At 34.5% G+C, this 57,420-nt stretch carries 63 protein-coding genes, 1 other RNA gene and 1 riboswitch (2 of these 65 cut by a window edge); of the genes, 35 read left to right on the top strand and 29 right to left on the bottom strand.

The window, feature by feature from the left end; all coding sequences use genetic code 11:
- On the bottom strand, positions 1-41 hold the start of the coding sequence (locus DFQ05_RS02395) for an ABC-F family ATP-binding cassette domain-containing protein (RefSeq protein WP_132703206.1). 1,585 nt of this gene lie to the left of the window's left edge; the window shows 41 of its 1,626 coding nt (coding positions 1-41); it begins with the start codon at positions 39-41; the stop codon falls past the left edge of the window.
- A 128-nt stretch (positions 42-169) separates the two neighbouring features.
- Here DFQ05_RS02395 and DFQ05_RS02390 point away from each other — a divergent pair, with 128 nt between their 5' ends.
- Entirely contained in the window at positions 170-1,642 is a 1,473-nt protein-coding gene (locus DFQ05_RS02390) for a TlpA family protein disulfide reductase (RefSeq protein WP_132703204.1), read from the top strand.
- A 33-nt stretch (positions 1,643-1,675) separates the two neighbouring features.
- Here DFQ05_RS02390 and fsa read toward each other — a convergent pair whose 3' ends face one another.
- The 4 genes from fsa to ffs all read right to left on the bottom strand — a co-directional run bounded on the left by fsa (position 1,676) and on the right by ffs (position 3,896).
- A complete protein-coding gene (gene fsa / locus DFQ05_RS02385) occupies positions 1,676-2,329 on the bottom strand; it encodes a fructose-6-phosphate aldolase (RefSeq protein ID WP_132703202.1) in 654 nt (217 codons plus the stop codon).
- A 128-nt stretch (positions 2,330-2,457) separates the two neighbouring features.
- Positions 2,458-2,865: a hypothetical protein gene (locus tag DFQ05_RS02380; RefSeq protein ID WP_132703200.1), complete on the bottom strand. Its 408-nt coding sequence runs from the start codon at positions 2,863-2,865 to the stop codon at positions 2,458-2,460.
- Between the two features lie 43 nt (positions 2,866-2,908).
- Positions 2,909-3,712 carry an SDR family oxidoreductase gene (locus DFQ05_RS02375; protein ID WP_132703198.1) on the bottom strand — a complete coding sequence of 268 codons (804 nt, stop codon included), beginning with the start codon at positions 3,710-3,712 and terminating at the stop codon, positions 2,909-2,911.
- An 85-nt stretch (positions 3,713-3,797) separates the two neighbouring features.
- Positions 3,798-3,896: signal recognition particle sRNA small type (gene ffs, locus DFQ05_RS02370), an RNA gene on the bottom strand.
- Positions 3,897-4,032: 136 nt separating this feature from the next.
- On the opposite strand from ffs, the gene DFQ05_RS02365 reads away from it, so the two are divergent.
- From DFQ05_RS02365 to DFQ05_RS02350, 4 genes are all read left to right on the top strand, one after another.
- Entirely contained in the window at positions 4,033-5,010 is a 978-nt protein-coding gene (locus DFQ05_RS02365) for a glutaminyl-peptide cyclotransferase (protein WP_338419694.1), read from the top strand.
- Between the two features lies 1 nt (position 5,011).
- The gene (locus DFQ05_RS02360; RefSeq protein WP_132703194.1) at positions 5,012-5,395 is read left to right on the top strand and encodes an acyl-CoA thioesterase; all 384 of its coding nucleotides are present in this window, start codon (positions 5,012-5,014) and stop codon (positions 5,393-5,395) included.
- 84 nt (positions 5,396-5,479) lie between these two features.
- A complete protein-coding gene (locus DFQ05_RS02355) occupies positions 5,480-6,229 on the top strand; it encodes a hypothetical protein (protein WP_132703192.1) in 750 nt (249 codons plus the stop codon).
- Between the two features lie 74 nt (positions 6,230-6,303).
- Positions 6,304-7,881: a hypothetical protein gene (locus tag DFQ05_RS02350; RefSeq protein WP_132703190.1), complete on the top strand. Its 1,578-nt coding sequence runs from the start codon at positions 6,304-6,306 to the stop codon at positions 7,879-7,881.
- Positions 7,882-7,999: 118 nt separating this feature from the next.
- On the opposite strand, the gene DFQ05_RS02345 is transcribed toward DFQ05_RS02350, so the two are convergent.
- Complete coding sequence (locus tag DFQ05_RS02345; RefSeq protein WP_132703188.1) at positions 8,000-9,274, bottom strand: serine hydroxymethyltransferase; 1,275 nt, start codon at positions 9,272-9,274, stop codon at positions 8,000-8,002.
- A gap of 113 nt (positions 9,275-9,387) precedes the next feature.
- On the opposite strand from DFQ05_RS02345, the gene fahA reads away from it, so the two are divergent.
- The 5 genes from fahA (at position 9,388) to DFQ05_RS02320 (ending at position 15,704) form a co-directional block, all read left to right on the top strand.
- Entirely contained in the window at positions 9,388-10,677 is a 1,290-nt protein-coding gene (fahA, locus tag DFQ05_RS02340) for a fumarylacetoacetase (protein WP_132703186.1), read from the top strand.
- Between the two features lie 104 nt (positions 10,678-10,781).
- Positions 10,782-11,957, top strand: coding sequence for a hypothetical protein (locus tag DFQ05_RS02335; RefSeq protein WP_241974193.1), 1,176 nt, complete (start codon positions 10,782-10,784; stop codon positions 11,955-11,957).
- A 79-nt stretch (positions 11,958-12,036) separates the two neighbouring features.
- Positions 12,037-12,621 (top strand): non-canonical purine NTP diphosphatase, encoded by a 585-nt coding sequence (locus DFQ05_RS02330; protein WP_132703184.1) that lies wholly within the window; start codon positions 12,037-12,039, stop codon positions 12,619-12,621.
- 334 nt (positions 12,622-12,955) lie between these two features.
- Positions 12,956-14,770 (top strand): DEAD/DEAH box helicase, encoded by a 1,815-nt coding sequence (locus DFQ05_RS02325; protein ID WP_132703182.1) that lies wholly within the window; start codon positions 12,956-12,958, stop codon positions 14,768-14,770.
- Between the two features lie 130 nt (positions 14,771-14,900).
- Positions 14,901-15,704: a carboxypeptidase-like regulatory domain-containing protein gene (locus DFQ05_RS02320; RefSeq protein WP_132703180.1), complete on the top strand. Its 804-nt coding sequence runs from the start codon at positions 14,901-14,903 to the stop codon at positions 15,702-15,704.
- A gap of 9 nt (positions 15,705-15,713) precedes the next feature.
- On the opposite strand, the gene DFQ05_RS02315 is transcribed toward DFQ05_RS02320, so the two are convergent.
- Entirely contained in the window at positions 15,714-16,376 is a 663-nt protein-coding gene (locus DFQ05_RS02315) for a TrmH family RNA methyltransferase (protein WP_132703178.1), read from the bottom strand.
- Positions 16,377-16,414: 38 nt separating this feature from the next.
- On the opposite strand from DFQ05_RS02315, the gene DFQ05_RS02310 reads away from it, so the two are divergent.
- A complete protein-coding gene (locus tag DFQ05_RS02310) occupies positions 16,415-17,629 on the top strand; it encodes a tetratricopeptide repeat protein (protein WP_132703176.1) in 1,215 nt (404 codons plus the stop codon).
- Positions 17,630-17,643: 14 nt separating this feature from the next.
- A complete protein-coding gene (locus DFQ05_RS02305; RefSeq protein ID WP_132703174.1) occupies positions 17,644-18,330 on the top strand; it encodes an SIR2 family NAD-dependent protein deacylase in 687 nt (228 codons plus the stop codon).
- Here the strand turns inward: DFQ05_RS02305 and DFQ05_RS02300 are convergent, their stop codons facing one another.
- From DFQ05_RS02300 to DFQ05_RS02280, 5 genes are all read right to left on the bottom strand, one after another.
- Complete coding sequence (locus DFQ05_RS02300) at positions 18,331-18,780, bottom strand: DUF2846 domain-containing protein (protein ID WP_132703172.1); 450 nt, start codon at positions 18,778-18,780, stop codon at positions 18,331-18,333.
- A 64-nt stretch (positions 18,781-18,844) separates the two neighbouring features.
- The gene (locus DFQ05_RS02295; protein WP_132703170.1) at positions 18,845-19,045 is read right to left on the bottom strand and encodes a helix-turn-helix transcriptional regulator; all 201 of its coding nucleotides are present in this window, start codon (positions 19,043-19,045) and stop codon (positions 18,845-18,847) included.
- Positions 19,045-19,491 (bottom strand): hypothetical protein, encoded by a 447-nt coding sequence (locus DFQ05_RS02290; protein ID WP_132703168.1) that lies wholly within the window; start codon positions 19,489-19,491, stop codon positions 19,045-19,047. Before DFQ05_RS02290 ends, DFQ05_RS02295 begins: the two co-directional genes overlap by 1 nt.
- 82 nt (positions 19,492-19,573) lie before the next feature.
- Positions 19,574-20,806, bottom strand: a complete 1,233-nt coding sequence (locus tag DFQ05_RS02285) for a glycosyltransferase (RefSeq protein ID WP_132703166.1) — start codon at positions 20,804-20,806, stop codon at positions 19,574-19,576.
- Between the two features lie 88 nt (positions 20,807-20,894).
- The gene (locus DFQ05_RS02280; RefSeq protein ID WP_132703164.1) at positions 20,895-21,377 is read right to left on the bottom strand and encodes a heme-binding domain-containing protein; all 483 of its coding nucleotides are present in this window, start codon (positions 21,375-21,377) and stop codon (positions 20,895-20,897) included.
- Positions 21,378-21,419: 42 nt separating this feature from the next.
- Between DFQ05_RS02280 and DFQ05_RS02275 the strand changes: the two genes are divergently transcribed.
- The 3 genes from DFQ05_RS02275 (at position 21,420) to DFQ05_RS02265 (ending at position 23,654) form a co-directional block, all read left to right on the top strand.
- Positions 21,420-21,992, top strand: coding sequence for an adenylosuccinate lyase (locus DFQ05_RS02275; protein WP_132703162.1), 573 nt, complete (start codon positions 21,420-21,422; stop codon positions 21,990-21,992).
- A gap of 85 nt (positions 21,993-22,077) precedes the next feature.
- A complete protein-coding gene (purB, locus tag DFQ05_RS02270; RefSeq protein WP_132703160.1) occupies positions 22,078-23,421 on the top strand; it encodes an adenylosuccinate lyase in 1,344 nt (447 codons plus the stop codon).
- The gene (locus tag DFQ05_RS02265; RefSeq protein ID WP_132703158.1) at positions 23,418-23,654 is read left to right on the top strand and encodes a hypothetical protein; all 237 of its coding nucleotides are present in this window, start codon (positions 23,418-23,420) and stop codon (positions 23,652-23,654) included. The genes purB and DFQ05_RS02265 overlap by 4 nt, the downstream gene beginning before the upstream one ends.
- 28 nt (positions 23,655-23,682) lie before the next feature.
- Here DFQ05_RS02265 and DFQ05_RS02260 read toward each other — a convergent pair whose 3' ends face one another.
- The 4 genes from DFQ05_RS02260 to DFQ05_RS02245 are packed head-to-tail and all read right to left on the bottom strand — an operon-like array spanning position 23,683 to position 25,836.
- Complete coding sequence (locus DFQ05_RS02260; RefSeq protein WP_132703156.1) at positions 23,683-24,231, bottom strand: DUF4252 domain-containing protein; 549 nt, start codon at positions 24,229-24,231, stop codon at positions 23,683-23,685.
- A gap of 11 nt (positions 24,232-24,242) precedes the next feature.
- The gene (locus tag DFQ05_RS02255) at positions 24,243-24,812 is read right to left on the bottom strand and encodes a DUF4252 domain-containing protein (protein ID WP_132703154.1); all 570 of its coding nucleotides are present in this window, start codon (positions 24,810-24,812) and stop codon (positions 24,243-24,245) included.
- A gap of 30 nt (positions 24,813-24,842) precedes the next feature.
- Positions 24,843-25,337 carry a hypothetical protein gene (locus tag DFQ05_RS02250; RefSeq protein WP_132703152.1) on the bottom strand — a complete coding sequence of 165 codons (495 nt, stop codon included), beginning with the start codon at positions 25,335-25,337 and terminating at the stop codon, positions 24,843-24,845.
- The gene (locus DFQ05_RS02245; protein WP_132703150.1) at positions 25,324-25,836 is read right to left on the bottom strand and encodes an RNA polymerase sigma factor; all 513 of its coding nucleotides are present in this window, start codon (positions 25,834-25,836) and stop codon (positions 25,324-25,326) included. The genes DFQ05_RS02250 and DFQ05_RS02245 overlap by 14 nt, the downstream gene beginning before the upstream one ends.
- A 252-nt stretch (positions 25,837-26,088) precedes the next feature.
- On the opposite strand from DFQ05_RS02245, the gene DFQ05_RS02240 reads away from it, so the two are divergent.
- On the top strand, positions 26,089-27,603 hold the full coding sequence (locus tag DFQ05_RS02240) for a S41 family peptidase (protein WP_132703148.1): 1,515 nt from the start codon (positions 26,089-26,091) through the stop codon (positions 27,601-27,603).
- A gap of 56 nt (positions 27,604-27,659) precedes the next feature.
- Here the strand turns inward: DFQ05_RS02240 and DFQ05_RS02235 are convergent, their stop codons facing one another.
- The gene (locus tag DFQ05_RS02235; protein ID WP_132703146.1) at positions 27,660-29,534 is read right to left on the bottom strand and encodes a TonB-dependent receptor plug domain-containing protein; all 1,875 of its coding nucleotides are present in this window, start codon (positions 29,532-29,534) and stop codon (positions 27,660-27,662) included.
- A 64-nt stretch (positions 29,535-29,598) separates the two neighbouring features.
- Positions 29,599-29,803, bottom strand: a riboswitch (cobalamin riboswitch).
- Between the two features lie 54 nt (positions 29,804-29,857).
- Between DFQ05_RS02235 and DFQ05_RS02230 the strand changes: the two genes are divergently transcribed.
- The 12 genes from DFQ05_RS02230 (at position 29,858) to DFQ05_RS02175 (ending at position 38,704) form a co-directional block, all read left to right on the top strand.
- A complete protein-coding gene (locus DFQ05_RS02230) occupies positions 29,858-31,024 on the top strand; it encodes an ABC transporter substrate-binding protein (RefSeq protein WP_132703144.1) in 1,167 nt (388 codons plus the stop codon).
- Entirely contained in the window at positions 31,014-32,042 is a 1,029-nt protein-coding gene (locus DFQ05_RS02225; RefSeq protein WP_132703142.1) for a FecCD family ABC transporter permease, read from the top strand. The genes DFQ05_RS02230 and DFQ05_RS02225 overlap by 11 nt, the downstream gene beginning before the upstream one ends.
- A 2-nt stretch (positions 32,043-32,044) precedes the next feature.
- Positions 32,045-32,839, top strand: a complete 795-nt coding sequence (locus tag DFQ05_RS02220) for an ABC transporter ATP-binding protein (RefSeq protein WP_132703140.1) — start codon at positions 32,045-32,047, stop codon at positions 32,837-32,839.
- Positions 32,840-32,896: 57 nt separating this feature from the next.
- Positions 32,897-34,219 carry a DNA recombination protein RmuC gene (locus DFQ05_RS02215; protein ID WP_132703138.1) on the top strand — a complete coding sequence of 441 codons (1,323 nt, stop codon included), beginning with the start codon at positions 32,897-32,899 and terminating at the stop codon, positions 34,217-34,219.
- Positions 34,212-34,478, top strand: a complete 267-nt coding sequence (locus DFQ05_RS02210; protein ID WP_132703136.1) for a hypothetical protein — start codon at positions 34,212-34,214, stop codon at positions 34,476-34,478. Before DFQ05_RS02215 ends, DFQ05_RS02210 begins: the two co-directional genes overlap by 8 nt.
- A 99-nt stretch (positions 34,479-34,577) precedes the next feature.
- Positions 34,578-35,192 (top strand): HMG-box domain-containing protein, encoded by a 615-nt coding sequence (locus tag DFQ05_RS02205; RefSeq protein WP_132703134.1) that lies wholly within the window; start codon positions 34,578-34,580, stop codon positions 35,190-35,192.
- Between the two features lie 6 nt (positions 35,193-35,198).
- Entirely contained in the window at positions 35,199-35,915 is a 717-nt protein-coding gene (locus DFQ05_RS02200) for a DUF3307 domain-containing protein (RefSeq protein WP_338419693.1), read from the top strand.
- Positions 35,908-36,444 carry an acyl-CoA thioesterase gene (locus tag DFQ05_RS02195; RefSeq protein ID WP_132703132.1) on the top strand — a complete coding sequence of 179 codons (537 nt, stop codon included), beginning with the start codon at positions 35,908-35,910 and terminating at the stop codon, positions 36,442-36,444. Before DFQ05_RS02200 ends, DFQ05_RS02195 begins: the two co-directional genes overlap by 8 nt.
- A gap of 53 nt (positions 36,445-36,497) precedes the next feature.
- On the top strand, positions 36,498-36,881 hold the full coding sequence (locus tag DFQ05_RS02190; protein ID WP_132703130.1) for an OB-fold protein: 384 nt from the start codon (positions 36,498-36,500) through the stop codon (positions 36,879-36,881).
- On the top strand, positions 36,881-37,732 hold the full coding sequence (locus DFQ05_RS02185; RefSeq protein ID WP_132703128.1) for a DUF5777 family beta-barrel protein: 852 nt from the start codon (positions 36,881-36,883) through the stop codon (positions 37,730-37,732). The genes DFQ05_RS02190 and DFQ05_RS02185 overlap by 1 nt, the downstream gene beginning before the upstream one ends.
- 12 nt (positions 37,733-37,744) lie before the next feature.
- Positions 37,745-38,116, top strand: coding sequence for a c-type cytochrome (locus DFQ05_RS02180; RefSeq protein WP_132703126.1), 372 nt, complete (start codon positions 37,745-37,747; stop codon positions 38,114-38,116).
- A gap of 39 nt (positions 38,117-38,155) precedes the next feature.
- Positions 38,156-38,704, top strand: a complete 549-nt coding sequence (locus DFQ05_RS02175; protein ID WP_132703124.1) for a YceI family protein — start codon at positions 38,156-38,158, stop codon at positions 38,702-38,704.
- Positions 38,705-38,777: 73 nt separating this feature from the next.
- Here the strand turns inward: DFQ05_RS02175 and DFQ05_RS02170 are convergent, their stop codons facing one another.
- The 4 genes from DFQ05_RS02170 to rpmH form a co-directional block, all read right to left on the bottom strand.
- Positions 38,778-39,566, bottom strand: a complete 789-nt coding sequence (locus tag DFQ05_RS02170; RefSeq protein WP_132703122.1) for a T9SS type A sorting domain-containing protein — start codon at positions 39,564-39,566, stop codon at positions 38,778-38,780.
- Between the two features lie 7 nt (positions 39,567-39,573).
- A complete protein-coding gene (locus tag DFQ05_RS02165) occupies positions 39,574-40,101 on the bottom strand; it encodes an ankyrin repeat domain-containing protein (RefSeq protein ID WP_132703120.1) in 528 nt (175 codons plus the stop codon).
- Between the two features lie 70 nt (positions 40,102-40,171).
- Entirely contained in the window at positions 40,172-43,027 is a 2,856-nt protein-coding gene (gene carB, locus DFQ05_RS02160; protein WP_132703118.1) for a carbamoyl-phosphate synthase large subunit, read from the bottom strand.
- Positions 43,028-43,128: 101 nt separating this feature from the next.
- Entirely contained in the window at positions 43,129-43,290 is a 162-nt protein-coding gene (rpmH, locus tag DFQ05_RS02155) for a 50S ribosomal protein L34 (protein ID WP_073086019.1), read from the bottom strand.
- Between the two features lie 158 nt (positions 43,291-43,448).
- On the opposite strand from rpmH, the gene DFQ05_RS02150 reads away from it, so the two are divergent.
- Complete coding sequence (locus DFQ05_RS02150) at positions 43,449-44,027, top strand: tetratricopeptide repeat protein (RefSeq protein ID WP_132703116.1); 579 nt, start codon at positions 43,449-43,451, stop codon at positions 44,025-44,027.
- 17 nt (positions 44,028-44,044) lie between these two features.
- On the opposite strand, the gene cls is transcribed toward DFQ05_RS02150, so the two are convergent.
- The 3 genes from cls to DFQ05_RS02135 are packed head-to-tail and all read right to left on the bottom strand — an operon-like array spanning position 44,045 to position 47,147.
- Positions 44,045-45,493 carry a cardiolipin synthase gene (gene cls, locus DFQ05_RS02145; RefSeq protein ID WP_132703114.1) on the bottom strand — a complete coding sequence of 483 codons (1,449 nt, stop codon included), beginning with the start codon at positions 45,491-45,493 and terminating at the stop codon, positions 44,045-44,047.
- A 9-nt stretch (positions 45,494-45,502) separates the two neighbouring features.
- Complete coding sequence (locus tag DFQ05_RS02140) at positions 45,503-46,435, bottom strand: lytic transglycosylase domain-containing protein (protein WP_132703112.1); 933 nt, start codon at positions 46,433-46,435, stop codon at positions 45,503-45,505.
- Between the two features lie 43 nt (positions 46,436-46,478).
- On the bottom strand, positions 46,479-47,147 hold the full coding sequence (locus DFQ05_RS02135) for an alpha/beta hydrolase family protein (RefSeq protein WP_132703110.1): 669 nt from the start codon (positions 47,145-47,147) through the stop codon (positions 46,479-46,481).
- A 173-nt stretch (positions 47,148-47,320) separates the two neighbouring features.
- Between DFQ05_RS02135 and DFQ05_RS02130 the strand changes: the two genes are divergently transcribed.
- The gene (locus tag DFQ05_RS02130; protein WP_132703108.1) at positions 47,321-47,617 is read left to right on the top strand and encodes an N-acetyltransferase; all 297 of its coding nucleotides are present in this window, start codon (positions 47,321-47,323) and stop codon (positions 47,615-47,617) included.
- A 66-nt stretch (positions 47,618-47,683) separates the two neighbouring features.
- Here DFQ05_RS02130 and DFQ05_RS02125 read toward each other — a convergent pair whose 3' ends face one another.
- Together DFQ05_RS02125 and mtaB are read right to left on the bottom strand one after the other, a co-directional pair.
- Entirely contained in the window at positions 47,684-48,166 is a 483-nt protein-coding gene (locus DFQ05_RS02125) for a hypothetical protein (RefSeq protein ID WP_132703106.1), read from the bottom strand.
- A gap of 35 nt (positions 48,167-48,201) precedes the next feature.
- On the bottom strand, positions 48,202-49,521 hold the full coding sequence (mtaB, locus tag DFQ05_RS02120; RefSeq protein ID WP_132703104.1) for a tRNA (N(6)-L-threonylcarbamoyladenosine(37)-C(2))-methylthiotransferase MtaB: 1,320 nt from the start codon (positions 49,519-49,521) through the stop codon (positions 48,202-48,204).
- Between the two features lie 110 nt (positions 49,522-49,631).
- On the opposite strand from mtaB, the gene DFQ05_RS02115 reads away from it, so the two are divergent.
- Positions 49,632-51,269 (top strand): ABC transporter substrate-binding protein, encoded by a 1,638-nt coding sequence (locus DFQ05_RS02115; RefSeq protein WP_132703102.1) that lies wholly within the window; start codon positions 49,632-49,634, stop codon positions 51,267-51,269.
- Here DFQ05_RS02115 and DFQ05_RS02110 read toward each other — a convergent pair.
- From DFQ05_RS02110 to DFQ05_RS02100, 3 genes are all read right to left on the bottom strand, one after another.
- Positions 51,223-52,185: a TolB family protein gene (locus DFQ05_RS02110; protein ID WP_132703100.1), complete on the bottom strand. Its 963-nt coding sequence runs from the start codon at positions 52,183-52,185 to the stop codon at positions 51,223-51,225. The two genes, DFQ05_RS02115 and DFQ05_RS02110, sit on opposite strands and share 47 nt — an antisense overlap.
- A 126-nt stretch (positions 52,186-52,311) precedes the next feature.
- Positions 52,312-53,487, bottom strand: a complete 1,176-nt coding sequence (locus tag DFQ05_RS02105; RefSeq protein ID WP_132703098.1) for a GlmU family protein — start codon at positions 53,485-53,487, stop codon at positions 52,312-52,314.
- A 77-nt stretch (positions 53,488-53,564) separates the two neighbouring features.
- Positions 53,565-53,816: a type B 50S ribosomal protein L31 gene (locus DFQ05_RS02100; RefSeq protein ID WP_132703096.1), complete on the bottom strand. Its 252-nt coding sequence runs from the start codon at positions 53,814-53,816 to the stop codon at positions 53,565-53,567.
- 160 nt (positions 53,817-53,976) lie between these two features.
- Here DFQ05_RS02100 and DFQ05_RS02095 point away from each other — a divergent pair, with 160 nt between their 5' ends.
- From DFQ05_RS02095 to DFQ05_RS02080, 4 genes are all read left to right on the top strand, one after another.
- Positions 53,977-54,510: a DUF4199 domain-containing protein gene (locus DFQ05_RS02095; RefSeq protein ID WP_132703094.1), complete on the top strand. Its 534-nt coding sequence runs from the start codon at positions 53,977-53,979 to the stop codon at positions 54,508-54,510.
- A gap of 45 nt (positions 54,511-54,555) precedes the next feature.
- The gene (locus DFQ05_RS02090) at positions 54,556-55,506 is read left to right on the top strand and encodes a glycosyltransferase family 2 protein (RefSeq protein ID WP_132703092.1); all 951 of its coding nucleotides are present in this window, start codon (positions 54,556-54,558) and stop codon (positions 55,504-55,506) included.
- Between the two features lie 64 nt (positions 55,507-55,570).
- The gene (locus DFQ05_RS02085) at positions 55,571-57,298 is read left to right on the top strand and encodes a phospho-sugar mutase (protein ID WP_132703090.1); all 1,728 of its coding nucleotides are present in this window, start codon (positions 55,571-55,573) and stop codon (positions 57,296-57,298) included.
- Positions 57,299-57,420, top strand: partial view of an ABC transporter ATP-binding protein gene (locus DFQ05_RS02080; protein WP_132703088.1) — the 5' portion only. The gene runs 1,702 nt beyond the window's last position; only the first 122 of its 1,824 coding nucleotides appear in the window; it begins with the start codon at positions 57,299-57,301; its stop codon lies beyond the right edge, outside the window.

The following is a 57,420-nucleotide window of genomic DNA, read 5'->3' as shown; positions in this document are numbered from 1 at the left end:
CGCTTTCCAAATTGTACAGAAAGGTTAGAAACTGATAACATATATAGGTGTTTTAATTGGCGGCAAAAGTAGAAAATTTAAGTGATTAGATGAAATATAAACCAATGATAGTAACATTTAACGCAGCATTAACAACGCAAAACCTTAGCAACACATATTTTTGTCTCTAATGATAACAGAAAAACTACATTTTAGATTTTTACGATTTGCCCTTCTATCTGTCACGCTATTTAGCATGGTAGGTTGCAGTGATGCGTCAAAAGCAAAGGGCAGCAGTACTTTTTTTGGTGGCGAAATCATTAATCCTAAAGGTGAAGATGTCATTCTTTATAACAGAAGAATTAAACTTAGTGATACGCTAAAACTAGATAGCAATAACCGTTTTAGTCACAAGATTGAAAATTTAGAGCCAGGTGTTTACACGTTTTGGCATGGTGGCGAAATACAATTTGTTATTCTTGAGCCTAATGATAGTGTTATGATTCGCTTAAACACTTATGAATTTGATAAATCTCTGGTATTTACAGGCAATGGCGCAAAAAAGAATAATTATTTAATTAAAACATTTTTGAATAACGAAGACAAGTCTAGAAATCTCGTTAAATATAGTCAGAACAAAGCACCTGAAGATTTTGAGACCTACATCGATGACCGACATGAAAAGGAACTAAATGAATTTGAAGCGTTTAAGGAAAAAAATTCAATATCTAATTTTGCTAGCTCTGTTATAAAAGCCAATATCGACTATCACAACTACGCGGACAAAGAAATTTATCCGTTTGCCTACTTTGGTGAAAATAAAATGGTGCATCTTAAAGATTTGCCAGAAGGATTCTACGACTTTCGAAAGAACATTGATTATAACGCGAGTCATTTAAGTGATATTTTTGCTTACAACCGTTATTTGTTTTTTCATTTTGATAATCTTGCTGTTACGGATTACTACCAAAACAACACATTTCATAGTAAGTTTAATAGACATCAGTTGTCTTATAACAAAACAAAACTAAACCTAGTAGATAGTTTGGTTACTGACGAAATCATTAAAAATAATCTCCTAAAGTACAAAACAAGAGAGTTTATTAATCATAGTAAAAACCAAGACGAGGTAAACGAAATAATGGCTTCTTATCTTGCTAAAACCACAAGTGAAGAGGACATAAAATACCTTAATGGGTTAATTGCTTCTCTTAACAATTTACAACCTGGTAAAGGGTTACCAGATTTGATAGTTATTGATGTCGAAGATAAGGAATACACAATAGCTGAGATTGTAGATAAACCTACGCTTATTTATTTCTGGTCTACAAATAAAAAAGAGCACTACAAAAATAGCCACTACCGTGTAAAAGAATTACAAACAGAATTTCCTAAAATGGGTTTTATGTCTATAAATATAAACGATAATCCAGACAAGTTTTGGAAAGAAACCATTAATAAGTACAATTTTAATTTAGGAAACGAGTATCGTTTTAAGAATCCAAAAGAAGCTTTAAAAACGCTGGCAGTAAACTACCTCTACAAGGTAATTATCGTCGATAATAAGGCTAATATTGTAAACCCTAATGTAAATATCTTTAGTGAAGATTTCGAGACACTCCTTAAGGATATGATACAAAAAAAGGAACTTGTACTTAAGTAAAAGTTCCTTATACACTTTAAACAGTATTCTCTTTTAATTTCCCTTTTTGTAGTCGGCCAAAAACTTTTCTAAACCAATATCGGTTAATGGGTGTTTTAGTAAGCCAGTAATAGAGCTTAGTGGTCCTGTCATTACATCTGCGCCTAGTTTTGCACAATCTATAACATGCATGGTATGTCTAACAGAGGCTGCAAGTATTTCGGTATCGAATGCATAATTGTCATAAATGTGTCTAATCTCTGCAATTAGGTTTAATCCATCAGTAGAAATATCATCTAAACGACCAATAAACGGCGATACATACGTAGCGCCTGCTTTAGCCGCTAACAACGCCTGACCAGGAGAAAAAACAAGAGTTACGTTTGTTTTAATACCTCTGTCCGAAAAATACTTACATGCCTTAACACCATCTTTTATCATTGGTAATTTTACGACAATCTGGTCATGTAATTCTGCCAGTGCTTCGCCTTCTCTCACCATACCTTCAAAATCCGTGGAAATCACTTCAGCAGAGACATCACCATCCACGATATTACAGATATCTACATAATGCTTCATAATGTTATCGTGTCCTGTAATACCTTCCTTTGCCATTAAAGATGGATTGGTTGTAACACCATCAAGAATTCCCATATCTTGAGCTTCTTTTATCTGGTCTAGATTGGCTGTATCAATAAAAAATTTCATGTAATTTTAATTTGAATTGTTGTGTTTTTAATTGTCAGCGAAGTTACAATAAATACTAATCTTTGATGACTAAGCGTTAAAAAGAAATTAACTTTTAGTCAACAGCAAAAAAACCACATCTCAAAAATTTATTCATTAACAACCAAAGTAAAATCTGTTCTAGCGTAGTCACTACAAGTTGGACTTGAGTCGTACACACCATCTTCAAAACGTTCTACTGAGAGAAATACTGTAAATTCAAATACACCAGCTTCTTCTGGCACTCCTAAAATCTCTAAACTTCTTGAAAGAAAAACGACATCAATGCCTTGTGGAAAGTCACCAATAACTTCAAAAAAATAATCAAAAGAATTGTCGTTAACGGCGTTATCTACCTCTGCAGTAATACGTTGGTAGTATGGTTCGTTTAGTGTGGCGCTAGCAATACTTGTTTCGTTAATCTCGGGCTCAAGCCCAAAAAGACACTCTAGCTCCTCGTGACAAGACATTAAGGTAAAAAAAGAAAATAATAACAGAAAGGTAGTTTTTGATTTCATGACTGATGTTTAAAACATCATTCACAAAAAATATACCAAATCACTATAGGTTATAATGATTCATCAGCAGGCGCTCATAAACCTTATCTGGGAGGATTCGCTTTAAAACAATAGAAAATTTTTGCATAAATGCACCAACCTTATAATGAATTTTTGGATGTGTGGTGTTTATAATTTTATAGATAACCTTTGCTACCTCATCTGGATTTCCCCCGGAATCGACATGCGCATCCATAGTTTTTAGGGTATCTCCATATTTTTCTTTATACGGAGAATTGTCTAAAACTGGAGCATGATAGCGGCCAGCAGCTATATTAGTTGCAAAATCTCCAGGTGCAACATTACACATGTGTATGCCAAATGATTTTGTTTCCATCCTAAAAGCCTCGGTTACCAATTCTAAAGCACCTTTACTTGCACTATAAGCGCCACGGTATGGCAGGCCCATATATCCTGCAATAGAGGTAATATTAATTATTAACCCACTTTGTTGCTTGCGCATGTTAGGCAAAACAGATTTAATAACACTAATAGGTCCAAAGAGATTAGTTTCAAAATTTCGTTTTAGTTCTTCATCAGGAATTTCTTCCATCGGCCCAGTTATACCAGCTCCTGCATTATTTATCAAAACATCAATTGTTTCTGTTGTTTTTAATATGTTGGTTATACAACTAGTTATAGTTTCTGGTTTAGTAACATCTAAAGCCACCAAAGGAAATTGGCTATCTGGATATCTATCTGGATTACGACTTGTTCCATAAACTTGGTATCCTTTTACTACTAAATAATTCCCTATAGATTTTCCTATTCCAGAAGAACCACCAGTAATTAAAACAACTTTAGACATATTTTAAAAGCTTATAAGTTAAAAGTACAAAGTTTCTAAAAATAGAAATAATCTCTACTATAAAACCTTGACTTTAGGGTACAAAAAAAGGCAAGCTACCTACATCACACCGCTACGACCATTTACCTTTGCTTCGTTCCCGACCTGGAGGATTCAACAGGAGCTGGTTGTGTAGGACTTGCCCAGCGGCAAAGATACAACCTTTTAATACTTTCACAATATTTTTTAATCCTATTTTTTATAAATATCTTGCCAAAAATAACAGAACATTTATGTATAAATTTAAATATTTCATTGTCATCCTATTAAACCTTTTTTTAGTGAATTGCGCTAGTGAAAAGCCGTTCTTTTCTGTAAAAACTTCAGCAAAAAATAATACGATAAAATTAGGAAGCACCGTAAAGCTCTCTCTTAACAATCCAGAAGGTGTAAACATAAATTCTGTAGTTTATAAATTAAATGGAGAAATAGTTTCTGAAACTTTAAGTTTAAAGAATGTGAAACTAGGTAAACAAGATTTAATTGCCGAAGTTATTTCTGGGAACGACACTGTCATTGCCAAGAGTAATTTAATAGTATTAAACAATAAACGTCCTGATTTATACACCTACGAAATTGTAAATACCTATCCGCACGACCCTACATCTTACACGCAAGGTTTAGAATTTTATAAAGGCGAATTGTACGAAAGTACAGGGCAATACGGCCAATCTAAACTTAGAAAAGTAAATTATGAGACTGGAGAAATTCTTAAAAACGTCGATTTAAAAAGCGGCTATTTTGCCGAAGGTCTCACTGTTTTAAACGATAAAATTTACCAATTAACATGGCAAGCCGATACGGGTATTATTTACGATGTAAATACGTTTGAAAAGCTTGGTATCTTTAGATACGACTTAAGTAAAGAAGGCTGGGGTTTGTGTAACGATGGTAAGGATTTATACAAATCTGACGGCACGGCAAAAATTTGGAAATTAAATACAACGACCTTTACCGAAGATGATAAAATTGAAATTTATACAGAGAAAGGCAAAATTGGCCGCCTAAACGAATTAGAATGGGCAAACGGAAAAATCTATGCTAACATTTACGAAAATACAGGTGTTGCCATTATTAATCCAGAAAACGGAGCCGTAGAAGGCGTTATAGACTTTACACCTATCACAACCCAAATATCTAATTATTCCTCTAACGATAATGTACTTAACGGTATTGCCTACAACTCTGAAACAGACACGTTTTTTATCACTGGCAAACGTTGGGACAAATTATTTGAGGTAAGAATTACTAAGAAATAATTTGCAAATATTTACAAAAGAAATAACAGTATCCAAGGAAGATTTAGACCAACTAAATCATGTAAACAACGTCCGCTATGTACAATGGGTACAAAATATAGCAGAATCCCATTGGCTACAAAACGCTTCGAAAGAAATTCTTGAAAACTACTATTGGGTATTAGTTAAACATACGATTGATTACAAAGGGCAAGCCTTTCTTGACGATAAAATTATGATTAAAACATATGTAATATCGTCCGAGGGCGTTACTTCAACTAGAAAGGTAGAAATGTTCACTAATGAGAAACTAATTATTCGTTCAGAAACCAAATGGTGCCTTATAGATGCTAAATCCCATCGTCCAACCCGTATTATTAAGGAGATTTCCGGATTATTCAATTAACATTATCTTAGGTTAAAGTTTTTTAAAATAGTAGTATCACTTCGTAATATTAAGCGTTCTTGCATTTTAACTAACCATGCACTCATGTTAAAACAGATTAGCTTCTTTTTTCTTTTAATTACATCGATTTACAGCCTTAGTCAAAACGTTAACGGTATTGTTTACGATGCAGAATCTAGAGTAAAAGGTGTAAAAGTTCTTAATATTACTCAGAAAATTTTAACTACAACTAACGACCAAGGCGAGTTTACTTTAAAGGCTAAGATTAATGATACGTTATCATTTCAGTCTATATTTTATAAGCCCATTTTTACCATCGTAAAGCCTGATTATTTTAAAAGTACCTATGTTTTTGAATTACAAAAAATAGTAAACGAATTAGAGGCCGTAAACATAAAAGATAAGCCTAAAGAGAAACTATTTGGCGAAAAAGCGTTTAATGCCAATTTAAAGGACGTCATTGCATTAGATAAAAAGAAAGAACCACAGAAGTACAACGCAGCGCCTAAATATGGACTGGACTTTATACAAGTTGCAAAACTCATCGGAAAGTTATTTAAAAAGAAAAAAAGAGACGTACCAAACACCTTAAAATACAATCAGTACAAGTTACTTTTTGAAGAAAATAATTTCTTCACAAAAAAAATGCTAACCGAAGATTTAAAGATTCCTGAAAAATACCATTCCTTATTTTTTGAGTTTTTAGAAGAAAAATCCATTCCAGAATCGAAATTAAACTACAATCAAAGACTTCAGCTCTTAAATGATTTTACGCTCTATAGCGAAGAATTTTTGCTAATCGTTAAAATGGCCGAAGACGAAGTTAAGAATTAGCAATTCTTTTAAGCACTTATACTAAAATCTTATTCGAAAAGTTATATTTTTAGCCTAAACTAACTTTTGGATTTATGAAGCGACTGCTAAACGTCTTTATCTGTTTTGGAATTTTAATTCTTTGGAGCTCTTGCCGTAACGATTTCGAGTTTACGCCTAGCACAGGAAATCTAGAGTTTGCAAGAGACACAGTGTATTTAGATACCGTTTTTAATAATATTGGCTCAAGCACTTATAATCTAAAAGTTTATAATCGTAGCGACGAGGATATTGTTATTCCGACTATTCAACTAGAGCGCGGTATCGCATCATTTTACAGACTTAATGTAGATGGCGGAACAGGCAACGTAGGCACTCCCGAAGAAGGAAAATTTTTCGAAAATGTAGAACTTTTGGCTAACGATAGTCTTTTTATTTTTATTGAAACAACCATAGATATTGCGGCACTTCCTGCTATAAATAATGAGTTTTTATATACTGATAGAATTCTCTTCGATGGCGGAAGTAATCAGCAAGATGTAGATTTAGTTACCTTAGTAAGAGATGCCGTATTTATCTATCCCGATTTTCAAGGTAATAGTACGACCTTCGAAAATCTCAATTTCGATGTCGACGGTGATGGTAATATAGATGAGACTACCTTGCCTGGACGTTTTCTAACCGATGATGAACTCACATTTACCAACGAAAAACCTTATGTCATTTATGGATATGCAGCAGTTGATGAAGGTAAAACATTGACTATGGAAGCTGGAACTCGGGTGCACTTTCATGCAGATTCAGGAATTTTAGTGACTAATAATGCCACCTTAAATATTAATGGTTCAGTAAGTTCGGACCAAGAACTCTTAGAAAACGAAGTTATTCTTGAAGGTGACCGCTTAGAGCCAATTTTCGAAGATGTCCCAGGTCAATGGGGCACTATTTACCTTTTTAATGGCAGTGTGAATAACACCATTAACCACGCTACAATTAAAAATGCGACTATTGGTATTTTAGCTGAAGGTAATGATAATGCACCTACCGATAAACTAACGATAACAAATTCCCAAATTTACAATACAAGTTCTTTTGGAATTTTAGGAAGAGCTACATCCATTTCAGCAGAAAATGTAGTGATTAACAATTCCGGGCAATCCTCTTTTGCAGGAACCGTTGGCGGAAAATACAATTTCACGCATTGTACAATTGCTAATTATTGGAATAATAGCTTTAGGCAATTCCCAGCGCTTTTACTTAACGATTTTGCACAAGTAGACGAGTCTTCAATTACAACAAATCCATTAATTGAAGCTAATTTTAATAATTGCATCGTTTACGGAAATGACAATCCAGAATTTATTTTAGACCAGCAAGGCGATAATTTCAATTTTAAATTTACAAACTGTCTCTTACGTTTTGACAACGACAATTTAGAGGGAACGACCAATTACATTTTTTCTGATGACACTTATTATGATAGTAATATCTTTAATGTAGACCCAGATTTTAAAGCGCCTTTCGAAAATCTTATGAATATAGGAGAAGACTCAGGAGCCAACGGCATTGGAAGTACATTGTTTTCTACTCAAGTTCCTTTAGATTTACTAAATACTTCAAGAGCAGCTGCACCCGATGCAGGTGCCTACGAAAGCGTGGTTTTTGATGACTAATCCTAAATTAATCTCGTCTTGTTATGCTGTCCCGAAACTTCGGGACTGATTCAGCATCCAGTCATAAAAAAAGCCTTTCCAATTGGAGAGGCTTTTTAGATATATAACAATCTACTTATTAAGCATTAAACAAAGGTCTATCAGACATTAAAGCATTAACCTTTTCTGCAACAGCTTCTAAAACTGTTTCATTTTCGTGATTCATAATAACTTCGTCTATCAAGTCTACTACGTAAGCCATATCACTTTCCTTTAGACCACGCGTTGTAATCGCAGGTGTACCAACTCTAATTCCCGATGTTACAAAAGGAGATTCCGTGTCATAAGGGACCATGTTTTTGTTTACTGTGATATCTGCCCTTACCAAAGCTTGTTCAGCAGCTTTTCCTGTAATATTCTTATTGCGCAAATCAATTAACATCATGTGGTTGTCTGTACCTCCAGAAATCAGATGATAATCTTTGGCAACAAATGCTTGTGCCATAGCATCGGCATTACGTTTTACTTGCAACATGTAATGTAAAAACTCATCTGTTAAACATTCACCAAAGGCTATTGCCTTAGCTGCAATGGTATGCATTAAAGGGCCGCCTTGATTACCTGGAAAAATACCAGAGTCTAACAAACCAGACATTTTTTTAGGGTTTCCGTTTTTAAGTTTTAGTCCAAATGGATTATCAAAATTCTCGCCCATCATTATTAACCCACCACGAGGTCCACGCAACGTTTTATGAGTTGTTGTCGTTACAACGTGGCAATGCGGCATCGGGTCATTTAAAATACCCTTTGCAATTAAACCCGATGGATGTGATATGTCTGCTAAAAGCAAAGCACCAACATTATCAGCCACTTCTCTAAACTTTGCAAAATCTATATCTCTAGAATAGGCAGACGCACCTGCGATAATTAATTGTGGCTTCTCTTTTTCGGCAACATCAGATAACATCTCATAATCAATATAGCCAGTATCTTTCTTTACGCCATAAAAGGTAGGACGATATAATTTACCGGAAAAATTTACTGGCGAACCGTGTGTTAAATGGCCACCATGAGACAAATCAAATCCTAAAATCGTATCTCCTGGCTTTAGACAGGCATGATAAACCGCTGTATTTGCCTGACTTCCAGAATGAGGCTGTACATTGGCGTAAGCAGCCCCAAATAACGTTTTTGCGCGTTCTATGGCAATAGTTTCAACTTCGTCTACAACTTCGCAACCACCATAATAGCGTTTGCCTGGATAACCCTCGGCATATTTATTTGTTAAAACTGAGCCACAAGCTTCCATAACTTGAGGACTTGTAAAATTTTCTGACGCTATAAGCTCTATACCCTCGGTTTGACGCTCTCTCTCGGCTTCAATTAATTCAAAAATTTGTTCGTCGCGTTGCATATATTTTAAGTTGATGTTAAATGAATTTCAAAAATACGAATTGTATTAGTTTAAATATTAAAATTTAGGTAGATTTGAATAGAAATAATGAACACTTAATCAACATTACTCACATGCCATTATCCGCAAATAATCCAAACCGAAGTTCTTGGTTATACGTAAACAAAAACTCCGATTTTCCTATCCAGAACATTCCTTTCGGTGTCTTTTTGACCAAGGATGATATTATAACCATTGGTACACGTATCGGAGATACTGCTATAGACCTCGGGGCTTTACATCAACTGGGTTATTTTGATGGTATTCCGCTAACCGATGACATCTTTTTGCAGGATACGCTTAATGATTTTATAGCCGATGGCCGTAAGACTTGGCGTTTGGTTCGTAACCGAATTGCAGAAATTTTTGATGCAGAGAATCCTATTCTAAAAAACAATACAGCTCACAAAGAAACCATCTTATTTCGTCTTGATGAAATAGAAATGAAATTACCTATTTACATTGGCGATTACACGGATTTCTACGCAAGTAAAGAACATGCAACAAATGTAGGTACTATGTTTCGTGACCCAGACAACGCTTTATTACCAAATTGGTTGCACATGCCTGTAGGTTATCACGGAAGAAGCTCTTCTATAATTACAACACATAGACCAATTCACAGACCGCAAGGGCAAACGATGCCAGAAGGCGCAAAAAAGCCAGTATTTGGACCATCAAAGCTGGTAGATTTTGAGTTAGAAATGGCATTTGTAACCACAGACGCTAACGAATTAGGTGAACCTATTCCAATCCACGAAGCCGAGGAATACATTTTTGGCTTAGTTCTGTTCAACGATTGGTCGGCAAGAGACATCCAAAAATGGGAATATGTACCATTAGGTCCATTTTTGGGTAAAAACTTTGCGTCATCTATGTCGCCTTGGATAGTTACTTTAGATGCTCTGGAGCCGTTTAGGGTGGAAAGTCCAAAGCAAGACCCAAAACCACTAGATTATTTACAAATCAGCGGTAAGCATAGCTACGACATTAATTTAGAAGTTGGCATTATCCCAAAAGGTTCTAAAGAAACTACAGTATGTAAATCTAATTTTAAATACATGTATTGGAATATGGCGCAGCAACTAGCACACCATACTGTAAATGGATGTCCTGTAAATTCTGGAGATATGATGGGAAGTGGCACCATTTCAGGCCCAACAGAAGATTCGTATGGTTCTATGCTAGAACTCGCTTGGAAAGGTACTAAGCCTCTAAAAATGAAAGACGGTACAGAGCGAAAATTTATTAACGATTACGATACCGTTGTAATGCGCGGCTATTGTGAAAATGAGGATGTGCGTATTGGTTTTGGTCAACTAAAAACGCAACTATTACCGGTTTTTAATCCTAAGAAAAAATAACTAGAACAATTAAATATTTTGAAAAAGTCCAGTTTCAATCTGGACTTTTTTTATGTTTGGCACAGCTATTGAAATCTACTACATAAACCTATAAACTTCTGATTATGAAAAAAACTACCCTACTATTCATATTCGTTCTATTTCTTGTGTCTTGCGGCTCTAAGAAAAAGGTTGAGCGCGCCTTAACATCCGGCAATTACAACGAAGCCATTGCAAAGAGTATAAAAAAACTAAGCGCAAATAAAGATGCTAAACGAAACCAAGACTATATTCTTTTACTAAAAGATGCTTACGATAAAGCCAATGAACGAGATATAAGTACAGTTTCTAAGTTAAAGGCAAGTAACAATCCAGAATATTATAAACGTATTTACGAAACGTATATCGCCTTAGATAGACGCCAAAATGCTGTTAAGCCACTACTACCATTACAAGTTAATGGGCGAGACGTATTTTTTAAAACAAAAGACTATACAAAGCAAACGTTAGCAGCACGAGATAATGTATCTGATTTTTTCTACGAAAAAGGCCTTGACTTACTAGAAAGTGATGATAAGTTTCAAATAAGAGAAGCATACAACACTTTGGCTTATATTGAAGATATAAATCCAAATTACGAAAAAACACGAGCGCTTATGCAAGAGGCTCATGAGCTTGGGACTGCACATGTTGCAGTAAGTATCGAGAATCAGACAAACCAAGTCATTCCTAGACGATTAGAAGAAGCATTATTAGATTTCGATACTTATGGACTTAATCAATTCTGGACCGTATACCATGCTTACAAAGGCGATAGTTTAGACTACGATTACGCCATGCGATTACGCTTAGCTCGCATTAATATTTCTCCAGAACAAGTTAGAGAACGCGAAGTACCGCGACAGCGTGAAGTAAAAGATGGTTGGCAATACAAATTAGACGGAAACGGAAATGTAATGAAAGACAGTTTGGGTAACGATATTAAAGAAGATAAAATAATAACTGTAAGAGCAAGGCTGTTTGAGTATGAACAGTTTAAACAAGCCGAAATCCTAGCAGATGTAACTTTTACCGACTTACAAAACAAGCAGGTTTTAGAGCAGTTTAATCTAGATAGCGGATTTGTATTTGAGAATTTTTATGCAAGATTTAGAGGCGATAGACGTGCTTTAACAGTTGATGATAGAGATTTGGTGCGAAATAGAGCAATTCCGTTTCCTACAAACGAACAAATGATATTTGATGCCGGCGAAGATTTAAAAATAAGGCTAAAAAACATCATTCAGGATTATAAATTGTGATGACTATTGAAAATTAAGCCTCGATGTTTCGAGGCTTTTTTTTGGCTTTTGTTTAATTTCACATAGCAAAACTTATTACATGAAACTCGTATTCGCCACCAACAATCTTAATAAACTAAAAGAAGTTCAAGCTTTAGTACCAAACCATATAAAACTATTGAGTTTAGCAGATATCGGCTGTAATGAAGACATTCCCGAAACACAACCAACCATTGAGGGAAACGCTATCCAAAAAGCGGAATATTTGGTTAAACATTATGGTTACGACTGTTTTGCTGACGACACAGGTCTCGAGGTTGAAGCACTTAATGGCGAACCGGGTGTCTACTCCGCACGTTACGCAGGCCCACAACGCGATGCCAATGACAATATGGATAAGCTTTTAGGCTACTTAAAAGAAAAATCTAGCCGTAAAGCCCAATTCAAAACTGTAATAGCATTACATCTTAATGGCGAATTAAAAACCTTTACAGGCATTTGTGAAGGCGAAATCACAAAAGAGAAACAAGGTGAAAAAGGCTTTGGATACGACCCTATTTTTAAAGCCGAAGGTTACACTGAGACTTTTGCTCAAATTTCCTTAGAAGAAAAAAACAAGATTGGTCATCGTGGAAAGGCGGTAAAACAATTAATCGATTATTTAAATAGATATAACACGTGTTAATAAATACTAGACATCTCAATTACATAATCTATTGATTTTTAGCTCTTAAAAAACTAACTTCGCTTATCAAACAATAAAATTCAATTAAAACTGAATTTATTTTAGCGATAAGCGTAACTTCAAAAATAATTCTTAAAAACAAAGTCAAATAAAAGTGTATCTTTGCACGCTCGTTCGTCAAAGTTTTTTTAACGACTACGAGCTGAAAGTCAAAGGATTGATTTTCATTAGATTCCTCAGAGTGAGGATGTGTTACAAGAAGTCTTAGGTTAAGTATGTCGATTACCTTCTTATGTAACACTACATAACATAATCGAATACTTACAAAAAAAGAATGAGCACATTCCAAGAACTCGGTCTTAACAAAGACCTATTACAAGCTATCACGGATATGGGGTTTGTAACTCCAAGTGAAATTCAGCAAAAAGCAATTCCACAATTATTAACCGAAGAACGCGACCTCGTTGCTTTAGCACAGACAGGTACAGGCAAAACAGCTGCTTTCGGATTTCCAATGTTAGAAAAGATAGACATTGACAGTCGGACAACGCAAGGCTTAATCTTATCTCCTACGCGAGAACTTTGTCTTCAGATAACTAACGAGCTTAAGCAATACGGTAAATATTGTAACGGTCTTAATGTGGTTGCTATTTATGGCGGAGCAAGCATTACAGAACAAGCCAAACAAGTAAAGCGCGGTGCGCAAATCGTTGTCGCAACGCCAGGTCGTATGAAAGATATGATTAGCCGTAAAATGGTGGATATCTCTAAAATTCAGTATAGTGTTTTAGACGAAGCAGACGAAATGCTAAACATGGGCTTTTATGAAGATATTACCGATATTTTATCGTACACACCAGACGATAAAAGTACCTGGTTATTCTCTGCTACCATGCCAAGAGAAGTGGCTACTATTGCAAAAAAGTTTATGTACGACCCTATTGAAATTACAGTAGGTAACAAAAATGAAAGTACAAATAACGTCTCTCACGAATACTATTTGGTTAACGCAAGAGACCGATACCAAGCTTTAAAACGTTTGGCAGACGCCAATCCAGATATTTTTTCTGTGGTGTTTTGCCGAACAAAAAGAGACACCCAAAAAGTCGCTGAAAATCTTATAGAAAGCGGTTATAGCGCTGGTGCACTTCATGGCGATTTAAGTCAGAATCAACGTGACTTAGTGATGAAGTCGTTTAGAAACAAGCAAATACAAATGCTTGTAGCAACAGATGTAGCTGCTCGCGGTATTGATGTAGATGATATAACTCACGTTATTAATTACCAATTACCAGACGAGATAGAAACCTATACACACCGTTCTGGCCGTACTGGCCGTGCTGGTAAAACAGGTGTTTCTATGGTGATTGTTTCTAAAAGTGAGTTACGTAAGATTAAAAGTATCGAACGCATTATTAAAAAGCAGTTTGAGAAAAAAGATATTCCTAGCGGAACAGAAATCACCGAAGTGCAGTTAATGTCATTGGCGAATAAAATTCATAATACGGAAATTGGTCACGAAATTGATAAGTATCTCGATAGCATTAACGCGTTATTTGAAGATACATCTAAAGAAGATTTAATCAAGAAGTTTTTCTCTGTAGAATTTAACCGTTTTCATAACTATTACCAAAAATCTAAAGATTTAGGTGTTGTGGATAGTAAAGGTGGAGATGACAGAGATTATGGAAAATCTTCTAACGATACGCGTTATTTTATAAATGTAGGTCGTAAGGATGGCTTTGACTGGATGAAGCTAAAAGATTTTCTTAAAGAAAAACTAGATTTAGGTCGTGACGATGTATTTAAAGTTGATGTAAAAGACAGCTTTTCGTTCTTTAATACAGAGAAAGAAATGCAAGAAAAAGTATTAGCTTTCTTCACAGATTTTAAACACGAAGGGCGTTTTGTTAATGTAGAAGTTTCCGAAAACAAAGGTCGCAGTGGTGGCGGCGGACGCCGAAGAGATGCGGGTGGTCGAGGAAAAGGACGCCGCTCTGAAGACAAACCAAGAGGCGAAAGACGCTCACGCAGAAGCGCAGATAGCGGAAGAGGGCGTCGTTCCGAAGATAAACCTAGAGGACGTCGTACTGAAAATTCAGGAAGCTTTTCTGGGTCTGATAGACCAAGACGTTCTAGAAGAAAATAATATGTACATCAAAGCTCAGAACGTGTTCTGGGCTTTTTTGGTAAGCTTCTTGTTAATATTTAGTCAAATCTAAAATACTAAACAATCAAAATGCGTTTTGTTTAGTACCTTTACCACATAAGTTTAAAGCATGCGATTATTTTTTAGCTTCTTACTATGCTGTCTTAGTTTTTTTGCCCTAGCACAAGAAACGGAATCAGAACCTACACGAGTTCAAGCCACCATAATAAGTAGCACTACAAAAGCACCATTATCAGACGTTAATATTGTTAACCTTAATCAAGTTATTGGCACAACCACCAATGATGACGGTGTTTTTGACATTCGCGCAAGTGTAAACGACACACTTCACCTTTCGTACATTGGTTATAAATCTATTAAAGTACGTGTTACAAATGACTGGATAAAATTTGGTAACACCGAAATAGAAATGACCGACGAAGCCCTAGCTTTGGAAGAAGTTGTTGTAAAACAATTACAACTTACAGGCTATCTCGAAGTGGATATTAACCAAGTACCTATCCGTACCAATAACCGATTTAGAATCTCCGGAATTCCAAATCAAGGTTACGAAGGTGGACAAACTAATGTAGTAAATAAAGTGCTTGGCGCAATTTTTAATCCAGCAGATTTTCTTTACAAGATGTTTGGTAAAAAGCCAAACCAAATGCGTAAGTTAAAGGAGATGAAAAAAAATGACGAGATTAGAAATCAGCTTGCTAAACGTTTTGACCGTGAAATGCTTACTGTTTTACTGCAAGTGGACAAGTACGATATAGACGAAATTGTAAATCAATGTAACTACTCTCGCGACTTTATTAGAACGGCGAACGACCTTCAGATTCTTGATGCTATTAGTGAATGTTATGAAGAATATAAAGTACTTAACCGAAATTCTGAACGCATTAAAAATAAAAGTAAAACGAGACCTTAAGTTTAGACTTTATTGATTTTCTGCCGCATAAAATCGTTCTACAATAGCATCGTAGTCTTTAATGGTTTTCTTAATCCAATCGAAACGTTTGGCAATAATTTCATCCTCAGAAAGCCTCCAGTTAATATCTGATTTTCGTAGTTTAGACGTAACATGCTGAAGGATAATTGCTGCCGAAACCGAAATATTTAAACTCTCTGTAAATCCCACCATAGGTATCTTTAAAAAACTATCGGCATGCTGTAATACATAATCCGACAATCCCTCGGTTTCGCGACCAAAAAAGAAACAGGACTTCTTTGTAACGTTAAAATCCATAAGTTCACAATCGTTAGTATGAGGTGTTGTCGCTACGATTTGATAGCCATTAGCTTTTAAATCATCAATACAAGACTTAACACTATTGTAACGATTAAGATCTACCCATTTTTGAGCTCCCATGGCTATTTCGCGGTCAATTCGTTTAGAATTAACTTCTTCAACAACATTGACTTCTTGTATGCCAAAAACATCGCACGAGCGTATAACAGCACTCGTATTGTGTAATTGGTATACATCTTCAGTAGCAACCGTAAAATGCTTTGTTCTCTGCGCTAAAACTTCAGAAAAACGTTGTCGCCTATTTTCGGTTAAATAGCTTTCTAGATACGTGAGGAGCTTTAAGTCTGTCATTAAAAAAAGTGTATATTTAAAATCAAAATTTAGATGAAATGCTTATTAATAATTGGACCGTTAGAACTTATATATTCGTTCTATTTTTATCAATCCCATGTTTTACGTTCTCCCAAAATAACAAAAATATTAGTCCAAAGGATACGTTGTCCAATACCTTATACAACGACTTAAAAGTAAAAGCGCTTGGCGACTCAATACAATCGGCTATTGGAAACTATGACACCAAAAAATATTTAAGCTATTTTTCCGAAAAAGAGTTTAATAAACTTGTAAAAAATCAAACAGAAAAAGAAGCGACTAATAAAGCATTTTACAAAGGAATGCTTTCTGGAATGAGTGAAGCATTTAAAAATATTCCTAATAAAATAATTTCAGAACTTAAAGATAATGGGTATTACGATTTTGTCAATTACCGCTACGACGACATCGAACAAACCTACTATATCCTTTTTAGATTGTATACTAATGCTGGACTCAATTATCATGATTACCGTGTTAAAAAGAATAAAAAAACCAAGGCTTACGAATTCGTAGATATCTATGTTTACCTTACAGGCGAAGCATTCTCCGATACGTTAAGTAGGTTAATGAATTTTGCTTTAATAGGATACGAAGCAGATAATAAAAACACAGTTGCTAAGCAAGATTTTATTAATCTAGAACGTGCGATTAAGGCTAATCAGTTAGGTGATTCTAAAAGAGCCTATAACATGATGAACAAAATTAAAAGTGATATTTCTAAGGATAAGTTTTTTTTAATTTTAAAGTCATTGATGGCTGTAAATATAAATGAGGAAATATATCTAAAATCGCTTGAAGAATTATTAGAATATCATGGTAATGACCCAACAGTTTATCTCAATAAAATTGATTATTACCTTCTAAAAAACATGAATTATGAAGCTATTGAATGTGTTGAAAAACTAAAAAAAATAACCGAAGACGATTTCTTAAATTACTCTAAAGCCAACATTGCGTATTTAGATAAAAACTACCAAGTCGCTTTAGATAACTACAAGTATATAGTAGATAATTACGATGGGTTTTTCGAGGCACAAAGCTCTTATCTAGCGGTTTTATGCATTTTAGAACACAATGACGAAGCCATTTCCTATCTCAACTCGCTAATTAAAGAATACGATAAAGATGAGCTTATCACCTATTTAGAAGAGGTTGACGAAAATGGCGAAAATGTTTTTAAAAACTTCATTAAAACAAATAGCTACAAGAATTGGAAAACCAGCAAATAAACTGACCAATAAATATGAAACGTATAGTTGTACTTACTGGTGCAGGTATGAGTGCCGAAAGTGGTGTTAAAACCTTTAGAGATGCTAATGGTTTATGGGAAGGACACGATGTTATGCAAGTAGCGTCACCGCAAGGATTTAGAACTAATCCAGAATTAGTTTTAGATTTTTATAACCAAAGGAGACGACAACTTAAGGTTGTTAAGCCTAATAGTGCGCATTTAGCGTTGGCTGAGTTGGAAAAATACTACGATGTAAAAATAATTACCCAAAACGTAGATGATTTACACGAACGCGCAGGAAGTACAGACGTTTTACATTTACATGGAGAATTACGAAAAGTACGTAGTACAGGAAACCCTAGCGACGTAAAAACCTGGACAGAAGATATTTACTTAGGTGATAGATGTGAATTAGGGTACCAATTACGTCCTCATATCGTATGGTTTGGCGAAGATGTACCAATGATAGAAAAAGCAATAGACATTTGTGAGACCGCAGAAATTTTAGTGATTATTGGCACAAGTATGCAAGTCTATCCTGCGGCTAGTTTAGTAAATTTTATAGCTTCTAAAACACCTATTTATTATATTGACCCAAATCCTGCAAATATTAACGACTCTAATGTTACCGTGATTCCCGAAAGGGCGACTACCGGAATACAAAAATTAAAGACCTATTTAAAAAATAGACCTTCTTAATTATTTACATTTCTTATCTACTTTCAAAGATTCCATTTTCCGTTTAGCTGTTTTCTCAGTGATTTCTTCACAATAAATATTATTAACAAAAGCACCTGTTTCCATAACTATTTGCACATATGTTATTTGCCCAGGATTAACATCTATCTGAAATTTTTCTGCCTTTTCTTTAGACTTTTTACCGCCAAACTGTACTGAAACTATATGACTACCAGGAGCTACCTCGTGCATAGAGTAACGTTTATTGTTTAGTTTACAAACAAACTCTTCATCTATAAAAGTTTTAAATGCAGCTGCTGAACCATAAAAGCCAGTTTTTCTAATAAAACAGATAGTTCCCGTTTCATTAGAATCATTGCTAGTGGTAGCCACTTCAGATTCTTCTTGTCCGTATCCATTGGCTTGAAAAACAAACAAGCAAGCAATTAAAATAAATTTCAAATTTCTCATATCATAATTTTTTAATAACGATGCCAAATATAATATTGATTTTTAATTGTTCCTTTTTTTTAAACTAATCTTCTACTGTTAGTTTAAAAAAATCATTTACAGGCTTATTAAAAACCTCCGATAGTTTTAATGCTAGCACTGTTGATGGTACATATCTATTGGCCTCGATTGAATTAATCGTCTGTCTGGAAACACCTATTTTTTTGGCTAAATCATCCTGAGTTAAACTCAAAATAGCACGCTCTACTTTAATTGTATTTTTCATTATCTAAAGCGTTTTAAAGTGTAGTAAAATCCTAGCTGAATTAAAAACATAAAGCTCAATAACTGAAAATCCCCTAAATCCTTGTAAGCTTCTCCACCAGAATGGACTACATTAGAAACACCAAACTCAACATAAGGCATAATCAAAGCATATAAAACACCAATAATAAAAGCAATGGCATAAGACTGAGCCCTTAAAGCAATTGTCATTTCATCTTCCTCTTTATCCCTAGACAGCGAAATACATAATAGACCTATAATAAATACTTTTCGCCCTATGCCCCTTATCATTTCTGCAGAATCCGGAAATTGATTTCTTACAAAAAATAGCACGAATGCTATTACAACTAAAATTGCACCCCACCATTTAAATACTGTTGGCAATCTAAAATCTATTAACTTCTGAATGCGATGACGCTCACACTCTATTAAACTTTTCTTATTCATAATTGACAAATATCTTTTATATTAAGTAAAATTATTTTTACTATATGACAAATATAATTTACATTTTTGAATAAAAAAATAGTTATCGCTTATTTTTTTCTTCTATCCATTTACTCATATATTTTGTGCTTTGTAAACTATGATGCATAAGTAACTGACCCATAAAGTTGTTTTGACGATGCGATTTTAGGTTTTCCAAAAGATTAATTATACTTTTTTCGAAACCAGCTTCAAACTTATTTCTGTCGAAATGTTGCCCAATTGTCTCATATCCTTGATGTTGTTTTTGCTTCCAAATAATTTCATTATTATAAAGTTCTACAGCTTTTTTTGCAAAACTCGTGGCGGTATCTTCCACAAATCCATTGGGCTCTAAATCTCCAAACATCCCTTCTGCTGCTATAGAAGACATAACGCATGGCGTACCGTTCTGCATGGCATCAATTAGTTTTCCTTTTAGTCCTGCACCAAAGCGCAATGGTGCCAAACAAACTTTAGCGTCTCGCATGACTTCATTAACATCTTCAGCATAACCTCTAATTAAAAAGCCCTCTTTTGGTTGATGTAACTGTTTTACTTTTTGAGATTCGTAAGCACCATAAACATGCAACTCGGCTTCTGGAAGTGTCTTTCTAATCAAAGGCCACAACACTTCTTTTAGATACAACACCGCATCGTAATTTGGTGGATGCAGAAAGTTTCCAATGGTTATAAAATGCTGACGCGCATCAAAATCTGGCAAATTACTAATACTTTCTTCAGAAATTGGTGCTAATAAAAATGGTAAATAGCAAAGTAAACATTTATCTACTTTTAATTGTTTGGTTAAAATGTCGATTTCAGCTTCAGAAATCATCAAACTTAAATCACAACGATACATACTCGCTACTTCACGTTTTGTGGTATCGTTTTGTAGATGTTTAATGGAGAACTCTTCTTTACTTTCTACGGCAGCTGCTCTTCCCTTGCGCAGTCCATGAAAATCTTCGGTATCTAAAATTCTTAATGCTTCTGGGCAATGTTCTGCTACACGCCAACCAAACTGTTCTTCAGTCATAAAACGGTCGAATAATACAACATCAGGCTTAAGCTCGATTATAAAAGTATCAAAAGACGCATCGTTAAGCTTTATGGCTGCTGTTGACACATCTATAGATTGTAAATCAAAAGCATTTTCGCTTTCGTTAGCTGTTGTTGCAAAGGTTATTACAAAACCTTGACTTTTAAATTGCGCTATGAGTTGCAACATACGACTGCCAGCTGCAGAGCTTTTAGGCTCTGGCCATACAAAACCGATAATTAGCAATTTTCTCATAAAACTAGTGACCTTAAATCTAAAAAAACAAATTCCAAAAGCTGTAATTAGCTAATGGAATTAAAAAATTCATATCAATGCGAAACTATTACTGCGCTTGCTGCATCTGCAGTGCATAGGTAGTTCTTACTTGTTTTGCCCAAGTTACTACAGCTTCAATCTGCTCAGGTGATAAATCAGCATCGCCATGCGTCCATGTATAACTTGGCAAAGGCATTTCTTTCTCCTCTACTTCTTCAATAAGCTCATCGAACTTATGGTCTTTTTTCTTTAAAGAGTAATCGGTCCACTTAGATACGTTAAAGTGTTTTTTACCGTCTTTAATGTGGTCATTAAGCCAGTAATTAACTGGTGTAATGGCGTTGTACCAAGGGTAATTTGTATAGTCGCTATGGCAGTCGAAACAGGTGTTTTTTAGAATTACGGTAACCTCTTCGGATGGTTTTGTCTCAGCTAAAAAGGCATCTACAGAAGCTAAGTCTCCACTATTCTTTTCAGGACCAAAGAACTGAGCCAAAACAAATACTATTAATAACGCTAATCCGAGTTTTTTGAGCAATTTTTTTATCATTGTATTTTAAGTAATTTAGAAGATTTAAAAATAAGAAACCTTTTGAAAAAAGACCAACTTTACAGCGAATTAAATTATGTAAACGCTACACGTGCTTCTAGAACAAAATACGCAACGATTATTCTGGATAACATAAATTTAATTGAACCCTTAATGGAGTTAGTTTTTTCAGAGGACAAAAAAATAGCACCACGCGCCTCTTGGATTTTTGAGTTTGCCTTTAAAGAAGACCATTCTATTATCTTGCCACATTTAGACTATTTTGTTTCTAATTTAAGCACTTTAAAATTAGATTCTGCTACCAGACCATGTGCTAAAGTTGTTGACATACTTATGGACTTGTATTACAAGAAAAAACATCCAAATGTAATTAAGTATTTAACGCAACACCACAAAGAAAAGATAACAGAGGCTTGTTTTGACTGGTTGATTCGTGATGAAAAAGTAGCTGTAAAAGCGTACAGCATGAATTCGCTTTACTTATTAGGTATGGAATTCGATTGGATTCATCCAGAATTAAAAACCATTATAGAACGTGATTATCATACCCAAAGCGCTGGTTTTAAGGCAAAATCTAGACACATTCTAAAATGGATGTCTAAATTAAAGTCGTAGATAAAAGCCTTGTTTTAGCTCTAAAAAAGCTTCCGTCTTCGGGTTGACTTTGCTATATTTGATGCTTTTAAAATTCTGAACAACAATGGCACTTTCATCACTGAATGCAATCTCTCCAATAGACGGTAGATACCGCTCTAAAGTTGAATCTCTAGGTAATTATTTTTCTGAAGAAGCTCTTATAAAATATCGTGTTTTAGTAGAAATAGAATATTTTATCGCACTTTGCGAAATTCCGTTGCCCCAATTGCAGTCAGTTTCAAATTCTGTTTTTGATGATTTAAGAGCCATTTACAAAAACTTTACTTCAGAAGATGCTAACGCTATTAAAGACATAGAGAAAGTCACAAATCATGATGTAAAGGCTGTTGAATATTTTATTAAAGAAAAATTTGATGTATTAGGTTTATCAGATTATAAAGAATTTATTCATTTTGGATTAACATCTCAAGATATCAACAATACTGCTATACCATTGAGTATTAAAGAGGCTATGAATGATGTATATGTTCCAGAATACTTTAATCTCTTAAAAAAGATTGAAGAATTAGCCGAAGATTGGAAAGCTATTTCAATGTTAGCTAGAACACATGGACAACCGGCATCTCCTACTCGTTTAGGAAAAGAAATTCTGGTGTTTGCGGTGCGTTTAAAAGAGCAATTCAATTTGCTAAACGATATCCCGAGTGCCGCAAAATTTGGAGGAGCAACAGGTAATTTTAATGCACATAAAGTCGCTTACCCAAATATAGATTGGAAAGATTTTGGAACTCGTTTTGTGCAAGAGAAGCTTGGGCTTCAACATTCTTTTCCAACCACTCAGATTGAGCATTACGACCATATGGCTGCTCTTTTTGATGCCTTAAAACGTATCAACACCATTATCATAGATTTAGACCGTGATATTTGGACGTATGTGTCTATGGACTACTTTAAACAAAAGATTAAAAAAGGAGAAGTAGGCAGCTCAGCGATGCCGCATAAAGTAAATCCTATAGATTTTGAAAACAGTGAAGGTAATTTAGGAATTGCCAACGCCATTTTTGAACATTTATCTGCCAAATTGCCAATTAGTAGATTACAGCGTGATTTGACCGACAGCACTGTACTAAGAAATGTTGGTGTGCCATTTGGGCATACTTTAATAGGGTTTCAAGCAACGTTAAAAGGCTTAGGAAAACTTTTACTTAACGAATCTAAGTTTAAGCAAGATTTGGAAAACAATTGGGCTGTTGTAGCAGAAGCTATTCAGACGATATTAAGACGTGAGAACTATCCAAATCCGTATGAAGCGTTAAAAGGTCTAACACGAACTAACGAGGTTATAACAGAGTCTTCAATTTATAATTTTATTGATACCTTAGACGTAAGTGAGTCTATTAAAACAGAGCTTAAAGCTATAAGTCCGAGCAATTACACAGGGATATGAAATTTAGGTTACCTTTTCCTTTAAATTACAATACAGTATCGCTTTGCATTATAGCGATAGTGGCGTTAACATTTATCACTGCCGGTATTTTTGATGTTTTAGATTACGTTATTTTTAAAATTCTATTGATTGGATTAACGGCTGCTTTGGCTATAATTGTGTCTGTAATTTTATTTAAAAAAGACATAAAGAAAAATCGTCTTACAACTAATTTGAAAGACGATTCTCATTAACATTTTAATCTTTTAAATAGCGGTCAGTCTATTTAAAAAATTCTGTTAGACCATTAAGGTCTGTATTGTCAAAATTTACTTTATCTAAGGCTGTTCTAAGCGATAATAAATCGTTAGCATTCATATCGTCTCCTAGTATTCTTATTACTGCAAATCCCTTGTCATTGGCATTTCCCATAAGAACTAGTTCATCTATACGCTCTACGTCTCCTAAGAATTTTACAACGAATTTTCCGTCGGTGGAGTTTCCGCCACGTAATAACTCTTCATACTTTGGGTGTTTGAGAATTGTTTTTACCTTTTCTAACTCTACCTTGTATTGCTCTTTATTGTTTTCATTCATCTGAAATACAAGAGCGTTTAACTTGTTTACAGAGTTATAGGCTTTGCGTTGTTGTTCTGTGAGGTCTATCTTTTCGATATCGATAAGGCTAGTTGGCGCATCGAATGTTGTAAAACCAGGCTTTAACTCGTTATCTACATAATAGGTTTGCAACGTTGGCCCATTACTGCAACTTAAAAAAGTTACAGTAACTAAGGCTAACATTATAAGTTTTTTGATTGATTGAAATTTCATTAGTTATAAAATTAGTTTTTCTTATTTGCTTTTTTAAGCTGCTCTCCACCGGGCATATTCATTTGGTTTGTAAGCTTAGAAATCTGTCTTAAGTCTATATCGCCCGTAAGAGATAATACAACAGTTTCTATTTCGCGCTTCTTTCCATTAATTTTTATGTCTTGCCCTTGAGTCATTTCTTTAAGACCGTTAACAAACATAAGTAGTTCTCTTACATGATTTTCATCTTTACCTTCTTTTACATAGAAGAATACGGTCTGGTCTCCATCTTTAATACGCATTAACTCTTCTAAATCGGAGCTTTTGAGGTACTTTTTTACAGTGGCATTCATATCTGAAGATATTTTTTCGTCTCCAGTAGTAAATACTTTAAATCCTGTAATGTTTTTTGCCATATTTACAAACTCTTGCGCTTCTGGGTCGTCTAGGTCTATTCCCATAGTGGCTAACATTTTAAACATTTTTTGGTTTACTACTACTGATGTTACGCCATCTAAGTCTTCAAATTTATCAAATACACCTTGACCGAATGATACCGCAGATGTAAGTAAAAAGGCTACTATTAAAATTAAATTTTTCATGATTCTTGTTTTTGTTTTTGTTTTGTGTTATTACTTTAAAAGTTTGTTTGTTGTTTTTCCGAATTCTGATACAAAACTCGCTTTGTATATACCTGCATTTAAATTATCTGATGCCATCTCAAGTACGTTTAAACTAGATGTACCCTCATTAAAATTTGCCGACATAAAGGCTAACGCATTCTTGGTTTTGTTATACAGTTCTTGCTCTTCTGGCGTGTAATCTGCCAAGGTCTTAGGACTATTGTCCCAAACCTGTGGTATCATAATACCTAGCATTAAAACGGCTACAGCTGCGACAGAAATCCATTGATACAATCTTGTTTTCTTTTTAGTGTTTAATGGAACGTCTTTGGTAAACGCTTCTTGCTGCGTACTAGTAAAATAGACAAACAACGGTTTGTAATGCTCCAAATGTGGCGCTACATCTTCACTACTAAAATAAGCTCTTAACTGTGCTTCTTCTTGCAGTGTTGTCTCTGCGTTGTCGTACTTTTCTAATAAATTTTCAATATTATTTAATACCATAACTATGTGTATTAGTTAATTGTTCTCTTATAGTTTTTCTAGCTCTAGATAAGGCCACACGAATTGCGGTTTCGTTCATGTCTAACATTTTAGAAATCTCTGCAAAATCGTATTGCTCAATATCTCTAAGCTGTACTATAATTTTTTGTTGTTCTGGTAATGTTTCTATGATGCTCGAGACCCAGTCAACACTATCTCTTGCTTCTACTTGCTTTTGTAAAGACGAATGGCTATTATCTTGATAATTGCTATGAACTATCTTTAGATTTTGCGCCTGCTTAGACTTTAAACGGTCTAGACAAAAATTCTTAGTCATGGTCATAGAAAAAGCTTCTACGTTTTTGTAGTCGCTGATTTTCTGTTTGTTATTCCATAATTTCAAAAGTATTTCTTGCGTGGCGTCCTCAGCTTCTTCACGAGAAACGAGTAAGCGTTTTGCTAAACGAAACACTTTATCCTTAAATGGCATCACTAAGCTTACAAAATCTGCCTGTGTCATTACATGGTTTTGATTGGTCGGAAAGCATTTTTAGGCGCTTTCATAATTACGACGAAACATAACTTATTTTGTTACATGGTAAATAAAATTATTTTTAAAATATTGAAAATCAATAATTTAAAACTGAAAATAAATCAAACTGTCATAATCTTAAGCCTGCATTAAAATTTATTTCTTTTTATTCTACAATATTGTAAGTAAATTTAGAGTTTTACAACTTAAATACTATTGCTAGTTTAAATAGAAAGAAAAATGACCAAAAAAATTAAATTATTCCTATTAACCATAACCGTTGCATTATTTGCTACAAGTTGTTTTGAAGACCAAGATGATAATGCCATTACGGCAAGCGAAATCAATGATTTCGTGTGGAAAGGCATGAATGTATTTTACGTATATAAAGACGAAACACCAGATTTAGCCAATGATAGATTTGCAAGTAATAATGAGTACGCAGCTTATCTAAATGGGTTTTCTTCTCCAGAAGACTTGTTTGAATCGTTAATTTATTTGCCAAATGATGTTGATGAGTTTAGTATTATTACTCCTAATTTTCTAGAATTAGAACAACAATTACAGGGCACACGTTTAGATAATGGGATGCGATTTGGATTGGCACGCTTTTCTGGTACCAATAATGTATTTGGATTTGTTAGATACGTTTTACCAAACAGTAGCGCTAGTTCTCAAGGTGTAGAAAGAGGAATGATTTTTACAGGCGTTGATGGTACTACATTAACAGATACAAACTTCGGAAATTTATTGTTTGGAGACAATTCTTCTTACACTATAAATCTTGCAGATTATAATGACAATGGAACTCCTGAGACGGATGATGATTCTATTTCTCCTAATGGAAATTCAATTACACTAACCAAAGAAGTCATAACTGAAAATCCCATATTAATTAATGAAGTTATAGAAACTAACGGTTTCAGAATTGGTTATTTAATGTACAATGGATTTAGAAGAAGTAGCTCAACATTGACAGAATTAAATAATGTAATGGCAAGCTTTAACGCTGCAAATATTGACGATTTGGTCTTGGATTTGCGATACAACGGCGGAGGTTCTGTAGACACAGCAATCTTCTTAGCTTCAATGATATCCGGACTAGATAATAATACTCTATTTTTTGAAGAGGAATGGAATAGCGATTTTCAAGCAGCATTTGAGAGTCAAAACCCAGCAGCGTTAATTAATAATTTCACCAATCAAATGATTATAAGAAATTCTGATGGCGATATTACTTTTCAGCAAACCATTAATAGCCTAGGCTTAAATAAAGTATACGTACTAACATCTGGTAGTACGGCCTCAGCTAGCGAGTTAGTAATTAATGGACTTAGACCACATATTGAGGTCATTCAGATAGGTGATGATACTTTAGGTAAACCTCAAGCCTCAACAACCATTTATGATTCTGAAGATTTTACAAGAGCTAACGCAAATCCAAATCATACATATGCTTTACAACCTCTAATTTACGAATCAGCAAACGCTGACGGCTTTTCACAATACTATGACGGTTTACCTCCTACTCTTGGATTTGAATTAACAGAGCAAATAGGTAATCTAGGTGTATTAGGAGATATTAATGAGCCTTTACTAGAGGCAGCTATCCTGGAAATCACGGGAGCAGGTAGATTTTCATTACCAGAAGCTAATTCGAAGTTTGAGTTGGTTCCTGACAAAAAATTTATTCCAAAAATTGAGTATGAAATGTTTGATAATCGTAATCATCATTTAAGCGTAAAAAACAAATAAAATAAAAAAAGCCGCTTCCATTGAAGCGGCTTTTTAATCCCCCATTTTACAAGTAACTAAAACTTGAGGTTAAAACCAAGGTTGATATTTCTACCTTGTGTGGCATAACCTAAAATTTCAAAATAATCCTCGTTAAATAGATTGTTGACGCTTGCAAAAAACTTCAACTTATTGTTTTCTAGAAGCTTGTGACTAAAGTATAAGTTTATCAGAGAATACGCTTCTAAATCTACAGTAGTAAAGGTTGAAAAGTCTGTATCCTGTCTTTTTCCTACATATTGATAATCAAGAGACATATATGTTTTAAACGAAAAATCGTAACCTAAACTCGCATTAGCACGGTGCTTTGGTAAACGAATGCGTATGCCGTCTTTTAACTCTGTAAAGGTATAGTTAGCAGAGATGGACAAATCTTTAACCAAATTAACTTCAGCTTCGACCTCAACACCTCTTACAATTGCATCTGATGCAGCATTTTCATAACCACTACTACCAAAAATAATTGTGTTTTCTTCTTCTCTATTGAAATAAACTGCATTTACTCTAAAGCCTTTCTTAGTATTATATTCAAGACCTGCCTCTATAGTTGTATTCTCTTCTGGTTCTAAATTTGGGTTTGGACCAAAGAAACCAAATAGCTGTGATAAATTTGGCGCAATAAATGACGTCGCGTAAGACCCAAATACTTTTGCGTAACCTTCATTTACTTCAATTTTATATGAAGGATTGATATTATACACGAACTGAGAACCATATTCGCTATGGTTATTTAATCGTCCACCTACGTTAAGCGTTAAGTCTATGTCAGTAATCCAAACCACATTTACGTAAGGGTCTGTCGTTGTAAAACTCTCTTCTTCTGCGAATCTACTTTTATAATCGCCATAGTTAAGACCAACTATAGTGTAAATATTCTCATTGAAGGTGTACTTATTAAACGCATCCACGACAAAGCTCTCGCCTTCGTTAATAGTAGTTGAGAAAGGCATAATTGTTTCACGTTCAATATCCGTGTATGCGGCATTTATCTGAAAACTACCATTGTTGTAAGAGAATTTTGGAGCAATCCCTACACGCTTTTGCTCAGAATTGAATCTATCATCCGTATCAGCAATAGTAAAATTTGGTGGTGGAAAACCATCGATATCCGTTTTAAATCTATCTATACTTCCATAAGCTGTTAAGCTAAACTTATCTGAAAACTCATAGCCTAACTTAAGATTTACATTATATCTAGAAAACGGGTCTGCTTCAGGGTTATCTGATTTTGCAGCTGACAAACCTTCAGAAAATTGATTCCCAAAACTCGCTACATAACTAAAGTCCTCTACAGTTCCGTTTACAGAAATAGTGTTAGTAAACGCTTCTACACGATAATCGTCCTCATCTTGCGATTGATTAGTCCCAACCACACTAGAAAAGTTTGCAGAGATTGCTTTTTTTGAAGACTTCCTAGTTGTGATATTAATTACTGCTGTAGCTGCAGAATTACCATAAAGTGTACTTGCTGCACCCTTAACAATCTCAATGGTTTCTATTGTATTAAGGTCTAATAAACGTAAATCAAATTCGTTATTTGGTAAAGATGGGTCGTTTATCTGTACACCATCAATAAGAACCAATACCTGTCTGTTATTACCACCTCGAACAAAGTAGCCTAAGTTTTGCCCTGCTACACTGCGTGTTCCGTTAATTTCCATACCACTCTTGGTATTAATCAACTGCGCAATTGTACGTCCTTGATTACGCTCAATCTCTTCTCTAGAAATTTTAATAACCGTTTTACCAGAATTTTCACGCTTTATGGCAAAACGTGTATCTGTAACTACCACTTCATCTAACTTTTCAACCTGAGTAGAATCTTGTGCTTGCACAACAATAGTGCTCAGTAAACCCATAGCGAGTATACAAAAAACCTTAAGTTTTTTCATTTTAAATTTTAATTGCCCGAGAACATACAGCGAACTATACGTAAACTTTTATCCCGAAAGTTTTACTTCTATGTTGAAATTGGCAGGTCTCCTGACTTACGTCTTGTTGTTTGTCTTCCCATAATGACGTTTACAATCATTACAGTGACTTTGAAGGTAACAACAAGCTTGTAGCTTACAGTTGCGGGAACAGCTCTGGAATTACACCAGATTCCCTTTTAATCGTATTTGAAAATATTCAAATTCGAACCAGATTTCGGTGCGAAATTAAACAATTACTTTAATCTACATACTATAACTTAAATAATTCTTAGTTTTGATTTATGAAGAAGATTAAACCTAAATGGAAAGCCCTGTTTTACACTTTAATGGTTTTCTGCTTGCTCTCATGTAAAAATGAAACCAAAATAGAGCAACTTCCTGGTTCTGAAGTAAAACAACTTCAACTCAAGTATGCTGAAGGATTTTCTGTGTCAGAATATAATGACTATAAAGTCATCACCGTTTCGAAACCTTGGCCAAAATCTGAAAAAACCTATACCTATTTGGTAGCATCTAAAGACGCTTTATCTAAAATGACGTTTCCAAAAGATGCCTACGATGGCGTAATCGTTAATCCGATTGAAAATATCGTCGTAACATCTACGACGCACATTCCTTCTTTAGAACTCCTTGGCGTTGAAGAAAAGCTTGTGGGTTTTCCTGGAACAGATTATATCTCTTCAGAAAAAACAAGACAACGAATAGACAAAGGACTTGTTAGAGAGTTGGGAAAAAATGAAGGCATTAATACCGAAGTGCTTCTAGAAATAGACCCTAATCTTGTTGTAGGCTTTGGAATTGATGGCGCAAACAAAACCTTTGAGACCATTAAGAAAGCAAATATCCCGGTGATTTATCATGGCGGCTGGGTAGAATCTTCTGCTTTAGGTAAAGCCGAATGGATTAAGTTCTTTGGGGTATTATTCAATAAAGAAAAGGAAGCCGATTCTATTTTTAATAAAATTGAGAAAGACTATCAAGAAGCCAAAACATTGGCTAAAAATGCAACCTCAAAACCAAGTGTATTAAGTGGTGCCATGACTAAAGATGTTTGGCATTTACCAAACGGTGATAGTCCTGAAGCTCAGTTTTTAAAAGATGCTAATGTTAATTATCTATGGAATGACAGTAGTGGAAACGGAAGCTTATATTTAAGTTTTGAGGCTGTTTTAGATAAAGCTAAAGATGCGGATATTTGGTTAAGTCCATCATATTACAGGAGTTTAAAACAAATGAAAGATGCCAATCCGCTTTACACAAATTTTGATGCTTTCAAAAGTGGAGAAGTCTACAGCTTTACTAATTCCATTGGTACAACAGGTGGAAATTTGTATTACGAACTTGGAGCCGCTCGCCCAGATTTAATTCTAAAAGATATTATAAAGATTACACATCCAGAACTTTTAGCAGATTACAAACCTTACTTTTTTAAGAAATTTGAAGACTAGCAAAACATACAAACTTCAATTTTTATTGCTATTCGTAATTTTAGCTTTATGCTTCTTTACGAACATTAGTCTAGGTTCTGTAAGCATCCCTTTTAAAAGTATTTTTGGAAGCTTATTTGGTTCCATAGAAAATTCTACCTGGGAAGTTATCATTACAAATTTTAGACTACCAAAAGCTATTACAGCCATTTTGGTTGGCTCTGGTTTAGGGATTTCGGGTCTGCTAATGCAAACCTTATTCAGAAATCCTTTGGCTGGACCTTTTGTTTTAGGTATCAGTTCTGGTGCAAGTTTAGGAGTGGCCTTAGTGATACTTGGGTCTGGTCTCTTTGGTGGAGCTTTTGCCATTGCCTTAGCTAGCAAATGGAGTATTGTCATTGCAGCAAGTTTGGGGAGTTTTTTGGTTTTAATGTCTGTCTTAGCCGTTTCGCATAGCGTGAGAGATACCATGGCAATTTTAATCATAGGGCTCATGTTTGGAAGTATTACGGCCGCGGTGGTTAGCGTTCTCTCCTATTTTAGTTCTGCCGAACAATTGCAACAATACATTTTTTGGGGTTTTGGAAGTTTGAGTAACTTATCTTGGAATGAACTCTTGATTTTTTCAGGAATTTATTTTGTGGGATTAGTTCTAAGTATTGCTTCAATTAAAGGCTTAAATAGTCTTTTGCTAGGCGATAACTACGCCAAAAGCTTAGGTATTAACTTAAAGAAAAATCGATTTATTATTATCATAGCTACAAGTTTAATTGCTGGTACAATTACAGCTTTCGCTGGCCCAATAGCCTTTATTGGTTTGGCCATTCCGCATCTAACACGACAAATTTTTACGACTTCTAATCATAAGATTCTATTACCAGCTGTTTGTCTATTTGGAGCCATAGTTATGCTTATTTGCGATAGCGTAGCGCAATTACCAGGTAGTGATTATATATTGCCTATTAATGCCATCACAGCGTTAGTTGGTGCGCCTGTAGTAATTTGGTTATTGGTAAGACAACGAAAAATGATGTTTTAATTTTGAAAACCGAAAGCAAACATATCATCTTAAAGGCAGAGCAGCTTTCTATTGGTTACAAAACCAAAAGGAAAGATGTGGTTATCGCTTCAGATATTAATTTTGATTTAGAAAAAGGTCAATTGATTGGTTTGGTAGGTGAGAATGGTATAGGAAAATCAACCTTATTAAGAACATTAATAAAAGTTCAGCCTGAATTATCAGGAAGCATTTCTCTAAACAATCAAGACTTAAAGCAAACCTCTGCTCACCAACTCGCTACACAACTAAGCATCGTACTTACAGAACAGCTAACCTCCAAAAATCTTTCAGTTTTTGAGCTTGTTGCACTCGGTCGTCATCCATACACCAATTGGATTGGTAATTTAACTGAGATTGATTTTGAGAAAATAAACCAAGCTTTAGACTTAGTTGGCGTTACTGATTTAAAAGAAAAAAAATGCTTTGAGTTGAGCGATGGGCAGCTTCAAAAAGTAATGATAGCTCGTGCTTTAGCTCAAGATACAGACCTCATTATTCTAGATGAGCCAACGACGCATCTCGACATGTATCATAAAGCGTATATTCTAAAACTGCTGAAAAGATTAACCCAGGACACAGGCAAAACGATTCTGTTCTCTTCTCACGAGATTAATTTGGCGATTCAGTTATGCGATACGATGATTGTAATGACCAAAGAAGTAACAGTTACCGACCAACCTTGCCATTTGATTGAAAAAGGCGTTTTCTATTCGCTTTTTCCTGAAGACATGATTGCTTTTGACAGTAAGACAGGAAGTTTTAGAGTTACTAAATAGTTTTCTGTTTCTATTTCAACATTAAAATTTATCTTTGATAAAACTCACATTTAAAACATGAACGACACGCTTATTCTTCTTATTTCTATTATAGTTTCTGCAGCAATTGGCGGATATATTGGACTTAAATTCGCACAGCTAAAAAGCAAAAGTGATAAAAGTACTTTGGAAGAGCGTCAGCTTCAACTTAGTAATTCTATCGCAGATTTAAAACAAACCATCGATAAAGTAGAAAGTGAGCGTGAAGAGATTCGTCGTGAAAAAGAGTTTCTGAGTACCGAGTTATCGCGTCGTAATACCGAGATGGAAAATCTCCAACAACAAAACTTAAAGCGAGATGAAGAATTAGCCAAGCAGCAAGAGCAACTACGTAAAGATTTTGAGTTAATGGCGCAAAAAATTCTTGATGAAAAGTCAGAGAAATTCACAAATCAGAATAAAGAAAACATTAAAAATATCCTTAATCCGCTTGAAGAGAAAATAAAAACCTTTGAGAAAAAGGTAGAAGATTCTCAAAAAGAAAGTATAAGTATGCACTCGGCTTTAAAAGAGCAATTACTTGGTTTAAAAGACCTCAACCAACAAATGGCCAAAGAAGCGACCAACCTTACCAAAGCACTTAAAGGCGATAGTAAAACGCAAGGTAATTGGGGTGAGTTGGTGTTGGAGCGCGTCTTAGAAAAATCTGGTTTAGAAAAAGACCGCGAATATTTTGTTCAGCAAAACTTTCAGCGAGAAGATGGTTCTCGTGTTATGCCAGATGTTGTGTTACACCTTCCAGACTCTAAGAAAATGATTATCGATTCCAAAGTCTCTTTGGTAGATTACGAGCGTATGGTTAATGCTGACGATGATGAACGAGCGGTCTATCTAAAAGCACATGTTAATTCTATAAAAAAGCATGTAGACCAACTTTCGGCAAAAAATTATCAAGATTTATACGATATAGAATCGCCTGATTTTGTACTGATGTTTATTCCGATAGAGCCTGCTTTCGCTGTAGCCATTAACGAAGATAACACACTGTACAATAAAGCTTTTGAACAAAACATTGTTATAGTTACGCCTTCTACACTTTTAGCGACACTTCGTACTATCGATACGATGTGGAATAACGAAAAACAGCAACAAAATGCCATTGAAATAGCCCGACAAGCTGGCGCTTTATATGATAAGTTTGAAGGCTTAGTAACCGATTTAACTGGTGTAGGCAAAAAAATAGACGCTGCTAAAAGCGACTACGCTTCTGCCATGAATAAATTGGTTGAAGGCAAAGGTAATCTGATTTCGCGTGTAGAAAATATTAAGAAAATGGGGGCAAAAGCTAAGAAGTCATTGCCGGAAGCTATTATAAAACGAGCTGAAGAGGATTTTGAATAAGAAACTTATAAATACCATTTACAAGTGGACACTCCGTTTTTATTATATGCGTGTTCTATTATTAGGGATTGCTGCGATTTGCTTCTCGATTATTCTTATGATATCAGATTATAAAATTTCAGAAAGAGAAGACCTTAATCTTTTTATCACGATAATAAGTTTTGTATTAGGTGCTATTTTTTTGCTTATTGGTCTATTTCAAAAGGTTGAAACCGAATATGGCATAAGAAACAATTGGCACAAAAAAGATATTGATTAAATATTCCATATAAAAGGCATAATTAATAATATTCCATAATTAAGGCATAAATTATATTATTCCATAAAAAAGGCATATATTTGAAAAAATATCGAATATATGACAAGTGTAATCACAGGAGATATTATTAAATCACGCAAAGCTATAAACCAAGATTTATGGTTAAAACCATTGAAGTCTGCTTTAGAAAACAAATCTTCAGATTCTAAATTCTATGATATTTATAGAGGAGATAGTTTTCAATTAGATTTTCCTAAGGTTGAAGAGAGCTTTAGTACTGCCGTTTATATCAAAGCATGTATTAAATCTCTAAAAGGCCTAGATGTTCGTATGTCTATTGGTATTGGGAATAAAGACTATGAAGGTAATTCCGTGGCTGAATCTAACGGAGAAGCGTTTGTCTTTTCCGGAGAGACCTTTGAAACCTTAAAAAAGGAAAAACAAAATTTAAAAATAAAGACAAATGACTTCGGTTTAGACAAGGAGCTTAATTTATATTTCAAACTAGCCTTAATCGCTATGGATAATTGGACTACAAATTCAGCAGAAATTGTAAAACTTAGTTTAGAGAATCCTCAGATGATTCAATCTGAATTAGCTAAATTAGTAGGTATTAGTCAAGATGCGGTAAGTAAACGGCAAAAACGTGCTTATCTAGACGAAATAAAAGAATTGGATAGTATGTTTAGACAAAAAGTTTCAAATTTAAAATAGCCCTAAATGATGACACTTCTCCTATTAAAACTCATACTCGCTCACCTTATTGGCGATTTCTTTCTTCAACCACAACAATGGGTAAAACACAAAGAGAAACATCAACTAAAATCTAAATGGCTTTACGTGCATATCCTAATTCATGTTGCCTTAATGTTTGTTTTAGTTTGGGACTTATCATTATGGCCTATGATAGTATTGGTCGGGGTAATTCATTACGTCATTGATGGTGCTAAGCTTTTACTTCAAAATAAGAAGAACAAGCGCTTATTATTCTTTGTAGATCAGCTATTGCATGTATTAACTATTCTATTGATTGTTCCTCTTTTTCTGGAAGACACGCTTACGTTTAACATCGTTAATACAGGCAACTTACTCTTATTGGTTTGCGTACTGTTTTTAATTCAGCCTACATCAATTATTATGAAAACTATTTTTTCAAAATGGGATATAAATAAAATCACAAAAGGCAACGAGTCGCTAAAAGATGCGGGTAAATACATTGGCATACTCGAAAGGCTTCTTGTTTTTATATTCATCGTTGTTGGTCGATGGGAAGCTGTTGGCTTTTTAATTACTGCTAAATCAGTTTTTCGGTTTGGAGATTTAACGGCTTCTAAAGAACGAAAACTAACGGAATACATACTCATTGGTACTTTGATAAGTTTTGGAATCGCTATTTTAATAGGATTACTTTATCTAAACCTTCAGTCTTATGTTTAAATCTGTAAAATCCTCTAGAATAGAGATTTCGCAATTGATGTTGCCATCTAACACCAATTTTGGAGGAAAAATTCACGGTGGCTACATACTTAGCTTAATGGACCAAATTGCTTTTAGTTGTGCTTCTAAGCATTCGCAATCGTATTGTGTAACAGCTTCGGTTGACAAGGTGAATTTTTTGAATCCTATTGAAGTTGGCGAATTAGTTACCATGAAGGCATCCGTTAACTATGTTGGTAACTCATCTATGGTTGTTGGTATTAGAGTTGAATCTGAAAATATTAGAACCGGCAAAAAGAAACATTGCAATTCGTCTTATTTTACCATGGTCGCTGTTGATGAAAGCGGAAAAACCGTAGAAGTACCAGGATTAAAAATTACTAATGAAGAAGAATTAAAACGCTTTTTAAAGGCAATTAAGCGTAACGAAGCAAATAAAATGCGAAAACTAGAGTTTTCTGAGGAAAACTTTTCGGTTGAAGATTATAAAGAATCGCTTAAATCCTATAGAGTAGATATTGAACTATAGTCCTTAATTGAATATTTTTCATAACTTTATATCAGACTGTATTTCAATTTAATATGAAAAAAAAGACGCTTCTCATTGTTATTATTCTTCTCCTAATTGCTGCTGTTTTTGGTTATAATTACGTTTATCAAGACCATAGAGATATAAGTACTGAATCTGCAGCCTACACCTTAAATGCCGAAGATTTAATAGCAGAATTTGCCACCGATACAGAAATCGCACAATCAAAATATCTTAATAAAACTATACTTATTAATGGTGAAATAACTGCACAGCGAAATAGCAGTGTGACGCTTAATAACTCAATCTTTTGTAGCTTGCTTGAACAAAACCCTATATCGGAGAAAAGAAAAATTTCTGTTAAAGGACGATTTATCGGTTACGACGACTTACTGGAAGAAATTAAACTCGATCAATGCACCATAACTACTAACTAATGAAAAAATCAATTTCTTTATTACTACTCTTATTTTCTATTTCGCTGTTTGCACAAGATGATTTGCTCGACGAAATAGACCAAGAATCACCTGAAGATAATTACGCTACTGCTACGTTTAAGGGACTCAAGATTGTAAACTTTGAATCAACTAAACTGACAGCAAAAAAAGAATTTACATTTGTTGTTGCGCACCGTTTTGGTACTGTTAAAAATGGATTTGAAAGTTTTTTTGGTCTTGACGATGCTGTGACTCGACTTAACTTTATTTATGGTGTTAATGATTGGCTAAATGTTAGTGTTTCACGAAGTTCCTTTCAAAAAATATATGAAGGTGCTTTAAAATATAGATTGGTAAAGCAAAAAGAAGGTGGCTCACCATTTACTATTGTTGGGTATAATTCATTTTTAATAAACACGGCTTTAGACGAAGCAAATCTGCCTAAATTAGAGTTTGAAAATCGTTTGGGATACGCTACTCAGCTTTTAATTGCCCGAAAGTTTAATAAAAATTTATCCTTACAATTGGCACCCACTATATTCCATGATAATTATGTTATTGATAACAATCAAGATAATACGCAATATGCTCTAGGACTTGGAGGAAGATATAAATTAACAAAGAGATGGTCTCTTAATATGGATTATGGATGGCACCTTAACCGTTCTGACACATCACCATATAAAAATCCATTATCTATTGGCGTGGACTTAGAAACTGGCGGACATGTATTCCAAATGCATTTTACAAATGCTCAAGGCATGAACACCAATACATTTCTAGGTCAAGGAACTGGAGATTGGGGTGATGGTGATTTTTTCTTTGGATTTAATTTAAGTCGTGTATTTTAAAAAAAAATGAAGATGAAAAATTATAAATACATATTAGCAACATTATTAATTTCTGTAATGCTTAGTTGTACTAATGTTAGCGAGGAAGATTTAATTGATAATACACCGCCACCAGTGTTGGTTAGCTTTCAAGATGATATAAAACCTATTTTCGATAATAACTGCGTGACTTGTCATGGTGATACACCACAAAACTTCGGAGCACAGACATCATTGAGAAATCATGGCGAAATAGTTTTTGGAATAGAAAATAATAATCTCGTCAATCGTATTTCTGCACAGCCAGGTGAAGCTGGAGCTATGCCATTAACTGGTGTCAGACTTCCACAAAATCTAATTGATTTAATCATTCAGTGGCAAGAAGAAGGATTGTTAGATAACTAAAATGGAATAGTTATTGAATAATACTAAAAAAATTGAACTATGAAACGTTTACTTATTCTATTTACTCTATTGACATCAATAGGCATTTTTGCTCAAAGTAAATACCTTACTAAAACAGGTAAGGTTACTTTTGAAGCCTCAGTCCCATCTTTTGAAGAAGTAAAAGCTACAAACAAAAATACTACTGCTATAATAAATACAGAGAATGGAGAGTTTGCAGCCTTAGTTTTGGTTAAAGGTTTCCGTTTTAAGAATGCTCTAATGGAAGAACATTTTAACGAAAACTATGCAGAATCAGACGACTACCCTAAAGCTACTTTTAAAGGCACAATCGCTAATTTTTCTATGGATGAATTATCTGCATCTAATATAAAAAGCTACTCAGGCTCTATAACATTCCATGGAAAGACAAAAACATTGGATAATGAGTCACTTAATATTAAAAAACAAACAGACGGAAGCCTTTTAATTAAAGGGGAATTAAAACTAAATGTGGCTGATTTTGACATCGAAATCCCAAAAATAGTCAGTAATAAGTTATCAAGTGAAGTTAATGTCTCTTATGAATTTGTATTAAACAAAAAATAGAAACCACAAGTACTATAAAAAACAAAAAGACCAGCAAAAAGCTGGTCTTTTTATGTATATAAAACTCTTAATTCTATTGTTTAACAAATCTTTTTGTTTGTGTTGCCTCATCACTAGACAATTTAACTAAATAAACGCCTCTCCTCCAATTGGAAGCGTCTATAGAATTATTATCTTTTGTTAAATGTCCTCTATAAATTTGCTTTCCTAATACGTCATAAACTTCTAAGTTATAAGCTCTACTCGAGTTGTAGTTGATACCAACATTTAAATCTCTATTGCTTGGATTGGGAGAAATTACGAATCGTGCTGGGTTTAGTTGGAAATCTTCGTTACTTAGGACGGTATTAACTATTGTACCACTTCTTCCCGAAGTTCCGCTTGGGTGGAATGTAAAATCCGCATTTCCCCCTTTAGCCCATATTACAGTAAAAGAACTAACAGAGTCGGGAAAGACAAAATCTGCTGAATCCCCTGTATTTCTTGCCCTAGAAGCAACTACCGTTCTCGCTGAGCCATTTACGGTATTAGAAGAAATTGACCATGGATTATTTGTTCCATCTGGCTGCGGTTGACTAAAGCCTCCCGTTTGTTGTCTATCAGACACTATTCCATTAGCATAGAAAATCACGTCATCTCCACTAAATTGCCCCATACCACTTCCTTGACTATATGCGTCATTTGTTGGTGAAACGGCAAAGCCAACCGACGACGGGCCAATCATAGTTACAGTTACAGTAGAACTAGTAATGTCAAATTGGACTGAAAAATCTGAAGCCAGCATGACCTCTCCTGTTGTCCAGCTCTGGGAAAACCCAAAACTAGATATTATTAAAAAAAGAAATAGAGTAATTTTTTTCATAGTAATTTTATTGAAGATTTAGTAGTGTATTTAATTTTTCGTCGTTATGACTAATGGCATAATCCAAAGGTGATTTATTAACATTATTCTTAATAGAAAAGTCCGCCTTAGCTTTTACTAATTTTTCAATAATCGAATAGTTCTTAAAAAGCACTGCATAATGAGCAGCAGTTACACCTTGCTCGTCAGTAATGTTAGGGTCTACATTATTTTCTAATAATACATCGACAATATTATCGTATCCTTTTACTGTTGCAGCCATAAGCGGGGAACCGTAAGACGTTTTATCATTTAAGGTTTTAACTTTATCTACCAAAAATTCAACAATGTCCTCGTGTCCATAATAACAAGACAATACCAAGGGTGTGTATCCAGACTCATCCTCAATGTTTATAGTGTTAGGATTAATAGTGTAGAGCCTTTTAACTATATCAAGATTGCCTTGTCTACAAGCATCATAGATGTTTTGTTGAGCAAAAGACAACATAGTTAGAGGCAAAATAGCAATAATAAAAAAGAGTAGGACTTTTTTCATAACTCTTAAATTCCTTTACAAGTTATAAAAAAAACAAATACCCTACTCCTCTCTAAATCAAAAAATTACATTATTTACTCAAATACATCTTTCGTCTTGAGTACAAATCGTAGAATTCGTCGTCTTTTAAACTATCTATAAATAAGATGCTTTCTCCTGTACTCTTCATTTCTGGCCCGAGCTTTTTATTCACATTTGGGAATTTATTAAAGGAGAACACAGGCTGCTTTATAGCATAACCATCCAGCTGAGGGTTAAAGTTAAAATCTGTTACTTTTTTCTCTCCCAACATTACCTTAGTTGCATAATTAACATAGGGCTCTTTGTATGCTTTGGCGATAAATGGCACTGTACGAGATGCTCTAGGATTTGCCTCGATTATATATACCATATCGTCTTTAATGGCAAACTGAATATTGATTAAACCAACCGTATTTAAAGCTCTAGCTATAGTATGCGTGTGGTCTATTATCTGTTGCATTACCAAATCCCCAAGGTTAAAAGCTGGCAACGTAGCGTTACTGTCTCCAGAGTGGATTCCACAAGGTTCTATATGCTCCATAATACCAATTATGTACACATTGCCATCGGCGTCACATATAGCATCTGCTTCAGCCTCAATAGCGCCGTCTAAATAATGGTCTAGAAGTAATTTATTATTCGGTATTTTATTTAGTAAATCAACGACATGCTCTTCGAGCTCTTGCTTATTAATTACAATTTTCATGCCTTGCCCTCCAAGAACATACGAAGGCCGTACAAGTATTGGAAAATTGAGTTTGTCCGCTACGGCTAAAGCTTCATCTGCTGTTTCTGCAGTATCAAATTCTGGATATGGAATATTATTGTCTTTTAATAAGGTTGAAAAACTTCCACGGTCTTCAGCAACATCCAAAGCTTTGTATGTTGTTCCCATAATTTTCACGCCATAGCGCTCTAGCTTTTCAGCAAGTTTTAAAGCGGTTTGTCCGCCTAATTGTACAATGACACCTTCTGGTTTTTCATGCTGAATGATATCGTAAATATGCTCCCAAAACACCGGCTCAAAGTAGAGCTTATCTGCGATATCGAAATCTGTAGAAACGGTTTCGGGATTACAATTAATCATGATGGTTTCATAACCACACTCTGCCGCCGCTAAGACACCATGTACACAACAATAATCAAATTCAATACCTTGTCCGATTCGATTAGGACCAGAGCCTAAAACAATGATTTTCTTTTTATCCGTAACAATACTCTCGTTTGCGACGGTTACTGTTCCGTCTGGATATTCGACCTCACTTTCAAAAGTTGAATAATAATAAGGTGTCTGTGCTTTAAATTCTGCCGCACAAGTATCTACAAGTTTGTAGACTCGATTAATTTTCAACTCCTTTCTTTTATTATAAACTTGACTTTCTAGACAATCAAGCATATGCGCTATTTGCCTATCACCGTACCCTTTTTGTTTGGCCTCGAGCAATAATTCTCTATCTATGGTCTCGATACTATACTTTGATATCTCTTTTTGTAACTGAAATAATTCTTCATATTGTTTCAGGTACCACATATCAATTTTGGTAATATCATAGATTCTGCTTAATGGGATTCCCATTGCAATAGCATCGTATATAACAAAAACGCGGTCCCAACTTGCATACCTTAATTTCTCTATAATGGTATCGTAATCTTTATAACCTTTTCCATCAGCACCTAAGCCGTTTCTCTTAATCTCTAGTGATTGTGTGGCTTTGTGTAATGCCTCTTGGAACGAACGTCCGATACCCATTACTTCACCTACAGCTTTCATTTGAAGACCTAAAGTCCTATCTGAGCCTTCAAACTTATCAAAATTCCATCTAGGGATTTTTACAATAACGTAGTCTAATGTCGGCTCGAAAAGCGCAGATGTAGATTTAGTAATTTGGTTATCTAATTCATCTAGTGTGTATCCCAATGCCAACTTGGCTGCAATTTTTGCGATGGGATACCCTGTTGCTTTACTAGCTAATGCAGAAGAGCGCGATACACGTGGATTAATCTCAATAGCAATAATATCTTCTTGGTCGTCTGGACTTACAGCAAACTGTACATTACATCCACCTGCAAAATCACCAATACTACGCATCATGTGTATTGCCATATCACGCATTTTTTGCTGCGTTTTGTCGGATAAGGTCATAGCTGGCGCAACAGTTATAGAATCGCCAGTATGGATACCCATGGGATCCATATTTTCTATAGTACAGATAATAACAACATTATCGTTTTTATCTCTTAGCAACTCCAACTCATACTCTTTCCATCCAAGAAGCGCTTTGTCTATCATAACCTCATGAATTGGAGAAATCTCTAATCCTCTTGTCAAAGACTCATCAAACTCTTTCTCATCATAGACAATAGATGCACCTGCACCGCCTAATGTAAAAGAGGCTCTAATACATAAAGGAAAACCAAATTCTTGCGCGATTTCTTTTCCTTTTAAGAAAGACGTCGCGGTAGCTTGTGGTGCCATGCCAACACCAATTTCGGTCATTAGTTCTCTAAATTTCTCGCGGTCTTCTGTAATGTTAATAGCATCAATGTCAACACCTATGATGTTGACCCCAAAGTCCTTCCAAATACCTTTTTCGTCTGCTTCAATACATAAATTTAAAGCCGTTTGCCCACCCATAGTTGGTAGCACCGTATCGATTTGTGGATGCTCCTTTAAAATTTTGATAATGGATTTTGTTGTCAATGGCAACAAATAAACGTGGTCTGCCATTGATGGATCGGTCATAATCGTTGCTGGATTGGAATTGATAAGAATGGTCTCTATACCATCTTCACGTAATGAGCGTAAAGCTTGAGAACCAGAATAATCGAATTCGCAGGCTTGCCCAATGATAATCGGACCAGAACCTATAAGTAAAATGGATTTAATGTCTTTGTTTTTTGGCATGATGCTTTTTTAAGTTGAGTTACAAAAATAATTATCGGTTGGGTACAAAAAAAGGCGTTACACCTAAGTAACGCCTTTAAAATATTAACAATTGTTAATCATTATTTTTTATGTCTTAATTCTGAAGATACAGATAATCTTTTTCTTCCTTTAGCGCGACGACGTGCTAAGACTTTTCTACCATTAGCAGAAGCCATTCTTTCTCTGAAACCATGTTTGTTTCTTCTCTTTCTTTTTGACGGTTGAAACGTTCTTTTCGGCATGTCTTATATTTTTAAAATCTTAATTGTAAAACTAAATTGGATATCCTTCCAAAACTGCGTGCAAATATACAACAAGTTTTTACTTTACCAAGTCTTAAATTAAAATAATTTTTAATTGTTTTTCTTAACTTTGCCAACCGAAAATCACTATAGAAAATATGTTTAATAAAAATATAAAACTTGTTATTACAGCCTTAATTATTGGCTACGCTATATATCAATTTACAGAAGGATATATCGGAAACGGTATCATGTACATTTTACTTTCTTTGATATTTGTATTTCTTTACTTTAAGAATGAAATGATTCTACTTGCTTTTTTAAGGTTAAGGAAGCAAGATTTTGAAGGTGCCAAAAAATGGTTAGATAAAATTAAGAATCCAGAAGGTGCTTTAGTTAAAAAACAACAAGGCTATCTTAATTATCTTAATGGTGTTATGGTTTCTCAGACCAACATGAATGAAGCCGAAAAATATTTTAAAAAAGCAATAAATCTCGGTTTATCCATGGACCATGATTTGGCCATGGCAAAATTAAATTTAGCTGGTATTGCATTTAGTAAACGAAGAAAGCAAGAGGCACAGAAACTATTAGCCGAAGCTCAAAAACTAGATAAACGAAATATGCTAGCAGACCAAATAAAGATGATGAAACAGCAAATGAAAAAAGCTGCAATTCCACGTCAGCAATACGGTCAACCAACATCTTCTAGGCAGAATAGACGTAGTAGACGATAGTAATTTTTTGTTCTTGTTTACAATAAAGGCGCCATAAGATTCGCAATAGCTTCGAGAGCCTTTGTGCGTTTGTTTCTATTCTTCCAAACATCTAACACCATCTTTTCTGAAGATTCTATGTCATCGAAAAACATATCTTCTAAATTTTTGGAAATCGTTTCGTCATAGAAAAGCGCATTAACTTCAAAATTTATATTGAAGCTTCGGTAATCCATGTTAGTTGTTCCGATGGTTGAAAAAACACCATCTATTACCATTGTTTTAGCATGAATAAATCCTTTAGTATATCTGTAAACTTCAATCTTTGCCTCAAGAAGTCTTTCTAAATAAGAATTAGTAGCATACTCGGCAACCCAAGAATCTGAGTCTTTCGGAACCAAAATCTTTACCTTAACATTGCTCCTTGCTGCCACCTGTAAGGCCGTAACAATTTCGTCATTTGGAATAAAATATGGCGTAGTAATGTAGATATAGTCTGAAGCATTTGTAATAGCCGAAAAAATAGCTTCCATTATGTTTGACCAATCTGTGTCTGGCCCACTTGCTGTAATCTGCACAGGTGTATCTCCTTTTTTGTCAATACTCGGAAAATAATCTTCGGAAACTTTTAAATCTTTTTCTGTTACAAAATCCCACGTTGTAAAAAACAGAATTTGAAGCTGGTTTACCGCTTCGCCCTCGATTCTGCAATGTGTATCTCTAAAATATGCTGTATTGTTAGAGTTTAGATAATTATCAGCAATATTAATTCCACCGACATAACCTATTTTACCATCAATAACCACAATTTTTCTATGGTCTCTGTAATTCATCTTTCCCGTAGATTTAGAGAAAAGTACTGGCATAAACTTATAAACCTCAACACCACTTTCTTTAAGCTTGGCTATTGATTTATTAGAAACGTCGCTTCCTACATCGTCCATTATTAACTTAACCTGTAAACCTTCCTTTGCTTTCTTACAGAGAATGTTTAGAAACTTAGTGCCAAACTCATCATCTTTTACAATAAAATATTCTAAATGGATGTGGTGCTCTGCATCTTCAATATCCTTGATAAGTAAATTAAACTTCATATCACCATCCTTGATAACAGTAACTTTGTTATTTACTGTTAACTTGGAGTTTTCGCTATTATAGATAAGAGGAATTAATTTCGATTTTTCTTTTAAACGCTCTTCGATATCATCAACTATATGCGCATCTATATCTGTATTATCTTGAATTGCCTTGACTACAGATTGATTAAGAATCTTTTTTCGATTGAAAATTTTTGATTTTCTATACTCTTGCCCAAACAAGTAGTACACCAAAAACCCAAGAAACGGCACTAATAATAGCGCTATGATATAGCTTAAAGTTTTGGTTGGGTTTATCCTTTTAAAAAGAATGGTAATTACAGCCGAAACGGCAATCGTGTAATTAAGAATAATAAGAATTTCCCAAATATGGTTTTTTATAAAGTCCAAGAGCTACTATTAAGGATTATATATGCCTTCTTTAGGAATCTCTATTTCGTAAACTTTTCTAAACTTATTATTTAAATGCGGTTCGCGTAGCCAGGGATTATGTATTTTTAAGATTTTGTAATTAATACCAAATTTTTCGGCAAATTTTGTAAAATCGGTAACAGCGGTATCTACCTTTACTTTTGTCGTTGGAACATAGCTATACAAATCGTCTTGGCTAAAATTAAAACCGTACTTCTCTGGGTTATTTAAAATCTCCTTTAGCGCTACGATTCTAAACATATATCTACCTGTTTCTTCGCCTAAGAGTAAGTCGTAGTAATCGCCTACGTTTTGCTCTTTTAATTTATTTGCTATACCTGCCATGCCTGCATTATAAGAAGCCGCAGCTAAGGTCCAACTGCCAAATTTCTTTTTGGCTTCGTTTAAGTATTTGCATGCTACTTTAGTTGCTTTTTCTAAATGATAACGCTCATCCACGTTATTATTAATTTCTAAACCATTTTCGCGACCAGTCGCTTTCATTATTTGCCAAAATCCTCTTGCACCAGCGGGAGATACTGCATTTGTTAAACCACTTTCTATTACCGATAGGTATTTAAAATCTTCAGGAATTCCGTTTTCTTTTAAAATAGGTTCGATAATTGGAAAATACTTTTGTGCTCTTTTAAACATTAATAGTCCGTTAGACTGCCAATAGGTATTTACAAGCAACTCTCTGTCCATTCGCTCATAAATATCTGGATTACCTAAGGGCATCGGCTCTCCAGCAAAATTTAAATCCGAAGGCACTTCTAAGGCATATACATTATAACCTGCTTTAATTTCTTTCGTTGTATTTTCTACTTGCGAGGTTTCTGGTCCTTTTTGCATCGCGAAAATCAGCACGCTTGATATGATAATTAGACCAACTATAGACAGGATATTCTTTAGGATTTTCATAATATTTGCTTTTTTCTAAATGTATTAAATAAACCTATGATTGTCAAGGTGTTTCTAAAATAAGTTTTGGTAAATTTTCGTTAAACCACTTATACTTATTTATTATCATAATATGGGTTCCGCCTTTGATAACAATACAGTCTTCCGAACAGGTATGAGGAAAAACCAAATCCTTGTCGCCATGGATATAAATTGCAGAATCGTTTGGCTCTTCTTGATCCCAACACACCACTTGCTCTATGGCCCAATCTAAATACTTTTTATCGTTGACTGATAAGTATTTCTTATAAAGTTCTACTCGTTTTTTAATAGTCTCTCCAAAGGCATATTTTGCCAGCATATCAATATTGCTGACTAATTGTGTAGGTAATAACTTATAAGCCTTAGTAAATTTTAAAAGTTTCATACGTTTAGGCAAATCGTGATGAGACTTTACACTAGATACTACGAATAATTTTCTTAGCGACATATATTTACTCATTTCCTGAACTAAAATACCGCCAAAAGACACACCAAGAAGTACTATGTTAGTATGCTTTATTTCTTCAATCATGCGCTTAGCATAAGACTCGAGACTCTCATTTGTATTTGGTATTTTCCATTCTAGCCAATGTATTTCGAATTGTTCCTCGGGCAATTTAATATATTCAAAAATAGAAGGATTGGCTGCCATTCCTGGCATTAAATAAACGTGTGTCTTTTTGTCCTCCATTTTATCAGCTTTTACTTATAAATAACAGTGTCTAAACTAGTGAAATAAGCTCCTAACCAGCGTTTTAAAAGTAAAAACAGTTAAGTTTCCTAGATTTTTTGTACATTTGCACAAATCTATTGAAAAAATAGAATCTACTCTAGCCAACCGCTAATTTAAAATACAAAAAGATTATGACAGAGACTGCCGAGTTAATTGACAATGAATTTTTACGTCAATTTGAATTAAAGGTTGAAAACGAAATGGCTGTTATAGAATATTCGTTACAAGAACGTAAGATATTCTTAACAAAAATGATTATCCCAGAAGCTATTAGAACAAAAGAGTTTGAATTAGAGTTTATCGATTTAGTTTTTAGTAATATTAAAGAGCGAAATATTAGTTTAGTTCCTACAAGTCCTGATATCGCTAAATTTGTAAAAGCTAATAGAAAATACAAGCGAATGCTGCCTGTAGGTATTCGTATATAATTAAAAGTTTAAATAAATACAAAAGCCGTAATTTGTTAAATTACGGCTTTTGTATTTAATAGAGAATTACCGCCTTATATAGACAAGGATTAAGTCCTTTCTTTCTATAACTTGAGTAAAGTCTGAATTATAGACTTTAATGTAGTTTTTAAATGTTCTACTTAAACTATCTTCTTTTATTATGTAAGAGTCACCTATATCAAGTACTAATTTATTGTCAATGAGTTTAAATGAATTAGAAAAACCAAGACTGCCTTTGGTACACACTTCAGTCACTAAGTAGCCGTTTTCGCCTTTTGATATTTTAATATTTGGATTAAAAGTGTTTGTGGCACCAATGGTATTATTAGCTTTTACCGTAAGAACTTCAGAATTGTTGCAAGTTGTAATATCTAGCAAATTAGTGCTCTGTTTATTATTATTAACAAGTGTAGATTCAGAACCGACAGACCAGCTTTTTAACGTCCACTCGCCTAAAATATCATTATTAGTTTGAGCGCAGGTGGCAACTACTACAAACAAGATACAAGCCGCGAAGGTTCTATTCATACAAAGACAAAGCAATTAATTAATCCCCAGTAAAACTAGCTAATAAATTGGAAACGCACCAAACCATCGTCATCTATTTTTGTGAGATGAACATTTTGCAGTGTATTTACTAATTCTGGATTCCACGGCGCTTTTACTTTAACATAATTTTCTGTAAATCCATGAATGTAACCTTCTTTATTTTCGCCTTCAAAAAGTACTGTATGTGTGGTGTCTATTTGGCTTTCGTAGAAGGCACGACGTTTTTTAGCAGATAAACCTCTTAACATTTTACTACGTTTTGCTCTAATGTGTTTTGGCACAACGCCTTCAAATTCTGCTGCTTCGGTATTGTCCCTTTCAGAATAGGTAAACACATGAAGATAAGAGATATCTAATTCGGTAAGATAATTGTAAGTTTCTAGAAATAAATCGTCAGTTTCACCAGGAAATCCAACAATAACATCGACACCGATGCAAGCATTGGGCATTACTTCTTTAATTTTTGCAACACGGTCTGTGTATAACTCACGCATGTAGCGACGCTTCATTTTTTTTAGAAGAATGTTACTCCCACTTTGAAGCGGCACATGAAAGTGAGGTACAAAAGCTCTGGATTCAGACACCAACTCAATCGTTTCATTCTTTAGTAAATTGGGTTCTATTGAAGATATTCTAAGTCGTTCTATACCACTTACCTTGTCTAGCTCTGTTACTAGGTCTAAAAATGTATGTTCGTGTTTTTTGTTACCAAATTCGCCTTTACCATAATCTCCAATATTTACACCCGTTAAAACGATTTCTTTAATACCTTGCTCTGAAATTTCTTTAGCATTTCTAAGAACATTTTCCATGGTATCACTTCTAGAAATACCACGCGCTAGAGGAATAGTACAGTATGTACATTTATAGTCGCAACCATCTTGAACTTTTAAGAAAGCTCTTGTCCTATCGCCGATAGAATAACTCCCAACATAAAAATCGGCTTCTTCAATCTCGCAAGAATGTACTTCACCAAAATCATTCTTGGATAAATCATTGATATAATCTGTTATCTTAAATTTCTCTGTAGCCCCAAGAACCAAGTCAACTCCGTCTACCTCTGCTAATTCTTCGGGTTTTAACTGTGCATAGCAACCTACTGCTGCAACAAAAGCGTCTGGATTAGCATTCTGAGCTTGCTTTACAATGGTTTTAAAACGCTTATCAGCATTTTCGGTTACCGAGCAGGTATTGATTACATAGATATCCGCCTTTTCCTTAAAATCTACACGATCAAAACCTTCGTCATTAAAGTTTCTCGCTATTGTCGAAGTTTCAGAAAAATTAAGCTTACAACCTAGAGTGTAAAATGCGACTTTTTTTCTAGCGTCCATTCTTGTACTTTTACTCGGTAATTGAAATTTAACTTTCTTTAAAGCTTACTAAAACAGTAATAGCCTTAAAGAATTAATTCAAGGCGGCAAATTTACAATTAATACCTAAAATGATAAAACAATTACTGGCATATAATCTAGTGTTCCTAAACCAAGTACTTATTGTTTTAAGTTTAATATCGCTTAGTTCTTGTAGCTCTGATAAATATACTCACAAAGACCACCTTGTTTTTAGATACAACGAACACCGTAATATAAGTTCTTTAGACCCAGCTTTTTCTAAAGATTTAGCAGACATCTGGGCAACAAATCAGCTTTTTAATGGCTTGGTACAAATGGACGATTCATTAAATGTAAAACCGTGTATTGCCCGAGAATGGTCTGTTGGTGATAGCGCAAAGACTTATACATTTAAGTTAAGACAAGATGTTTTCTTTCACAAACATATGTTATTCGGAAGAGATTCTACTCGAGCTGTAAAAGCATCAGATTTTGTATATAGCTTTAATCGATTAAATGATGAAAAATTGGCTTCTCCCGGCGCATGGGTAATGACTAAAGTTAATAATTATTATGCCGCAAACGATTCTACTTTTGTTGTTAAACTGAAACAACCATTTCCCGGATTCTTAGGGTTGCTTACTATGAAATATTGCTCTGTAGTTCCTAAAGAAGTGGTTGAACACTTCGGAACAGACTTTAGGTCCAACCCAATTGGGACTGGTCCATTTCTATTTAAACGCTGGGAAGAAAATGTAAAATTAGTTTTAAGACGTAATCCCAATTATTTTGAAAAAGATGAAAATGGAATAGCTCTGCCTTATTTAGAAGCTATAGCCGTAACATTTTTACCCGATAAGCAGAGTGAATTTCTACAGTTTGCACAAGGAAATATAGATTTTGTTTCTGGATTAGATGCATCGTACAAGGATGAAATTTTAACCGCAACAGGAGAACTAAGACCAACCTACCTTGAGGATGTAAATATGATTCGCGGTCCGTATTTAAATACGGAATATCTTGGGTTTTTCATGGAAAGCGATTTAAGTGAAATACAATCCAAACGCATACGTAAAATTATAAATTTAGGGTTTGACCGTAAAAAAATGATTACCTATTTACGCAACGGTATTGGGATACCTGCTAACGGAGGTTTTATACCAAAAGGGCTTCCAGGCCATGACAATTCTATTGGCTACACCTATAATACTGAAGAAGCAAAACGTTTGCTAGAAGCCTTTAAAGAAGAAACAAACATAACCAATCCTACAGTTACGTTAACAACAACAAGTAATTATCTTAACTTCTGCGAGTATATACAAAGAGAGCTTCAAAAAATAGGATTAAATATCATTGTGGATGTTATACCTGCATCCAGTCTTAAAGATTTAAAAGCTAACGGACAATTAGATTTTTTTAGAGCCAGTTGGATTGCCGATTATCCTGATGCCGAGAATTATTTATCGCTTTACTACAGTAAAAACTTCGCTCCTGGCGGACCAAATTATACGCACTACCAGAGTGAAAAATTTGATGCATTGTATGAGCAATCTTATCTAGAAACAAATACCGAACAACGTGCTAATTTATATACTAAAATGGACAGTTTGGTGATGCATACTGCGCCTATTGTGCCTTTATTTTATGACGAAGTCGTAAGATTTACCAGGAAGACCGTAAAAGGACTAGGCATTAATCCTACTAATCTGCTAGATTTAAAATACGTTTCGAAGACTGAAAGCCGGTGAAATAATAGATATCATCATCGCCTTTTCCATCCTTACGGCGAGAGGTAAGAAAACCACGTTTTCCGTCTTCCATTAAATAAAATGAAAAATCTTCGCCTATACTATTTATAGGCTCTGGTAAAAGCATTGGTGTCTCTTTAGTATCTTTAGTGTCTAGATTATAACTATAGATGTCATAGCCTCCTATTCCACCTCGACGATTAGAGGAGAAATAGATTTTATTATTTTCGGAAACAAATGGATATAACTCTGTTCTTGGCGAATTTATCTTATCGTCTAAACGCTCTGGCTCACCGTAGGTTGTGTAATTAAAAATTTCGACTTTAAAGATATCTGTCCGACCTTTGGTACCTGGCATATTAGACACAAAATAAAGTGTTTTCCCATCCGGACTTAAAGCTGGATGCGCATAACTGTAATCCTTGTTACAAAACGGCAATTCCGTTGGGTTTGACCAACCTTTACCATCGATATATTCGGCACGATGAATTTGTAAATTAAACGTCTTGAAATCCTTACTTTTATTATCCCCAACGACATCAGAATTTGTTGTAAAATACATGTATTTTCCATCTTTAGTAAATGCTGCCGCAGATATGTTTGCAAAACCCAACTTAGAGTCACTAACAGGTTTTAAATTACTTATCTCACCTTGGCTGTCTACATAGCCACTAATTAAAGTATACAAATACGTATTTAATCTGGTCTTTACAGGCTTACCTCTTAAATTTAGTTTGTTCTGGCTAAAATAAACGCGACCATTATTCATTATTGCAGAAAAATGATTGAGCTCATTATTTAGCTTAATGTTTTTAACTTTTATGTTTTGAGAAAAGCCAATGCTTGCAATAAACAATAACATAAATATTGAAAATACTTTTCGGCATTGTTTCGTTTTGTCTAAATTAAACGTCATAAACTATCTAACTTTTAAAATCGAGTATTAACCTGAGCGTCGATTAAAAAAACTTTATAAAAATTTGTCTTTATTAATTTTACACAGATTTAGGGCTTTTGGATTATATGAAAAAAAAAGGAGCACCTATTCTCGACGATACTTACTAGTTATTTCAAAAACATATTCTAGGATAGCCTTGTCGGTTGCTGTAAAATTCACATCACGTCGTTTCATTACTACATCCGCAACTTCAAACGCTTTATTTGTTTTATACGTTACAAATCCTTTACTGCCACCCCATGAGAAACTAGGCACGAAATTTCTAGGAAATCCACTTCCAAAAATATTAGAACTTACGCCTACAACCGTACCTGTGTTAAACATTGTATTTATACCACACTTACTATGGTCGCCCATCATAAGTCCGCAAAACTGAAGTCCCGTTCTAGCAAAACCTTCAGAATTATAGTCCCAAAGTCTTACTTCGGCATAATTATTTTTTAGATTAGAGTTGTTAGAGTCTGCTCCTAAATTGCACCATTCACCCAATACAGAATTCCCTAAAAATCCATCGTGACCCTTGTTGGAATATCCAAAAATGACAGAATTATTGACTTCGCCACCCACTTTGCTGTGCGGCCCAACTGTTGTAGGACCGTAAATTTTTGCACCCAATTTTAGTACTGAGTTATTACACAATGCAAATGGACCTCTAACCAAACTACCTTCCATAATTTCTGCATCTCTACCAATATAAATAGGTCCTGAGCTTGCATTAAGTGAAGAAAAATTAACTTTTGCGCCTTTTTCTATAAAAATGTTTTCTGGATTAATGCTATTTACTGAAGCTGGTATTGGTTGCGACTTACGGCTTTTAGTAATTAACTCAAAATCATCGATAATTGCCTCTCCATTTTTTGAGAAAATATCCCATGTATGTTCTATTTTAATGATATCGTTCTCAAATTCAATAGCTTCAAAATTATCAAAGCCGTCGTGCTCCGCACCTTCTTCAACACAAAACGCAATAACATCTTCGCCTTTAAAAATAGCCTGATTAACCTCTAAAGCCTTTATTAAAGCAATTATCTCGTAATTAGGAAGATAAGATGCATTAATCATTACGTTGGTTTCCATTTCTACCATTGGAAACTTTTCAGATAAATAGTCTTCTGTTATTGTTGTGGTTGTATAGTCTAAGTAAGACTCCCATTTTTCCCTAATGGTAAGAATGCCAACTCTTATATCGGCAACAGGTCTTGTAAATGTAAAGGGTAACAGATTGTTTCTGTTTGGGCCATCGAAAAGGATATAATTCATCAGTTATTGAATTTATGTAAAAATAAAAAAGCCTTTCTGTTAAGGAAAGGCTTTTTGAAAATATCTGTAAACTAAGTTTATTTCTTAAACTTAGCATATTTGTTTTTAAACTTATCGATACGACCAGCTGTATCTACTAATTTAGATTTACCAGTGTAGTAAGGGTGTGATGTTCTAGAGATTTCTAGTTTTACTAATGGATACTCAACACCATCAACCTCTATCGTTTCATTTGTATCTGCAGTAGATTTTGTTAAGAAAACATCATCGTTAGACATGTCTTTAAACGCTACTATTCTATAATTTTCTGGATGTATACCTTTTCTCATCACTAAATGCTTTAACTGTATTTTCGATTTTTTCGAGGTGCAAATTTAATCATTTTTTATAAATCTACAATCTTTTTAATATTTTTTATTTTAGGGTAACTTGTAACGATTATGTATCTTTATAGACTTACTAACTGATTAATCAATAAAACTAACTAAAATGGAAAAATCTTTAAAATCTTCATCAATTAATTATGGTCTGTATCTAGGTTTAATATTAGCCTCGTTGACAATAATAGGTTACGCCGTTTCTCTAGAATTATTTACAAAATGGTGGTTTGGCATTTCTATGCTAATCATAGTCATTGTTTTTGGTATCATTTCTTCAATGAATGCAAAAAAAGCTTTAGGAGGCTTTATTAGTTTTAAGGAAGCTTTTACTGCTTATTTTATTACCATACTTGTCGGAATACTTCTTAGCGCTTTGGTAAGCATAATAATTTTCAATTTTATTGACCCAGAGTCAGCAGTTGTTTTACAGGATATGATTATTGAAAATCAGTTAGATATGATGCAACGTTTTGGGGCACCGCAAGAGTCAATTGATGCTGCTCTAGAACAAATGCAAGCCAACGGAAGTATGTACTCGATTGGCAACATTGTAAAATCGATAGCTTTTCAGCTTATAGGCTTTAGTATCGTAGGGCTTATCGTTGCTCTTGTAGTTAGAAGAAAAGACCCTAACGCAGCTTAATTATTTTATTTACATTTGAAGTCTAACAGTAGACATCAAAAACGCATGAATATATCTATAGTCATTCCGCTTCTCAACGAGGCTGAGTCGCTAACAGAATTACACGATTGGATTGTATCTGTGATGCAATCCAATTCGTTTTCTTACGAAATTCTGTTTATAGACGACGGTAGTACAGATAATTCATGGGAGGTTATTTCTTCACTTTCAGAACAAAACCAAAATGTTAAAGGCATACGGTTTTTAAAAAACTTTGGAAAATCACAGGCCTTACATGCTGGTTTTACACAAACCAAGGGCGATGTGGTTATTACAATGGATGCCGATTTACAGGATAATCCTGAAGAAATACCTGAGCTCTACCAAATGATTACTAACGAGAACTACGATTTGGTATCTGGCTGGAAGAAAAAACGTTACGACTCTGTAATTGCCAAAAATTTGCCATCGAAACTATTTAATTGGGCGGCAAGACGCACATCTGGCGTTAAACTTCATGATTTTAATTGTGGGCTTAAGGCATACAAAAGCGCTGTGGTAAAAAATATTGATGTTAATGGCGAAATGCATAGATACATCCCTGTCTTAGCTAAAAACGCAGGCTTCACCTCTATTGGTGAAAAGGTAGTAAAACATCAAGCGCGTAAATACGGGACTACGAAATTTGGAATGAATCGTTTTATCAATGGCTTTTTGGATTTAATCACCATTTGGTTTTTATCACGTTTTGGCAAGCGTCCAATGCACTTATTTGGGGCACTTGGTGTAATTATGTTTTTAATAGGTTTTACTATTGCGTTTTACATGGGAATTGAAAAATTATTTCTAAATCCTACAGGACGATTAATCACAGAAAGACCTACATTCTACATTGCCTTGGCAACCATGATTATTGGCACGCAATCTTTTATCGCTGGCTTCTTAGGCGAACTTATTTTACGTTCTAAGCGAGACAACAAGCGTTACCTGATTAAAGAAAATTTAAATCTAGATTAATTTCCCAATCTATCTTAATACCTAAACCTCGTAATTTGTACTTTTGCAAACAGAATACTACACTATGCTATATATTGAACCAGAAATATTAGAAAAAGTAAACGAATGGCTAACCCCAACTTTCGATGCCGAGACGCAAGAAAAGGTTAACCATATGATTGCAGGAAACCCAAAAGAACTTAAGGAAAGTTTTTACAAAAACTTAGAGTTTGGTACTGGCGGAATGCGAGGAATTATGGGTGTTGGTAATAATAGAATTAACAAATACACCTTGGGAAAAAATACGCAAGGATTAAGCAACTACTTAAAGCAAAGTTTCTCTGGTGAACAGATAAAAGTTGCTATAGCATACGACTGTAGACATAATAGCAAAGCCTTTGGTAAAGTTGTTGCCGATGTGTTTTCTGCAAATAACATCGAAGTTTTTCTGTTCGAAGATTTAAGACCTACACCTGAATTATCATTTGCCCTAAAACACCTTAATTGCCATTGCGGTATTGTATTAACGGCATCTCATAATCCGCCAGAGTACAATGGTTATAAAGTTTACTGGCAAGATGGCGGTCAGTTAGTACCACCACAAGACGCAGAGATTATTTCAGAAATCAATAGTTTAAATTATTCTGATATTAAGTTTGAAAGTAATCTAGATTTAATTAAATACATAGGAAAAGACGTAGATGACGTTTTTATCAATGCATCGGTAAAAAATGGAAGTTTTGATACTCCGCAAGAAGCTAAAGACAATCTAAATATTGTATTCACTTCCCTTCACGGAACATCAATCACTACCATACCTGAAACCTTAAAGCGTGCAGGCTATAAAAATGTTCATATTGTAGAAGAGCAAGCCCAGCCTAATGGCGATTTCCCTACTGTAGAATCTCCTAACCCCGAAGAACCTGCAGCTCTAAAAATGGCTTTAGAACTGGCAGAAAGCGTAAACGGAGACATCGTCATTGGTACAGACCCAGACAGCGATAGACTAGGAATTGCCGTTAGAGATTTTAAAGGTAATCTACAACTTCTTAATGGCAACCAAACCATGGTTGTTATGACGGATTTTCTTTTAAAACAATGGCAAAAAGAAGACCGTTTAACAGGAAAAGAGTTTATTGGCTCTACCATAGTATCTACACCAATGCTATCTGTTTTAGCGGATGCTTACCAAACTGAACTTAAGATTGGTTTGACTGGTTTTAAGTGGATTGCTAAAATGATTAAAGATTTCCCAGAACTCAATTTTATTGGAGGTGGCGAAGAAAGTTTTGGTTTTATGGTTGGCGATTTTGTACGCGATAAAGATGCTGTCACTTCTACCCTTTTAGCCTGTGAAATTGCAGCTCAAGCAAAAGCTAATGGAAGTTCATTTTACGAAGAACTTATACAACTATACGTTAAACATGGTTTCTATAAAGAACGACTCATATCATTAACTAAAAAAGGAATTGAAGGTTCTCAAGAAATAAAACAGATGATGGTTGATGCCAGAGAAAACCCCTTAATGGAGGTTAATGGCGAAAAAGTAGTGCTTATTGAAGACTATCATTTGTCTATCGCTAAAAATCTTCAAACTCATGAAGAATACCAGCTTGATGTACCGAAATCTAATGTTTTAATTTATTATACTGAAAATGGTAGTAAAATAGCATTAAGACCAAGTGGCACAGAACCAAAAATAAAATTCTACATTAGTGTTAATGGCACTCTTGACAATGTGTCCAACTTTGATAAAACGGAGCAATTATTGGAATCTAAGATTGATGCCATTGTAAAAGACATGAAGATTTAGATGAATTATTTTAAACAAATTCTTAGGTTCGCCAAGCCCTACAAGCATTACGCCGTATTAAACATTATAAGCAATGTATTTTATGCGCTATTTGGTACCTTATCTATGATTTCGCTTTTTCC

Source organism: Winogradskyella wandonensis (assembly GCF_004346845.1).
GTDB classification, from domain to species: Bacteria; Bacteroidota; Bacteroidia; order Flavobacteriales; family Flavobacteriaceae; genus Winogradskyella; species Winogradskyella wandonensis.
This window is presented reverse-complemented; position numbering and strand designations above follow the sequence as displayed.

Excerpts from the sequence above, each read along its gene's own strand:
- DFQ05_RS02390 (WP_132703204.1), top strand. The coding sequence starts at position 170 with ATGATAACAGAAAAACTACATTTTAGATTTTTACGATTTGCCCTTCTA.
- fsa (WP_132703202.1), bottom strand. The coding sequence starts at position 2,329 with ATGAAATTTTTTATTGATACAGCCAATCTAGACCAGATAAAAGAAGCT.
- DFQ05_RS02380 (WP_132703200.1), bottom strand. The coding sequence starts at position 2,865 with ATGAAATCAAAAACTACCTTTCTGTTATTATTTTCTTTTTTTACCTTA.
- DFQ05_RS02375 (WP_132703198.1), bottom strand. The coding sequence starts at position 3,712 with ATGTCTAAAGTTGTTTTAATTACTGGTGGTTCTTCTGGAATAGGAAAA.
- DFQ05_RS02355 (WP_132703192.1), top strand. The coding sequence starts at position 5,480 with ATGTTAAAACAGATTAGCTTCTTTTTTCTTTTAATTACATCGATTTAC.
- DFQ05_RS02350 (WP_132703190.1), top strand. The coding sequence starts at position 6,304 with ATGAAGCGACTGCTAAACGTCTTTATCTGTTTTGGAATTTTAATTCTT.
- DFQ05_RS02345 (WP_132703188.1), bottom strand. The coding sequence starts at position 9,274 with ATGCAACGCGACGAACAAATTTTTGAATTAATTGAAGCCGAGAGAGAG.
- fahA (WP_132703186.1), top strand. The coding sequence starts at position 9,388 with ATGCCATTATCCGCAAATAATCCAAACCGAAGTTCTTGGTTATACGTA.
- DFQ05_RS02335 (WP_241974193.1), top strand. The coding sequence starts at position 10,782 with ATGAAAAAAACTACCCTACTATTCATATTCGTTCTATTTCTTGTGTCT.
- DFQ05_RS02330 (WP_132703184.1), top strand. The coding sequence starts at position 12,037 with ATGAAACTCGTATTCGCCACCAACAATCTTAATAAACTAAAAGAAGTT.
- DFQ05_RS02325 (WP_132703182.1), top strand. The coding sequence starts at position 12,956 with ATGAGCACATTCCAAGAACTCGGTCTTAACAAAGACCTATTACAAGCT.
- DFQ05_RS02320 (WP_132703180.1), top strand. The coding sequence starts at position 14,901 with ATGCGATTATTTTTTAGCTTCTTACTATGCTGTCTTAGTTTTTTTGCC.
- DFQ05_RS02315 (WP_132703178.1), bottom strand. The coding sequence starts at position 16,376 with ATGACAGACTTAAAGCTCCTCACGTATCTAGAAAGCTATTTAACCGAA.
- DFQ05_RS02310 (WP_132703176.1), top strand. The coding sequence starts at position 16,415 with ATGCTTATTAATAATTGGACCGTTAGAACTTATATATTCGTTCTATTT.
- DFQ05_RS02305 (WP_132703174.1), top strand. The coding sequence starts at position 17,644 with ATGAAACGTATAGTTGTACTTACTGGTGCAGGTATGAGTGCCGAAAGT.
- DFQ05_RS02300 (WP_132703172.1), bottom strand. The coding sequence starts at position 18,780 with ATGAGAAATTTGAAATTTATTTTAATTGCTTGCTTGTTTGTTTTTCAA.
- DFQ05_RS02295 (WP_132703170.1), bottom strand. The coding sequence starts at position 19,045 with ATGAAAAATACAATTAAAGTAGAGCGTGCTATTTTGAGTTTAACTCAG.
- DFQ05_RS02290 (WP_132703168.1), bottom strand. The coding sequence starts at position 19,491 with ATGAATAAGAAAAGTTTAATAGAGTGTGAGCGTCATCGCATTCAGAAG.
- DFQ05_RS02285 (WP_132703166.1), bottom strand. The coding sequence starts at position 20,806 with ATGAGAAAATTGCTAATTATCGGTTTTGTATGGCCAGAGCCTAAAAGC.
- DFQ05_RS02280 (WP_132703164.1), bottom strand. The coding sequence starts at position 21,377 with ATGATAAAAAAATTGCTCAAAAAACTCGGATTAGCGTTATTAATAGTA.
- purB (WP_132703160.1), top strand. The coding sequence starts at position 22,078 with ATGGCACTTTCATCACTGAATGCAATCTCTCCAATAGACGGTAGATAC.
- DFQ05_RS02265 (WP_132703158.1), top strand. The coding sequence starts at position 23,418 with ATGAAATTTAGGTTACCTTTTCCTTTAAATTACAATACAGTATCGCTT.
- DFQ05_RS02260 (WP_132703156.1), bottom strand. The coding sequence starts at position 24,231 with ATGAAATTTCAATCAATCAAAAAACTTATAATGTTAGCCTTAGTTACT.
- DFQ05_RS02255 (WP_132703154.1), bottom strand. The coding sequence starts at position 24,812 with ATGAAAAATTTAATTTTAATAGTAGCCTTTTTACTTACATCTGCGGTA.
- DFQ05_RS02250 (WP_132703152.1), bottom strand. The coding sequence starts at position 25,337 with ATGGTATTAAATAATATTGAAAATTTATTAGAAAAGTACGACAACGCA.
- DFQ05_RS02245 (WP_132703150.1), bottom strand. The coding sequence starts at position 25,836 with ATGACACAGGCAGATTTTGTAAGCTTAGTGATGCCATTTAAGGATAAA.
- DFQ05_RS02240 (WP_132703148.1), top strand. The coding sequence starts at position 26,089 with ATGACCAAAAAAATTAAATTATTCCTATTAACCATAACCGTTGCATTA.
- DFQ05_RS02235 (WP_132703146.1), bottom strand. The coding sequence starts at position 29,534 with ATGAAAAAACTTAAGGTTTTTTGTATACTCGCTATGGGTTTACTGAGC.
- DFQ05_RS02230 (WP_132703144.1), top strand. The coding sequence starts at position 29,858 with ATGAAGAAGATTAAACCTAAATGGAAAGCCCTGTTTTACACTTTAATG.
- DFQ05_RS02215 (WP_132703138.1), top strand. The coding sequence starts at position 32,897 with ATGAACGACACGCTTATTCTTCTTATTTCTATTATAGTTTCTGCAGCA.
- DFQ05_RS02205 (WP_132703134.1), top strand. The coding sequence starts at position 34,578 with ATGACAAGTGTAATCACAGGAGATATTATTAAATCACGCAAAGCTATA.
- DFQ05_RS02200 (WP_338419693.1), top strand. The coding sequence starts at position 35,199 with ATGATGACACTTCTCCTATTAAAACTCATACTCGCTCACCTTATTGGC.
- DFQ05_RS02195 (WP_132703132.1), top strand. The coding sequence starts at position 35,908 with ATGTTTAAATCTGTAAAATCCTCTAGAATAGAGATTTCGCAATTGATG.
- DFQ05_RS02190 (WP_132703130.1), top strand. The coding sequence starts at position 36,498 with ATGAAAAAAAAGACGCTTCTCATTGTTATTATTCTTCTCCTAATTGCT.
- DFQ05_RS02185 (WP_132703128.1), top strand. The coding sequence starts at position 36,881 with ATGAAAAAATCAATTTCTTTATTACTACTCTTATTTTCTATTTCGCTG.
- DFQ05_RS02180 (WP_132703126.1), top strand. The coding sequence starts at position 37,745 with ATGAAAAATTATAAATACATATTAGCAACATTATTAATTTCTGTAATG.
- DFQ05_RS02175 (WP_132703124.1), top strand. The coding sequence starts at position 38,156 with ATGAAACGTTTACTTATTCTATTTACTCTATTGACATCAATAGGCATT.
- DFQ05_RS02170 (WP_132703122.1), bottom strand. The coding sequence starts at position 39,566 with ATGAAAAAAATTACTCTATTTCTTTTTTTAATAATATCTAGTTTTGGG.
- DFQ05_RS02165 (WP_132703120.1), bottom strand. The coding sequence starts at position 40,101 with ATGAAAAAAGTCCTACTCTTTTTTATTATTGCTATTTTGCCTCTAACT.
- carB (WP_132703118.1), bottom strand. The coding sequence starts at position 43,027 with ATGCCAAAAAACAAAGACATTAAATCCATTTTACTTATAGGTTCTGGT.
- rpmH (WP_073086019.1), bottom strand. The coding sequence starts at position 43,290 with ATGCCGAAAAGAACGTTTCAACCGTCAAAAAGAAAGAGAAGAAACAAA.
- DFQ05_RS02150 (WP_132703116.1), top strand. The coding sequence starts at position 43,449 with ATGTTTAATAAAAATATAAAACTTGTTATTACAGCCTTAATTATTGGC.
- DFQ05_RS02140 (WP_132703112.1), bottom strand. The coding sequence starts at position 46,435 with ATGAAAATCCTAAAGAATATCCTGTCTATAGTTGGTCTAATTATCATA.
- DFQ05_RS02135 (WP_132703110.1), bottom strand. The coding sequence starts at position 47,147 with ATGGAGGACAAAAAGACACACGTTTATTTAATGCCAGGAATGGCAGCC.
- DFQ05_RS02130 (WP_132703108.1), top strand. The coding sequence starts at position 47,321 with ATGACAGAGACTGCCGAGTTAATTGACAATGAATTTTTACGTCAATTT.
- DFQ05_RS02125 (WP_132703106.1), bottom strand. The coding sequence starts at position 48,166 with ATGAATAGAACCTTCGCGGCTTGTATCTTGTTTGTAGTAGTTGCCACC.
- mtaB (WP_132703104.1), bottom strand. The coding sequence starts at position 49,521 with ATGGACGCTAGAAAAAAAGTCGCATTTTACACTCTAGGTTGTAAGCTT.
- DFQ05_RS02115 (WP_132703102.1), top strand. The coding sequence starts at position 49,632 with ATGATAAAACAATTACTGGCATATAATCTAGTGTTCCTAAACCAAGTA.
- DFQ05_RS02110 (WP_132703100.1), bottom strand. The coding sequence starts at position 52,185 with ATGACGTTTAATTTAGACAAAACGAAACAATGCCGAAAAGTATTTTCA.
- DFQ05_RS02105 (WP_132703098.1), bottom strand. The coding sequence starts at position 53,487 with ATGAATTATATCCTTTTCGATGGCCCAAACAGAAACAATCTGTTACCC.
- DFQ05_RS02100 (WP_132703096.1), bottom strand. The coding sequence starts at position 53,816 with ATGAGAAAAGGTATACATCCAGAAAATTATAGAATAGTAGCGTTTAAA.
- DFQ05_RS02095 (WP_132703094.1), top strand. The coding sequence starts at position 53,977 with ATGGAAAAATCTTTAAAATCTTCATCAATTAATTATGGTCTGTATCTA.
- DFQ05_RS02090 (WP_132703092.1), top strand. The coding sequence starts at position 54,556 with ATGAATATATCTATAGTCATTCCGCTTCTCAACGAGGCTGAGTCGCTA.
- DFQ05_RS02085 (WP_132703090.1), top strand. The coding sequence starts at position 55,571 with ATGCTATATATTGAACCAGAAATATTAGAAAAAGTAAACGAATGGCTA.